Origin of the sequence: Gilvimarinus sp. DA14 (assembly GCF_024204685.1) — a bacterium.
Lineage (GTDB): Bacteria > Pseudomonadota > Gammaproteobacteria > Pseudomonadales > Cellvibrionaceae > Gilvimarinus.
In genome coordinates, this window is record NZ_CP100350.1 from 806,482 (window position 1) to 864,152 (window position 57,671).

55 protein-coding genes and 3 tRNA genes (2 of these 58 only partly in view) are annotated in these 57,671 nt (G+C 53.8%); 13 read left to right on the forward strand and 45 right to left on the reverse strand.

The features are described 5' to 3' along the window. From NHM04_RS03400 to trmJ, 17 genes are all read right to left on the reverse strand, one after another. Positions 1 to 319, reverse strand: the 5' portion of a protein-coding gene (locus NHM04_RS03400; protein ID WP_254265650.1) for a tetratricopeptide repeat protein. It extends 350 nt beyond the left edge of the window; 319 of the gene's 669 nt are visible here — the first part of the coding sequence; its start codon is at positions 317 to 319; its stop codon lies off the left edge, out of view. Between the two features lie 35 nt (positions 320 to 354). Further along, positions 355 to 1,623: a histidine--tRNA ligase gene (gene hisS, locus NHM04_RS03405; protein ID WP_254265651.1), complete on the reverse strand. Its 1,269-nt coding sequence runs from the start codon at positions 1,621 to 1,623 to the stop codon at positions 355 to 357. Between the two features lie 27 nt (positions 1,624 to 1,650). Further along, positions 1,651 to 2,763 carry a flavodoxin-dependent (E)-4-hydroxy-3-methylbut-2-enyl-diphosphate synthase gene (gene ispG / locus NHM04_RS03410; RefSeq protein ID WP_254265652.1) on the reverse strand — a complete coding sequence of 371 codons (1,113 nt, stop codon included), beginning with the start codon at positions 2,761 to 2,763 and terminating at the stop codon, positions 1,651 to 1,653. A gap of 7 nt (positions 2,764 to 2,770) precedes the next feature. After that, complete coding sequence (locus NHM04_RS03415) at positions 2,771 to 3,754, reverse strand: RodZ domain-containing protein (protein ID WP_254265653.1); 984 nt, start codon at positions 3,752 to 3,754, stop codon at positions 2,771 to 2,773. A 6-nt stretch (positions 3,755 to 3,760) separates the two neighbouring features. Then, a complete protein-coding gene (pilW, locus tag NHM04_RS03420) occupies positions 3,761 to 4,546 on the reverse strand; it encodes a type IV pilus biogenesis/stability protein PilW (protein ID WP_254265654.1) in 786 nt (261 codons plus the stop codon). Positions 4,547 to 4,563: 17 nt separating this feature from the next. Beyond that, positions 4,564 to 5,733: a 23S rRNA (adenine(2503)-C(2))-methyltransferase RlmN gene (rlmN, locus tag NHM04_RS03425; protein WP_254265655.1), complete on the reverse strand. Its 1,170-nt coding sequence runs from the start codon at positions 5,731 to 5,733 to the stop codon at positions 4,564 to 4,566. A gap of 16 nt (positions 5,734 to 5,749) precedes the next feature. Beyond that, on the reverse strand, positions 5,750 to 6,175 hold the full coding sequence (gene ndk, locus NHM04_RS03430) for a nucleoside-diphosphate kinase (RefSeq protein WP_254265656.1): 426 nt from the start codon (positions 6,173 to 6,175) through the stop codon (positions 5,750 to 5,752). A gap of 127 nt (positions 6,176 to 6,302) precedes the next feature. Next, complete coding sequence (locus NHM04_RS03435) at positions 6,303 to 6,719, reverse strand: SufE family protein (RefSeq protein ID WP_254265657.1); 417 nt, start codon at positions 6,717 to 6,719, stop codon at positions 6,303 to 6,305. Between the two features lie 28 nt (positions 6,720 to 6,747). Beyond that, a complete protein-coding gene (gene sufT, locus NHM04_RS03440; RefSeq protein WP_254265658.1) occupies positions 6,748 to 7,287 on the reverse strand; it encodes a putative Fe-S cluster assembly protein SufT in 540 nt (179 codons plus the stop codon). An 8-nt stretch (positions 7,288 to 7,295) separates the two neighbouring features. Further along, a complete protein-coding gene (locus NHM04_RS03445) occupies positions 7,296 to 7,658 on the reverse strand; it encodes an iron-sulfur cluster assembly accessory protein (RefSeq protein WP_254265659.1) in 363 nt (120 codons plus the stop codon). Between the two features lie 9 nt (positions 7,659 to 7,667). Continuing rightward, on the reverse strand, positions 7,668 to 8,891 hold the full coding sequence (locus tag NHM04_RS03450; protein WP_254265660.1) for an aminotransferase class V-fold PLP-dependent enzyme: 1,224 nt from the start codon (positions 8,889 to 8,891) through the stop codon (positions 7,668 to 7,670). Further along, positions 8,878 to 10,188 (reverse strand): Fe-S cluster assembly protein SufD, encoded by a 1,311-nt coding sequence (gene sufD / locus NHM04_RS03455; RefSeq protein WP_254265661.1) that lies wholly within the window; start codon positions 10,186 to 10,188, stop codon positions 8,878 to 8,880. Before sufD ends, NHM04_RS03450 begins: the two co-directional genes overlap by 14 nt. After that, positions 10,188 to 10,937, reverse strand: a complete 750-nt coding sequence (sufC, locus tag NHM04_RS03460) for a Fe-S cluster assembly ATPase SufC (protein ID WP_254266586.1) — start codon at positions 10,935 to 10,937, stop codon at positions 10,188 to 10,190. The genes sufD and sufC overlap by 1 nt, the downstream gene beginning before the upstream one ends. A 46-nt stretch (positions 10,938 to 10,983) precedes the next feature. Continuing rightward, the gene (gene sufB / locus NHM04_RS03465; RefSeq protein WP_254265662.1) at positions 10,984 to 12,420 is read right to left on the reverse strand and encodes a Fe-S cluster assembly protein SufB; all 1,437 of its coding nucleotides are present in this window, start codon (positions 12,418 to 12,420) and stop codon (positions 10,984 to 10,986) included. A gap of 95 nt (positions 12,421 to 12,515) precedes the next feature. Further along, positions 12,516 to 13,661, reverse strand: a complete 1,146-nt coding sequence (locus NHM04_RS03470; protein ID WP_254266587.1) for a cysteine desulfurase family protein — start codon at positions 13,659 to 13,661, stop codon at positions 12,516 to 12,518. Position 13,662: 1 nt separating this feature from the next. Next, a complete protein-coding gene (iscR, locus tag NHM04_RS03475) occupies positions 13,663 to 14,136 on the reverse strand; it encodes a Fe-S cluster assembly transcriptional regulator IscR (protein WP_254265663.1) in 474 nt (157 codons plus the stop codon). Positions 14,137 to 14,250: 114 nt separating this feature from the next. Further along, on the reverse strand, positions 14,251 to 15,036 hold the full coding sequence (gene trmJ, locus NHM04_RS03480; protein WP_254265664.1) for a tRNA (cytosine(32)/uridine(32)-2'-O)-methyltransferase TrmJ: 786 nt from the start codon (positions 15,034 to 15,036) through the stop codon (positions 14,251 to 14,253). Between the two features lie 189 nt (positions 15,037 to 15,225). Between trmJ and NHM04_RS03485 the strand changes: the two genes are divergently transcribed. Further along, complete coding sequence (locus NHM04_RS03485; RefSeq protein WP_254265665.1) at positions 15,226 to 16,029, forward strand: inositol monophosphatase family protein; 804 nt, start codon at positions 15,226 to 15,228, stop codon at positions 16,027 to 16,029. Positions 16,030 to 16,057: 28 nt separating this feature from the next. Here NHM04_RS03485 and NHM04_RS03490 read toward each other — a convergent pair whose 3' ends face one another. The 5 genes from NHM04_RS03490 to queA form a co-directional block, all read right to left on the reverse strand. Then, positions 16,058 to 18,106, reverse strand: a complete 2,049-nt coding sequence (locus tag NHM04_RS03490) for a PAS domain-containing protein (protein ID WP_254265666.1) — start codon at positions 18,104 to 18,106, stop codon at positions 16,058 to 16,060. Positions 18,107 to 18,198: 92 nt separating this feature from the next. Continuing rightward, entirely contained in the window at positions 18,199 to 19,356 is a 1,158-nt protein-coding gene (gene secF / locus NHM04_RS03495) for a protein translocase subunit SecF (RefSeq protein ID WP_371872574.1), read from the reverse strand. 10 nt (positions 19,357 to 19,366) lie between these two features. Further along, positions 19,367 to 21,223, reverse strand: coding sequence for a protein translocase subunit SecD (gene secD / locus NHM04_RS03500; RefSeq protein WP_254265667.1), 1,857 nt, complete (start codon positions 21,221 to 21,223; stop codon positions 19,367 to 19,369). 147 nt (positions 21,224 to 21,370) lie between these two features. Further along, on the reverse strand, positions 21,371 to 22,504 hold the full coding sequence (gene tgt / locus NHM04_RS03505; RefSeq protein WP_254265668.1) for a tRNA guanosine(34) transglycosylase Tgt: 1,134 nt from the start codon (positions 22,502 to 22,504) through the stop codon (positions 21,371 to 21,373). 41 nt (positions 22,505 to 22,545) lie between these two features. Continuing rightward, positions 22,546 to 23,601 (reverse strand): tRNA preQ1(34) S-adenosylmethionine ribosyltransferase-isomerase QueA, encoded by a 1,056-nt coding sequence (gene queA, locus NHM04_RS03510; RefSeq protein WP_254265669.1) that lies wholly within the window; start codon positions 23,599 to 23,601, stop codon positions 22,546 to 22,548. Positions 23,602 to 23,711: 110 nt separating this feature from the next. On the opposite strand from queA, the gene NHM04_RS03515 reads away from it, so the two are divergent. The 6 genes from NHM04_RS03515 (at position 23,712) to NHM04_RS03540 (ending at position 28,445) form a co-directional block, all read left to right on the forward strand. Beyond that, positions 23,712 to 23,798: transfer RNA gene (locus tag NHM04_RS03515), tRNA-Leu, on the forward strand. Between the two features lie 157 nt (positions 23,799 to 23,955). Beyond that, the gene (gene egtB / locus NHM04_RS03520; protein WP_254265670.1) at positions 23,956 to 25,221 is read left to right on the forward strand and encodes an ergothioneine biosynthesis protein EgtB; all 1,266 of its coding nucleotides are present in this window, start codon (positions 23,956 to 23,958) and stop codon (positions 25,219 to 25,221) included. A 43-nt stretch (positions 25,222 to 25,264) separates the two neighbouring features. Beyond that, positions 25,265 to 26,233, forward strand: a complete 969-nt coding sequence (gene egtD, locus NHM04_RS03525) for an L-histidine N(alpha)-methyltransferase (protein ID WP_254265671.1) — start codon at positions 25,265 to 25,267, stop codon at positions 26,231 to 26,233. Beyond that, a complete protein-coding gene (locus tag NHM04_RS03530) occupies positions 26,202 to 26,978 on the forward strand; it encodes a PhzF family phenazine biosynthesis protein (RefSeq protein WP_254265672.1) in 777 nt (258 codons plus the stop codon). The genes egtD and NHM04_RS03530 overlap by 32 nt, the downstream gene beginning before the upstream one ends. A gap of 67 nt (positions 26,979 to 27,045) precedes the next feature. Next, the gene (locus NHM04_RS03535; RefSeq protein ID WP_254265673.1) at positions 27,046 to 27,957 is read left to right on the forward strand and encodes an adenylate/guanylate cyclase domain-containing protein; all 912 of its coding nucleotides are present in this window, start codon (positions 27,046 to 27,048) and stop codon (positions 27,955 to 27,957) included. A 20-nt stretch (positions 27,958 to 27,977) separates the two neighbouring features. After that, the gene (locus NHM04_RS03540; protein ID WP_254265674.1) at positions 27,978 to 28,445 is read left to right on the forward strand and encodes an RDD family protein; all 468 of its coding nucleotides are present in this window, start codon (positions 27,978 to 27,980) and stop codon (positions 28,443 to 28,445) included. A 13-nt stretch (positions 28,446 to 28,458) separates the two neighbouring features. On the opposite strand, the gene lptG is transcribed toward NHM04_RS03540, so the two are convergent. Next, positions 28,459 to 29,517 (reverse strand): LPS export ABC transporter permease LptG, encoded by a 1,059-nt coding sequence (lptG, locus tag NHM04_RS03545; protein WP_254265675.1) that lies wholly within the window; start codon positions 29,515 to 29,517, stop codon positions 28,459 to 28,461. Beyond that, positions 29,514 to 30,605: an LPS export ABC transporter permease LptF gene (lptF, locus tag NHM04_RS03550; RefSeq protein WP_254265676.1), complete on the reverse strand. Its 1,092-nt coding sequence runs from the start codon at positions 30,603 to 30,605 to the stop codon at positions 29,514 to 29,516. The genes lptG and lptF overlap by 4 nt, the downstream gene beginning before the upstream one ends. 203 nt (positions 30,606 to 30,808) lie before the next feature. On the opposite strand from lptF, the gene NHM04_RS03555 reads away from it, so the two are divergent. From NHM04_RS03555 to NHM04_RS03565, 3 genes are read left to right on the forward strand one after another with little or no spacing between them, the layout of a single operon-like run. Then, on the forward strand, positions 30,809 to 32,290 hold the full coding sequence (locus NHM04_RS03555) for a leucyl aminopeptidase (protein WP_254265677.1): 1,482 nt from the start codon (positions 30,809 to 30,811) through the stop codon (positions 32,288 to 32,290). Beyond that, positions 32,287 to 32,712, forward strand: a complete 426-nt coding sequence (locus tag NHM04_RS03560; RefSeq protein ID WP_254265678.1) for a DNA polymerase III subunit chi — start codon at positions 32,287 to 32,289, stop codon at positions 32,710 to 32,712. Before NHM04_RS03555 ends, NHM04_RS03560 begins: the two co-directional genes overlap by 4 nt. A gap of 20 nt (positions 32,713 to 32,732) precedes the next feature. Continuing rightward, positions 32,733 to 33,338 carry a hypothetical protein gene (locus NHM04_RS03565; RefSeq protein WP_254265679.1) on the forward strand — a complete coding sequence of 202 codons (606 nt, stop codon included), beginning with the start codon at positions 32,733 to 32,735 and terminating at the stop codon, positions 33,336 to 33,338. On the opposite strand, the gene NHM04_RS03570 is transcribed toward NHM04_RS03565, so the two are convergent. The 6 genes from NHM04_RS03570 to NHM04_RS03595 all read right to left on the reverse strand — a co-directional run bounded on the left by NHM04_RS03570 (position 33,335) and on the right by NHM04_RS03595 (position 43,703). Then, positions 33,335 to 34,546, reverse strand: coding sequence for a sugar efflux transporter (locus NHM04_RS03570; protein ID WP_254265680.1), 1,212 nt, complete (start codon positions 34,544 to 34,546; stop codon positions 33,335 to 33,337). The genes NHM04_RS03565 and NHM04_RS03570 overlap by 4 nt on opposite strands. 105 nt (positions 34,547 to 34,651) lie before the next feature. Further along, positions 34,652 to 36,574 (reverse strand): dihydrolipoyllysine-residue acetyltransferase, encoded by a 1,923-nt coding sequence (gene aceF / locus NHM04_RS03575; RefSeq protein ID WP_254265681.1) that lies wholly within the window; start codon positions 36,572 to 36,574, stop codon positions 34,652 to 34,654. A 105-nt stretch (positions 36,575 to 36,679) separates the two neighbouring features. Next, positions 36,680 to 39,328: a pyruvate dehydrogenase (acetyl-transferring), homodimeric type gene (gene aceE / locus NHM04_RS03580; RefSeq protein WP_254265682.1), complete on the reverse strand. Its 2,649-nt coding sequence runs from the start codon at positions 39,326 to 39,328 to the stop codon at positions 36,680 to 36,682. A gap of 284 nt (positions 39,329 to 39,612) precedes the next feature. Continuing rightward, positions 39,613 to 42,330: an insulinase family protein gene (locus NHM04_RS03585; protein ID WP_254266589.1), complete on the reverse strand. Its 2,718-nt coding sequence runs from the start codon at positions 42,328 to 42,330 to the stop codon at positions 39,613 to 39,615. A 5-nt stretch (positions 42,331 to 42,335) separates the two neighbouring features. Then, entirely contained in the window at positions 42,336 to 43,421 is a 1,086-nt protein-coding gene (locus NHM04_RS03590; RefSeq protein WP_254265683.1) for an AI-2E family transporter, read from the reverse strand. A gap of 9 nt (positions 43,422 to 43,430) precedes the next feature. Then, positions 43,431 to 43,703, reverse strand: a complete 273-nt coding sequence (locus NHM04_RS03595; RefSeq protein ID WP_254265684.1) for a sulfurtransferase TusA family protein — start codon at positions 43,701 to 43,703, stop codon at positions 43,431 to 43,433. Between the two features lie 202 nt (positions 43,704 to 43,905). Between NHM04_RS03595 and NHM04_RS03600 the strand changes: the two genes are divergently transcribed. Continuing rightward, a complete protein-coding gene (locus tag NHM04_RS03600; protein ID WP_254265685.1) occupies positions 43,906 to 45,342 on the forward strand; it encodes a M48 family metalloprotease in 1,437 nt (478 codons plus the stop codon). Positions 45,343 to 45,372: 30 nt separating this feature from the next. Here the strand turns inward: NHM04_RS03600 and NHM04_RS03605 are convergent, their stop codons facing one another. The 3 genes from NHM04_RS03605 to NHM04_RS03615 are packed head-to-tail and all read right to left on the reverse strand — an operon-like array spanning position 45,373 to position 47,117. Further along, a complete protein-coding gene (locus NHM04_RS03605) occupies positions 45,373 to 45,582 on the reverse strand; it encodes a SlyX family protein (RefSeq protein ID WP_254265686.1) in 210 nt (69 codons plus the stop codon). Between the two features lie 6 nt (positions 45,583 to 45,588). Next, a complete protein-coding gene (locus NHM04_RS03610) occupies positions 45,589 to 46,785 on the reverse strand; it encodes a serine hydrolase domain-containing protein (protein ID WP_254265687.1) in 1,197 nt (398 codons plus the stop codon). Continuing rightward, positions 46,782 to 47,117 (reverse strand): cytochrome c, encoded by a 336-nt coding sequence (locus NHM04_RS03615; protein ID WP_254266590.1) that lies wholly within the window; start codon positions 47,115 to 47,117, stop codon positions 46,782 to 46,784. Before NHM04_RS03615 ends, NHM04_RS03610 begins: the two co-directional genes overlap by 4 nt. A gap of 92 nt (positions 47,118 to 47,209) precedes the next feature. Between NHM04_RS03615 and yciH the strand changes: the two genes are divergently transcribed. Further along, positions 47,210 to 47,533 (forward strand): stress response translation initiation inhibitor YciH, encoded by a 324-nt coding sequence (yciH, locus tag NHM04_RS03620; protein WP_254265688.1) that lies wholly within the window; start codon positions 47,210 to 47,212, stop codon positions 47,531 to 47,533. Between the two features lie 94 nt (positions 47,534 to 47,627). After that, positions 47,628 to 48,167, forward strand: coding sequence for an energy transducer TonB (locus tag NHM04_RS03625; protein ID WP_254265689.1), 540 nt, complete (start codon positions 47,628 to 47,630; stop codon positions 48,165 to 48,167). 312 nt (positions 48,168 to 48,479) lie between these two features. On the opposite strand, the gene NHM04_RS03630 is transcribed toward NHM04_RS03625, so the two are convergent. The 12 genes from NHM04_RS03630 to uvrC form a co-directional block, all read right to left on the reverse strand. Next, a complete protein-coding gene (locus tag NHM04_RS03630) occupies positions 48,480 to 49,058 on the reverse strand; it encodes a phosphoribosylglycinamide formyltransferase (RefSeq protein WP_254265690.1) in 579 nt (192 codons plus the stop codon). 628 nt (positions 49,059 to 49,686) lie between these two features. Continuing rightward, positions 49,687 to 49,905: a hypothetical protein gene (locus tag NHM04_RS03635; protein WP_254265691.1), complete on the reverse strand. Its 219-nt coding sequence runs from the start codon at positions 49,903 to 49,905 to the stop codon at positions 49,687 to 49,689. A gap of 311 nt (positions 49,906 to 50,216) precedes the next feature. Then, on the reverse strand, positions 50,217 to 50,912 hold the full coding sequence (locus NHM04_RS03640) for a suppressor of fused domain protein (RefSeq protein ID WP_254265692.1): 696 nt from the start codon (positions 50,910 to 50,912) through the stop codon (positions 50,217 to 50,219). A gap of 113 nt (positions 50,913 to 51,025) precedes the next feature. Next, complete coding sequence (locus tag NHM04_RS03645) at positions 51,026 to 51,472, reverse strand: DUF4262 domain-containing protein (RefSeq protein WP_254265693.1); 447 nt, start codon at positions 51,470 to 51,472, stop codon at positions 51,026 to 51,028. A 30-nt stretch (positions 51,473 to 51,502) separates the two neighbouring features. Continuing rightward, the gene (locus NHM04_RS03650) at positions 51,503 to 51,832 is read right to left on the reverse strand and encodes a DUF2489 domain-containing protein (RefSeq protein ID WP_254265694.1); all 330 of its coding nucleotides are present in this window, start codon (positions 51,830 to 51,832) and stop codon (positions 51,503 to 51,505) included. Between the two features lie 110 nt (positions 51,833 to 51,942). Continuing rightward, complete coding sequence (locus NHM04_RS03655; RefSeq protein ID WP_254265695.1) at positions 51,943 to 52,425, reverse strand: hypothetical protein; 483 nt, start codon at positions 52,423 to 52,425, stop codon at positions 51,943 to 51,945. A 113-nt stretch (positions 52,426 to 52,538) separates the two neighbouring features. Next, on the reverse strand, positions 52,539 to 53,156 hold the full coding sequence (locus tag NHM04_RS03660) for a DUF3885 domain-containing protein (protein WP_254265696.1): 618 nt from the start codon (positions 53,154 to 53,156) through the stop codon (positions 52,539 to 52,541). A 1,065-nt stretch (positions 53,157 to 54,221) separates the two neighbouring features. Next, complete coding sequence (accA, locus tag NHM04_RS03665; RefSeq protein ID WP_254265697.1) at positions 54,222 to 55,172, reverse strand: acetyl-CoA carboxylase carboxyl transferase subunit alpha; 951 nt, start codon at positions 55,170 to 55,172, stop codon at positions 54,222 to 54,224. A gap of 541 nt (positions 55,173 to 55,713) precedes the next feature. Beyond that, a tRNA-Leu gene (locus NHM04_RS03670) sits at positions 55,714 to 55,802 on the reverse strand. A 47-nt stretch (positions 55,803 to 55,849) separates the two neighbouring features. Then, a tRNA-Cys gene (locus tag NHM04_RS03675) sits at positions 55,850 to 55,923 on the reverse strand. A 106-nt stretch (positions 55,924 to 56,029) separates the two neighbouring features. Then, complete coding sequence (gene pgsA / locus NHM04_RS03680) at positions 56,030 to 56,593, reverse strand: CDP-diacylglycerol--glycerol-3-phosphate 3-phosphatidyltransferase (protein ID WP_254265698.1); 564 nt, start codon at positions 56,591 to 56,593, stop codon at positions 56,030 to 56,032. A 72-nt stretch (positions 56,594 to 56,665) separates the two neighbouring features. Continuing rightward, positions 56,666 to 57,671 carry the 3' portion of an excinuclease ABC subunit UvrC gene (gene uvrC, locus NHM04_RS03685; RefSeq protein WP_254265699.1) on the reverse strand. It continues 821 nt past the right edge of the window, so the window shows 1,006 of its 1,827 coding nt (coding positions 822-1,827); the start codon falls outside the window, past its right edge; the stop codon is at positions 56,666 to 56,668.

Genomic DNA, 57,671 nt, shown 5'->3' on the forward strand with positions numbered 1-57,671 from the left:
GCACCGCCGCCTTTGCTGCGAAAAAGGCAGCCTGAGCCGCGTAGGCGGTATCATCAGCACTGTCTTTTATCTGCGCCGCCAGATGTTCTGTGGTCGCGGCGGACTCTTCCCCTGCAGCGGGCCCAGAGGCGCTGGCGACTATCTCTTCGTAGGTGTCTGAGGCCTGCGCGATACGCTGTTGCTCAGCGCTTTGCCAATAGTTCCAGCCAAAGTAACCGGCGGTAGCAACCGCTACACTCGCTATGATTGTGGTGCCATACTCTTTCCAGAGCCGTTTGAGGTTTTCTAGTTGTTCTTCTTCGGTCAGATGATCGCTCACAATCTACTCCTAGCGGATTCTAATCAATAATATTGTTAAAGCTGGCCCAACAACTCGGTCAGGGCAGACTGTTTACAGGTTTGCTGGGGCTTATCTTCGCGCAGATACTTAACCCCCACTTCAGCGGCTGCCGCTTCGTTTTCACCCAGAATTAGCGCGATAGATGCACCGCTTTTGTCGGCTTTTTTCAGCTGGCTTTTAAAACTGCCGCCACCGCAGTGCATACTCAAACGCAGCCCCGGAAGCGCCCGGCGAATGCTCACGGCTAAATTTAATGCTTCGGCCTGTACATCGCCCACCGCGGCTAAATACACATCTACGGGACGGGACAATGACTCGGGCACATGGCCTTCGCTTTGTAGCAAGAGTACCAGTCTCTCCAGGCCAATCGCAAAACCTACCGCCGGCGTAGCGCGACCACCGAGCTGTGCTACCAGATTATCGTAACGCCCGCCGGCGCATACCGCGCTCTGCGCGCCCAGTTTGTCGGTCACCCACTCAAAGGCGGTGCGCGAGTAGTAATCCAGCCCGCGTACCAAACGACGATTGATCCGGTATGGGACACCAGCGGCGTCCAGCAGTTGCGTCAACTGCGCAAAATGCTGCTCGGACTCCTCGTCTAGGTAATCTTCCAAGCTGGGGCCGGTATCCAGTAATGCCTGAGTAGCTTCGTTTTTACTGTCGAGAATACGCAGCGGGTTGCTGTCCAGACGACGCTTGCTGTCTTCATCTAACTGGTCTTTACGCTCGCTCAAGTGATCTACCAATGCCGCGCGGTAGCGAGCGCGAGCTTCATCGCTGCCCAACGAGTTAACCTGCAACTCGACGCAGTGCTCAAGCCCGAGCGTCTGGAACAGGTTATAGCTGAGCAGTAAAAGCTCGGCGTCGATATCTGGCCCCTGCAATCCATAGGTTTCAATACCCACCTGATGAAACTGACGGTAGCGTCCTTTCTGTGGTCGCTCGTAACGAAACATGGGGCCCATGTACCACAGGCGCTGGGTCTGGTTGTACAACAGGCCATGCTCTTCGCAGGCACGCACACAACTGGCCGTACCCTCGGGACGCAGGGTCAAGCTCTCGCCGTTGCGGTCTTCAAAGGTATACATTTCTTTTTCAACGATATCGGTCACTTCGCCGATGGAGCGCTTAAATAGATCGGTTTGCTCCATAATCGGAAATCGAATTTCGCTGTAACCAAAACCCGCTAGAGTCTGTTTAATCACAGACTCTAAGTGCTGCCATACCGCCGTATCGGCGGGCAGCAAATCGTTCATACCGCGTATTGCCTGAATCTTCTTCAAACTAATTCCTTACTCGACCCGCGCACCTTAAGAGCGCGCAATAATATTCTTTTCGCTCTGTTCTTTCTCCGCCGCTTTACGGCGAATCAGTTTTTCCAAGTCATCCACCAAGGAATCATTGGTTAACTTGCTATCGGGCTGACCGTCCACGTACACCAGGTTACTCGGCGTGCCACCGGCGAGACCAAGATCCGCCTCTTTGGCTTCACCCGGGCCATTTACCACGCAACCGATAACCGCAACATCCAGAGGCACAGTAATGTCCTCTACCCGGGTCTCAAGTTCATTCATGGTTTTGATCACATCAAAATTCTGACGCGAACAACTGGGGCAGGCAATGAAATTCACTCCCTTGGTGCGCAGCTTTAAACTTTTCAGTAAGTCCCAGCCTACTTTTACCTCTTCGACCGGATCGGCAGCGAGCGAAATACGAATGGTATCGCCAATCCCATCCATAAGTAGTGCACCTAAACCTACGGCGGACTTAACCGTACCGGCGCGCAAACCGCCAGCCTCGGTAATACCCAGGTGCAGTGGCTGATCAATTTCTTTAGCCAACAACCGGTAGGCATCCACCGCCATAAACACATCGGACGCCTTAACACTGACTTTGAAGTTCTCAAAGTTCAAATCCTGCAGAATAGCCACATGGCGCAGGGCCGATTCCACCAGTGCCTGGGGGGTGGGCTCACCGTATTTTTTTTGCAGATCTTTTTCCAGCGACCCGGCATTTACACCAATGCGAATCGGGATATTCAGATCACGGGCTTTATCAACAACGGCACGAATACGCTTTTCTCGGCCGATATTACCTGGATTAATCCGCAGACAATCCACACCCAAGTCCGCCACCCGCAGCGCAATGCGATAATCAAAGTGAATATCGGCCACCAAGGGCACACTGACTTGTTTGCGAATGTCACCAAAGGCTTCGGCGGCCTCCATAGATGGCACAGACACCCGGACGATGTCAGCGCCGGCGTTTTGCAGACGCTGAATTTGCCCCACCGTCGCCGCTACGTCGCAGGTTTCTGTATTAGTCATGCTTTGCACCGCAATCGGTGCATCGCCACCGACGGGCACATTGCCCACCATAATTTGGCGCGACTTGCGGCGTTTGATAGGAGACTCGTGCTGCATATAAAACCTATTGATTGTCGCCGACGGTAAAATTAACCACATTGCCACTGGCCGAAACCGGCACGGTAACAGTTCTGCCATTCATACTCGCGGAGACACCCTGAGCATTACCCAAGCGAATCTGAAACGGAGCTGCGCCTGCCAAATCGGCACTGCTGCCGCCTCTTTGCAAAGACTCCAGCAATACCACACCATCAGCATCGGTCACTCTCACCCAGCAGTCTTGCGCAAAAGTCAGAACGAGATTATCACCGCCTGACTCTTGTGGCTGGGAATTTTGCGGACCACTACTTTGCAGCGACACTTCGTCGGCCGGCACGGCAAGCTCTGCGGCCGGAGCATCGGCTGCACTTTCCTCTGCTGCAGCTGCGGGGTCTGAGGGGGATTCTAAATCACCCGCACCGGAGCGAACGGATTCTGCACCACTGTCAGGTTCAAACGAAAGCGCATAAGGGTTTGCTTGCGTATCCTCATCGCTGGCAAGTTGCTGCTCTGGCTCTGGAGCCGAAACGGCGGGGTTACCAGCCGCCACAGCAGGTGATGCCTGGTTAGCAGTGGGCACACTCGCAGATGAGGCTGTGCTCTGCGTCTCGCTCTGCGCAGCAAAATACCAGTACGCCAAGATCCACAGCAGTAAAATAATAATGACCAAAAATATTCGGCCCAACCAGTTGGAGCGCTTGCCGCCCATTTTTACGTTCAGCGACTCGGTCGCGGGCAACGGCTGTTCCGGCGCGGGAGCCAATTGGTCAAAGCGTTCCACCAAAGGTTTACTGTCTAACCCGAGATACCTAGCGTAGCTGCGAATATAGCCACGGGTGAAAACGACCGAAAACATTTTTTCGTACTCGCCCGCTTCCAGCGCCTTAAGCTTATTGGGCTGGATATTGAGGTCGGTGCAAACCTGCTCGGCGCTTAATCCCTGGCGCTCGCGCTCGGCGCGCAAAAGCGGACCAGGTTCAAGTTCGGTCAATGATTCTGGCTGGCTCATACCGACTTAATTCTCCAGCATTTGCTTGTACTCAAGATACTCCGGCGAATAGGGATATCTGTTCTTCAACAACAAAGCGTAACTCGCCTCTTTATTCTGATTACCAAAAATACGTTCTATTTTTATCCCCAGCAGCAGGGTTTGCGGCACAGGGCGGGCGATCTGCTCGTAGGCATCTAAATATTTTTTCGCCTCAGCATAATCTTTCTGAGTGAAATTCAACGCAGCCAACTCGTACTTCACCGTCGGCAGTGCCGGATCGAGACGATTGGCGTGCTCGAACACGGACTCGGCCTTTTCCGGCTTGTCCAGCTGGATCGCGGTGCGCCCCAGATTCACCATAGCCTGGGCGCGATTATCGTAGTCTAAATCTTCTGCGGCGATTTCAAATTGCTCGTAGGCATCCTGATAGCGCTCGTGGTTATACAGGAACACACCGTAATTGTTACGCCCACGGGTGTAGTTCTTATCTAGCCGCAGAGTTTTCTTAAAGTACTCTTCGGCCATTTCCGGCTCACCCTCTAACTGGTAGAGCATCGCCATGGCAAAGGTGGCATCAACCGAGCGCGAATCGATTTCAAACGCTTTACGTAAGTGGTGGCGTGCGGACTCACGATTCTGCGCTTCGATATACTTGAGCGCCAAAGTAACATGACTGTCGAGCGCTTTTTCTTCGTCCACCTGATACTTCGATGGCGGCACAGTACTGACGCACCCAGCCAGCAAGGCTGCGCAAAATGTCGCTATTAACCATTGAATCAGTGCTGTTACTCGCAAGTGTTTTTTCAACACGACTTTGCCTCTAGTTTTTATTGACTGACAATAGTAACCGGCTCTGCCTGGGAAAACTGTGCCCTGTATCTCTCAGAGCGTTTGGTTCGGTCGTTTACCTCACCGGCCAGCTGACCACAGGCCGCGTCGATATCATCACCGCGGGTAGTTCGAACCGTGGTGATGTAGCCTTCCTGCATCAGAATGTCCTGAAAACGACGCATGGCATTATTGCTCACCCGTTTGTAGTTGGACAAATTAAACGGATTGAACGGAATTAAATTAATTTTCACCGGCACGTCGCGCAGCAACTCGGCGAGCTGTCGAGCGTGCTCAGGGCGGTCATTTACGTGATCGATGAGGGTGTACTCGATGGTGATTTTGCGGTGAGTATCCGGCAGCGACTCGATATAGCGTTTTGCCGACGCCAGCAACATTGCAATAGGATACTTTTTATTAATGGGCACCAGCTCGTTGCGCAGCTCATCGTTCGGCGCGTGCAAAGATATCGCCAAACAAGCATCGGTGTACTCACCTAAGCGGTCTAGCTCGGGCACCACACCTGAAGTGCTCAAGGTCACCCGGCGTTTGGAGATACCATAGGCATTGTCGTGCATCATTAAGTTCATGGCATCGACAACGTTATCGAAGTTCATTAACGGCTCGCCCATACCCATCATCACCACATTGGTGACTTTGCGCGGCCCATTGGGAGCCAGCTGACCAAAGGATTTTGCCGCGATCCACACCTGCGCGATAATTTCTGCCGCACTCAGATCGCGGTTAAAACCCTGCTTGCCGGTGGCGCAGAAGCTGCAATCCAAAGAGCAGCCTACCTGAGAGGAAACGCACAAGGTGCCGCGCTCACCGTCGGGAATAAATACGGTCTCGACAACACTGCCGCCTGTGACACGAATCAGAAACTTGCGCGTGCCATCGGCGGAATCCATCTGACGCAATACTTCAGGAGCGCGAATTTCGCACTTGGCTTTTAATTTCTCCCGCAGCGCCTTGCTGATGTTGGACATCTCATCAAAGTCATCCACGCCCAACTGATGAATCCACTTAAGCACCTGGGCCGCGCGAAAGCGCTTCTCGCCCATGGTTTCAAAAAACGCCACCAGCTTGGCCTCGGTCAACCCCAAAAGGTTCACCTTGGTCTGCTCTGCGCCAGATGCGGCGTTTGTATTCATGTCAGCGTTGGTCATGGTGTCACCTTCGCGCTTAGCGCGGGTAAAGCTCCTGAGCATTGAAAAAATAATCGATCTCGCGCGCCGCTGAGGCTGCAGAGTCCGAGCCGTGCACAGCGTTGGCGCTCACCGCCGTGGCAAAGTCAGCGCGAATGGTGCCTGGCGCAGCCTCTTCTGGATTGGTTGCCCCCATTAACTCGCGGTTGCGGCTGATGGCATTTTCACCACGCAGCACTTGCACACAAACCGGGCCGGACATCATAAACTCCACCAGCGACGCAAAAAATGGACGCTCTTTGTGTTCGGCGTAAAAACCCTCGGCCTGTTCGCGGGTCAGCTGCAGCATTTTCAGAGCGATAACCTGCAAGCCTGCTTCCTCGAAGCGAGCGATAATCGCACCTATGTGATTGTTACCCACAGCGTCTGGTTTAATAATCGATAAAGTCTGTTCTACGGCCATTTGGCACTCCGTTCTCGCGTCTTTAATCGGGCATTACGCCCTTTAGGCTCGCCCTATATACCCAAAACCCGCGGATTATACGCGGGTTTTGGGTATATTTATACGAAATCGCACCCGCGGGTACAGTTTAGGCGGAGGCGATTGCCTGGATGCGCTGCACCATGGCTTTTAGGCCATTGCCGCGGGTGGCGCTAAGGTGATTGAGCAGGTTTAAGCGGCCGAAATAAGCGTCAATATCAAAGCTGGTGACCTCGGCCGGTGTTTTGCCATTATAGGCTGCCAAAACCACCGCCAAGAGCCCCTTGACGATAAAAGCGTCGCTGTCGGCATGAAAATACAATTTGCCGTCTTTGGCGTCACTGACCAGCCACACCTGGCTCTGACAACCACGCACCAAGTTCTGCTCAGTTTTGTAGCCATCGTCGAGCGGCGGCAGCTCTTTGCCCAAGTCAATAATGTACTTGTAGCGCTCCTCCCAACCGTCAAAAAAACCTAGGGTTTCGACGATATCGTCGGCAGTTACTTCAACACCAAACTCAGTCACTCAGTCCTACCTTAAAAACCATAGCGGCTTAAAAAAACATTCCGGTTTCAAGCTGCGCTTCTTCGCTCATCATGTCGCGGTTCCAGGGCGGATCGAACACCAGCTCGACGTCCACCTCGCGCACATTGGGCACCCGCCCCACCCGGTATTCGACATCCCCCACCAAGACCGGGCCCATACCGCAGCCAGGCGCAGTCAAGGTCATGGAAATACCCACATGACCTCGGGCTTGATCAATGTCGAGCGCGTAAATCAGCCCCAAGTTAACCAAATCCACCGGGATCTCGGGGTCAAACACGGTTTTCAGTGCTTCCCAAACCTGGGACTCGTCGATCTGACCATCGCCAGGGTCATTAAACTCAAGCTGTTCCGGCTCTTTACCGATTGCAGCCGCATCCAGGCCGTCCACCCGGACCATCTGGCCCTGATAGCTAAGGGTGTAGTTCCCCCCCAGCGCCTGAGTAATGGTTACGAAAGTATCCTTGGGAATCGTCACCGGTGTACCATCTGGCACGCGACGCGCCGGGCAGTCAGCCTGGGTGACCACCATTTCTCTCTCTGCGGCCATAAGCTGTCCTAACCGATGTTAAAGCTTTCCCCACACCCGCAGTAATCGCGCGCATTGGGGTTCAAAAAGGCCAGCTGACGATTGACACCCTCAGTGACAAAATCAATGGTGGTGCCGCGAATCACCGGCAAACTGGCCGGATCCAAATAGACCTCGACCCCGTCCGCGAGATGAATAATCTCGTCGCCGTCGCGGGCTTCGGGCACCAAATCAAGCACATACATATAGCCAGTGCAGCCACTTTCTTTGATGGAAAGGCGCACACCACGGGCTCCATTGGAGTCCGCCTGTAACTGCTTTTTAAAATGCGCCGCCGCTTTGTCGGTTATCTCGACTGTAACGGCCTGCGGATCAAAACTCTCTACACTCATAAGCTCCCCTTAAGCGAGAAACATTTTGGCTTTTGCCAAGCCTGCCATCAGCGCGTCGATATCCGCCTGAGTGTTGTACAGACTAAAACTCGCGCGCACGGTTCCCGGCAAGCCGTACTGGTCCATAATGGGCTGGGCGCAGTGGTTACCGGTGCGCACCGCGATTCCCTGCTGATCGAGAATCATGCCGATATCCTGCGGGTGCGCGAAATCGGCGACAAAACTCATTACCGCCACTTTATCAGCTGCGCGACCGACTATCTCAAAGCCGCCGAGTTCGGCCAGCGCCTGTTCCGCGCTCTGCAGCAACTGCTTTTCGTGGGCATCGGCCGCCGTCCGCTCAAGGCTGTTGAGAAAATCCACCGCCGCGCCCATACCTACGGCACCGGCAATATTGGGGGTTCCCGCCTCAAACTTGTAGGGCAATTTGTTGTATACGGTGCCGGCAAAGCTGACCGACTCAATCATTTCCCCACCGCCCTGATAAGGCGGCATAGCCTCTAGCAACTCGCGCTTGCCATAGAGCACACCCATGCCAGTGGGGCCAAACATCTTATGGGCGGAAAAAGCCAGAAAATCGCAGTCGAGCTGTTGCACATCGATAGGCCAATGAGCGATTGACTGAGCCGCATCCAAAAGCACCTTAGCGCCAACTGCGTGGGCTTTGGCAATGACCTGCTCGACCGGATTGATAGAACCCAGCGCATTGGATACATGCCCCAGCGCCACCATTTTCACCCGTTCGTCCAGCAGACTGTCCAGCGCCTGCAGGTCAATCACACCCAGCTCATCCACTGGTATAGGCTCGACATTGGCGCCAACCTGCTGCGCCACCATTTGCCAGGGCACGATATTCGAGTGATGCTCCATAGCAGAGACCAGCACACGGTCTCCAGCGCCTAAATTGGCCCTGCCCCAACTACTGGCAACCAGGTTTACCCCCTCGGTGGTGCCGCGCGTCCACAACACCTGAGAGGAAGCCGGAGCATTGATAAACTGCGCCACCTTGTTGCGCGCACCTTCAAACTGTTCGGTCGCTCTGTCGCTTAGGGCGTGTGCTCCGCGGTGCACATTGGAATTGTCATAGCGATAGTAGTTGGCAATCGCCTCAATCACCGACTCTGGCTTTTGCGTGGTAGCGGCATTGTCCAGATACACCAGCGGATGGCCGTTTACTTCTTGCTGCAGAATCGGAAACTGGGCGCGAACGGTGGCGACATCAAAGCGCGTCAAAAGACTCAGCCTCCAGTTGCAGCAACTCGTTCTCGCGGCCGAACTGCTCCGCCAAAATCGGCAACAGATGATTCATTACCGCTTCATTGTCGATGGTTTGAATCAGCTCGTTGATAAAACCAAAGCTCATCATCACCTTAGCTTGCTCTTTACTGACACCGCGCGTTTGCAAATAGTAAAGAGCGTCATCGTCCAGCTGCGCCACAGTCGCGCCATGGGCACACTTCACATCGTCGGCGTAAATTTCCAGCTCTGGCTTGGTATCGATTTCGGCGCGGTTGGAAGTCAACAGGTTTTTGTTTGACAGCTCCGCCAGTGTTTTTTGCGCGTCTTCAAAAATATGAATTCGGCCGTTAAACACCGCTTTGGCGCGATCGCCGATAATGCCGCGAAACACTTCGTTGCTGGTGCAGTGAGGCACGCGGTGCTTGATGTTGGTGTGGTAATCCACCACCTGGCGCCCGCGCGGCATGTAAACGCCCTGCAACTCGACATGAGCGCCCTCGCCACAGTGCTCGAGCACATAGTCGTTGCGTATCAGTTCGCCGCCTTTGGCAATAGCAAAGCCGTCAAAATTAGCGTCGCGACCCAGCTCCACGAACACACCGCCCATGTGGGTTACGCCTTCGTGTTCGAGATTGAGGCGGTAATGTTTGACTCGCGCATTGTCGGCGAGAACAATTTCGGTCTGCGCGGCAACCAGGTTAGCCTGCTCGTTATCACTGGAGAGAAACTGCTCGACAACTTCTGCTTCAGCGCCAGTTTCCAGCACCACCAGCAACCGTGTAGCGGCCAGCTGTGCAGCCTCGCCACTAGAATAATTAACCAGATATAATGGCTTATCGAGCTTCTGCCCCGCCTTAATGTGCAACAGCACACCCTCGCCAGAGGCGGCTTCACCTAACGCGGCAAACAGGTGCTGAGAACTGTCGGCAATCCGGCCGAGATGCTTTTGCACCTGCTCCACTTGCGGCCCTTCGGCATTGGCAAAGGCGACCGCTCCTGCCGGCAACTCATCCGACTGAGCCGTATCTAAAATGCCGTTTACGAACACCAGTTTGTAGGCGTCAAAGGCGATTAAATCTTGCTCCGGCACGGTTGTGGTGGCCGCAGTAGGCGCACTCAACTCTTTGTTGGCCAGCGCCGCGAGGGAAGTATACTTCCAGTTTTCAGTACGGCGATTGGGCCAGGCGGTAGCGGCAAATCGCTCTGCGCCGCGACGACGCACATCCGCAAGCCAAGCGGGCGCGGATTGCGCCTCGGCAAGTTTTAATGCCGCGGTTTGCAAATCTCCCATTAAGCCACCTCTCCTTCGAGCCAGCTGTAGCCTTTTGCTTCCAGCTCTTTCGCCAGAGATTTATCACCGGATTTAACAATCTTGCCATCGGCCAGTACATGGACAAAGTCGGGTACGATGTAGTCCAGTAGGCGCTGATAGTGAGTCACCACGATAAAACTGCGCTCGGCACTGCGCATGGCATTTACGCCATCGGCCACGGTTTGCAAGGCATCAATGTCCAGCCCCGAGTCGGTTTCATCAAGAATGCACAGTTTGGGTTCGAGCAGCATCATTTGCAGAATTTCATTGCGCTTTTTTTCGCCGCCCGAAAAACCTTCGTTGACGCCGCGTTTTAAAAATGCCTGATCCAGCTTAACTTTTTTGCTGGTTTCGCGAGCTAGCTTCATAAACTCAACGCTGGATAACTCGGGCTTACCCTGATGCTTGCGCACGGCATCTACGGAGGCTTTCAAAAACTCCATGTTGCTAACACCCGGGATTTCTACTGGGTACTGAAAGGCGAGAAATAAACCTTCGCGCGCGCGCTCTTCCACGTCCATGTCTAACAGGTCTTTGCCGTCAAAGCTGGCTGATCCCTGCGTCACCTCAAAGGCTTCGCGACCCGCCAGCACACTGCCCAAGGTGCTTTTTCCTGCGCCATTGGGGCCCATAATGGCATGAACTTCACCCGGTTTAACGTCCAGATTCAAACCTTTAAGAATGTCTTTCTCTTCAACGCTGGCGCAGAGATTGTTAATACTCAACATGATTTCATTCATCTCTTTTCGTTCAGGCCGCAGCCTGCAATTCGATTTAACCCACCGAGCCTTCAAGGCTCACTTCGAGCAGTTTGCCGGCCTCAACCGCAAACTCCATGGGCAATTCTTTAAACACTTCGCGGCAGAAGCCGTTGACGATCATTGATACAGCCTTTTCCGCGTCTAAACCGCGCTGCTGACACAGGAACATCTGATCATCACTGACCTTGGAGGTGGTCGCTTCGTGTTCGATAACCGCGCTGGGGTTTTTACTTTCAATGTAAGGAAAGGTGTGCGCCCCACAGCGATCGCCAATCAGCAGCGAATCACATTGGGTATAGTTGCGCGCGCCCTCGGCGCCCGGATTCATACGCACCAAACCGCGGTAGCAGTTTTGACTTTTGCCCGCCGAAATACCTTTAGAGATAATGGTCGAGCGCGTATTTTTACCAATGTGAATCATCTTGGTGCCGGTATCGGCCTGCTGATAATTATTGGTCAAGGCAACCGAGTAAAATTCGCCGACACTGTTATCGCCACGCAGCACACAGCTGGGGTATTTCCAAGTCACGGCCGAGCCGGTTTCTACCTGGGTCCAGCTGATTTTGGCACTGGTGTGGCAAACACCGCGCTTGGTCACAAAGTTGTAAATACCGCCTTTACCGTCTTCATCACCCGGGTACCAGTTCTGTACCGTAGAGTATTTGATTTCGGCGTTGTCTTTGGCAACCAGCTCAACCACTGCGGCGTGCAACTGGTTTTCATCGCGCATGGGCGCAGTGCAGCCCTCAAGGTAACTTACGTAAGCGCCCTCTTCGGCAACAATCAAGGTGCGCTCAAACTGACCGGTATTTTGTTCGTTAATACGAAAATACGTGGACAACTCCATCGGGCAGCGCACACCTTTGGGTATGTACACAAAAGAGCCATCGGAAAATACCGCCGAGTTAAGCGCAGCAAAATAGTTATCTTTTTGTGGCACCACCGAGCCCAGGTGCTGCTTCACCAACTCCGGATATTTTTCCACCGCTTCGCTGATAGAACAGAACAGCACGCCAGCCTCTTCGAGCTTTTCGCGAAAGGTGGTTACCACGCTAACCGAATCAAACACGACGTCCATAGCCACCCCGGCGAGCATTTCTTGCTCGTGCAACGGAATGCCTAATTTTTCATAGGTTTCGAGAAGCTTGGGGTCCACCTCATCAAGGCTTTTTGGCTTATCGTCCATGCTTTTGGGCGATGAGTAATAGGAAATCGCCTGGTAATCCACCTTGGGATAATCCACATGGGCCCACTCGGGCTCTTCCATCTCCTGCCAGGCGCGAAACGCCTGCAGACGCCATTCGAGCAGCCACTCGGGCTCATTCTTTTTCGCGGAAATAAACCGCACCACCTCTTCGTTCAAGCCGGGCGGCAAGGTATCTGTGTCAATCGCCGTATGGAAACCGGCGGCATACTCTTTTCTGATTAGGTGTTCTACCTGTTCAGACATGTTTCACCTCTTCTTCACCTGTGTGAAGTGGCGAGCTTTGCCCGCCTGCTAATCACTTGCAGCTAACGCTGCCCAAAAGCGGTTTGATTGCCGTCTTAACTTGCTTTGCTTTGTAACTTGCCCACCACCTCGCAAATATGCGAGATGGCCTGTTCTATATCTGCACTACTGGTGTCGCGCCCAAGACTGATGCGCAGCGATGAGAGCGCCGCGACATCATCAAGACCAATGGCCTTAAGCACGTAGCTCGGCGCCATAGTCGCGGACGTGCACGCCGAGCCCGTCGAAAGCGCCAAACGGCGCAGACTGAGCAGCAGCATTTCACCATCAACGCCGCTAAAAGCGACATTTAAATGAGTGTAGAGCCGCTTCTCTGGGTGACCATTCAAGCGCACACCAGGCAGATGTTTAATTCCTTGCCAGAGCTTGTCGCGCAAGGGCTCCAGACGTTGCCGATCCGACTCCATTTGCGCTGCTGCCAGCTCACAGGCCACACCAAAACCCACACATTGATGGGTAGGTAAGGTGCCAGAACGCATACCGCGTTCGTGGCCACCACCGTGAATCTGGGCTTTTACTTCAATATCTGGGCTACGGCGCACATACAATGCTCCGATGCCCTTGGGGCCATACAATTTGTGTGCAGACGCCGACAGCAAGTCTACGTCCAGAGCTTTGACATCCACCGGCATCTTGCCCACCGCCTGGGCGGCGTCCACGTGCAGCAGACAACCATTGTCGCGACAGACTTTGGCAATTTCCGCAATCGGGTTAATGGTGCCCAATTCGTTATTCACCAACATGACACTGACTAATTTGGTATCGGCGGTAATGGCATCGGCTACCGCCTGTGCACTCACCAATCCGTTGGCATCTGGCCTAAGTAGATCGAGCTTTACCCCCTGGCCGACCAACCACTGGGCCGGGTCGAGCACCGCTTTGTGCTCAATCGCGCTCACCAGCAGGTGATCCCCCGATTCACACACACCTTTTAAGGCGAGGTTATTGGCCTCTGTCGCGCCGCTCGTCCAAACAATTTCACGAGCATCGGCGCCCAGTAGCGCCGCGACCTGGCCTCTGGCGGCCTCTACTGCCTCTTCGGCCTGCCAGCCATAAATGTGCGAACGAGAAGCCGGGTTGGCGAAATTGCCTTCACGGGTCAAACACTCGGCCATAGCGGCTGCGGCCTGCGGCGCCACGGGCGTTGTGGCGGCATAATCGAGATAAATCGGCTGCATCAGATCACCCTAAATCGCTACAGAGAATCTGCTGGCCGTCGCGGCGCAGATCCTGACGCTGACAGACCGTCTGAATATCGCGCCGGGCCACTAAATCTGCGAGAGTGATACCACTGAGAAACTCATGTATCTGACTGCTTAGATCCTGCCAAAGGTGGTGGGTGATACAAATCTCACCGTCCTGACAATCGCCTTTGCCCTGACACTTGGTGGCATCCAGTGACTCGCTTACCGCATCGACTACCTGCGCCACCGAAACCCGGCTGGCTTCAGCCGACAGACGATAACCACCACCCGGACCGCGAATACTGATCACCAGATCTTCGCGGCGCAATTTGGAAAACAACTGCTCAAGATAAGACAGAGAGATGCCCTGGCGCTCGGATATATCCGCCAGGCTCACAGGCCCCGCATCGCTGTGCAGCGCCAAATCCAACATTGCAGTGACCGCATAGCGGCCTTTGGTGGTCAGTCGCATGGTGTTTCAAGGCTTTCAGTGAAACGGCGTGCAGTGATTTTGATCCCGCACCATAATAACTGAGTATTTTACTCAACTATTCGCAAAATTCCAAGTCTCACGGGGCCTGCGGGCTTACTCTTGCTCCCCAACGTCGCTTTTTTCCAGCTTGCGCTCGGCGTGATAGATATAATTCTGGGTCGCCGTCAGCACACCTCGCAGAATCGACAACTCCATTTCATCCATACGAATTCGGTTATACAAACGACGTAAACGCGTCATGGTTTGACGCGGATTATCCGGCTCTAAAAAGCCCAGATGCTCAAGAGTTTGCTGCAAATGCTCGTAGTAGCGCTCCATCGCCTCGACCTTGGCAGGGGGCACGTCCCAGTCATCGAAGGTGGGCGCCTTGCCATCTTTAGCGGTCAGCCAGGCCATGCGCAACTCGTAGGAAATCACCTGCACCGCTGCGGCTAGGTTGAGCGAGCTGTATTCGTCGTTGGCCGGAATGTGCACGTGATTGTGGCATTTATGCAGCTCTTCGTTAGTCAGGCCGCGGTCTTCGCGCCCAAACAAAATTGCCACCTCGTGCTGCTCAGCCTCGTGCACCGCCTTTTCAGCGCATTCGCGTGGATTCACCAGCGGCCAGGGAATACGGCGCTCGCGGGCGCTGGTGCCGACCACCAGGCCACAACCTTCGATCGCCTCATCCAGGGTCTCCACCACCACGGCATTGTCCAGTACATCGAGGGCGCCAGCGGCGCGCCATACGGCTTTTTCCGCGGGAAATTCTTTGGGCGCCACCAGATACAAACGAGACAGCCCCATATTTTTAATCGCTCGGGCAGCGCCGCCGATATTACCTGGGTGGGATGTGTTGACCAGTACGATGCGTACCTTATCCAGTTGATTATCACTCATGGAACTGCCTCGGGTTGCGCGCCACAGGCGCCAAAAGCGCGGCATTTTAACAAACTTGTCGCCCTAGGCGTAGTAGCCTGCATAGGCTTGCCGAGTTTTCCTTGGTAAGCGGCGCAGGCGTTGCTATAATCGCCGCCTCGGCCGCCCCGGCCCCCGTTCTTTAAACCCTCTTTCGTAACTGGTGCCCCCATGGAACCCATGCTGACAATTGCCCTGCGCGCGGCGCGCAAGGCCGGTGAAATTATCGAGCGCGCTACCGAGCGTTTGGATGTTGTTGCTATTGAAGAAAAAGGCCGCAATGACTTTGTCACCGAGATAGACAAAGCCGCCGAAAAGGAAATTATTTACCACCTGAGAAAAGCCTATCCCGACCACAGCATTGTCGGCGAAGAAGGCGGCTCGCAGCCGGGCAGCAACACAGATGTTGAATGGGTTATCGACCCGCTGGACGGCACCACCAACTTTATTCACGGCATTCCCCACTTTTCCGTTTCCATCGCCTGCCGTATTAAAGGCCAGCTGGAACACGCCGTGGTTTACGACCCCATTAAACGCGAAGAATTTACCGCCAGCCGCGGCCGCGGCGCCGCCCTTAATGGCCGTCGCATCCGCGTCAGCAGCCGCAAAGGTCTGGCCGGTGGTGTTATCGGCACCGGCATTCCGTTTAGCGGCTACGCCCTGGAAAATATTTCTGCATACCTAGCAGCGGTGCAGGAAATTGCCGGCCAAACCTCTGGCATTCGCCGCCCGGGTTCGGCGGCACTGGACTTGGCTTATGTCGCAGCCGGGCGCTTTGATGCCTTTTGGGAGATGAACTTAAACCAGTGGGATATGGCCGCAGGCCTGCTACTGGTGACAGAAGCCGGCGGATTGGTCAGTGACTTTAACGGCGGTAATACACACTATGAAACCGGGCATGTAGTGTGCGGCAGCCCCAAGGTGTTTAAACCGGTGCTGCAAATTGTGAAAAAACACATGGGCCATATTCGCTAGAGTCCTGTTGCCGGCACCTAGGTGCCGGCTAACCCGCATCGATCAGATTGCCTTCAGTACGACCTTCATCGCCAAGCAAGCCATTCAATACCTCAACCAGCTGCTCAATCTGTAGCGGCTTGGTCAAATACTCATAAAATCCCGCCTCACGGCCCTTCTCGACATCGATTGACATCACATTGGCCGACAAGCCTATCACCGGAATATCCCGCGTCGCCGGGTCACTTTGCAACACGCTCAGCACTTCGTAGCCATCCAGGCCGGGCAGATTAATATCCAGAATAATCACCGCTGGACGGGTCTGCCGCGCGCGGTACAAACCAATAAACGGCTCTTCGGCTACCTCCAGCGAGAGATTTTTGTAACGGTAAAAGAAATGCTCCATCAGACGGATGTTGGTCGCATTATCCTCAATGTACAGTATGTCGTGACGCCCGGTTATTCGTAATTCAGTACGCTGGCTTATCTCTGCCAAGGCATCGCCGGGCTGACTCACAAACTGCGCCCGTCCGGCATCGCGCAAGTCCACCCAAAAGCAAGTACCCTCTCCGGTGACGCTGGAAAAATCGATACTGCCATCCATTTTTTCAATTAGTTGCTTGGTAATGACCAGCCCTACACCTGAGCCCTCTACCTTGCTCATTTCGGCATGCAGGCGATTGAACGGCTGAAAGACCTCTTCGCGACGCGACTCTTCAATACCCGTACCCGTATCCTGCACCAAAATTCGCAGCATACGCTCGGGGCGTAACTCCAACTCCACATTAACTTCGCCACCCACGCGGTTGTACTTGATGGCATTGCTCATTAAATTTAAAAGCGCCTGCTTTAAACGGATGGGATCGGCGTGTACGCACACTGAATCCAAACCGTGAAAATCGACTTTTAACAAAATACTACGGGCGTCGGCCTGCGGCTGCAGGAGGGTGACACAGTCATTCAGCAAACGGCTTACTAGAACATTTTGCAAACTGGTTTCCATGGCTCCGGACTCAATTTTAGCGAGGTCTAAAACATCGTTAATCAAACGCAACAAGTGCTCCCCGGCCGCATGAATCTCGCGGATATTCCCCTTTTGAACTTCTTTTAAATTACTGTCGTACTCAAACAGTTGAGCGTAACCGAGAATGGCATTGAGCGGCGTGCGCAACTCGTGGCTCATGCTGGAGAGAAATTCGCTTTTTGCCGAGTTGGCCTTTTCCGCCTGCTCTTTGGCCTTGACCACCCGAGCCTCAGCCCGCTTGATATCGGTGATATCCATATTGGTACCCGACATCCGCATGGGCCTGCCATCGAAATCAAAACTGGCCTTGCCACGGGCACGAATCCAGCGAATTTCGCCATCTTTAGCCCGCACCCGGTATTCCACATCGAACGGCTCCTGGGCGGTTAAGTGACGCTCCAGCGCGCTGTCGAAAAGGGGTAAATCTTCACTGAGAATATGGTTGCGCCACTGTCGCATGCGGTCCCGACCAGTGCTGATTAAATCATCTTCACCGCCGTAACCTAAATGCTCCCAGCAGCGGGCAGAAAAATGGAAGGCGTCGCGATCGGCGTACCACTCCCAGATACCATCGTTAGAGGCCTGAATAATCCTTGCCTGGCGCGCCTCACTTTCACGCAGCGCCGCCTCGACATCTTTGAGTTCAGAGATATCAAAATTTACGCCAGAGATATACATGGCTCTGCCGGACTCGTCGCGAATAGAGTCCGCCCGCACCTGAGTCCAGATATAGTCGCCGCATTTGGTGCGCACTCGGTAACAGGTGTACAGGGGTTCGGCAGTGCGCAAATGCTCGCGCACCGATTCAAACATCTGTTCGACATCGTCCGGGTGAATAAAGGCGGGCAGTTCGCGGGCGTCGGTCAGGCGCTTGCGGTCTTCATCATCGTAGCCGATGGACTCCCAGAAGCCACCCGACCAGTCGATATAATGGGTATTTAAATCCCACTCCCAAAAGCCATAGCCACTGCCGCAAAAAATGCGACGATAACGCTCAACCAATGCCTTGAGCTGATCCGCATTGAGATCATCCAGGGGTTGGGACATGCTGATAGTGGGCTGGTCGTTTATCATTGCGCTCTCCGTTCTGCGCCAAGCATACCCCTAACTTGCCGTTAAAAAAAAGCCCGCACGTTATCGTGCGGGCTTTTATTGGGTAGTCCAGATCAGGGCATTTCGTCGACTTCGCTGCCCTCTTTCTCCGGTGGTATCAGGTCTTCTTTCTGCAGATGCATCCACATCAAGGTGTTGGCCGACACATAAATAGATGAGTAGGTACCCACCACCACACCGACAATCAATGCCAGGGCGAAACCGCTGATCAGCTCGCCACCAAAAACAAATAACATAACCAACACTAACAGCGTGGTTAAAGACGTAATAAAGGTACGCTCCAGTGTCTGAGTCAGTGACGCGTTAATAACCTCGCCAGTGGTGCCTTTACGCATTTTGCGAAAATTCTCGCGAATGCGGTCAAACACCACAATGGTATCGTTGAGGGAGTAACCAATCACCGCCAGCACAGCGGCCAGTACCGTCAAGTCAAAATCAATTTGCAGCAAGGCAAAAAAACCGAGCACGATGATCACATCGTGAACCAGAGCTAACACCGCACCGACCGAGAACTTAAACTGAAAGCGCGCCGCCACATACAGCATTACCACAGCCAGGGCAATCAGCATCCCCAGACCGCCTTCGTCACGCAGCTCAGCACCAATTTGCGGGCCGACATACTCACTGCGGCGCAGCTCCACTTCACTGCCGGTTTCGCGCGACAGTACTTCAAGCAGCTCTTGGGTGTAGGCATTATCCAGTGAATTTTCCACCAACACACCTAACTGCTCGCCATTGTCGACAACACGAGTGTCGCCAAAATAACGCGGCGGAAACAACTCAGACGAATCAAGCTGGACGGCGGTAGCACCGCTAAACACCAGCTCTTGAGCATAATTGCCTTGATCGCGAGGCGCGCGGTTTACCGAATCTAAGCTAGCCCCCGGCACCGCCTGTTGCAGACGCTCCTGCAGCGCGGCCTGGCCGCCGTCGCCCATCGCACCCTGAGTGCGGATAAGCACTTCAGTATCCGAACCAAACAGCACGGCAACGGGATTCTTAAGACCCTGCTCATCCAAAATGGAGCGAATCTCGGGAATATCCGCAGGCTCGGAAAAACTAACCTCCACCTGGGCACCGCCGGTAAAATCCAAGCCGAGCTTGAGCCCATTCATTACCAGTGCGCCTATGGCCACTACCAGCAAAATCACAGACAGAGCGGTCGCGGGGATCCGGGCCCCCATAAAATTCAATATTTTTTGTTCAGACATGACCGGCTCCTTAAATCCAAAGCTTTTTCAGGTTTTTGCGACCGCCGTACACCAAGTTGGTCAGGGCACGGGTACCCATAATGGCGGTAAACATGGAGGTAAGAATCCCGATGGACAGTGTTACCGCAAAGCCTTTAACCGGCCCGGTGCCAATGGCATAGAGAATCACCGCGACAATTAAGGTGGTGATATTGGCATCCAGAATGGTGACATAGGCGCGATCGTAACCTGCGGAAATCGCCGACTGCGGACTGGCTCCGGCCTTAAGCTCCTCCCGTATTCGCGCAAAAATAAGCACATTGGCGTCCACCGCCATACCCACAGTGAGCACGATACCGGCAATACCCGGTAAGGTTAGCGTGGCACCCAGCAGCGACATAACTGCCACCAACAGCAACATGTTTACGGCCAGTGCGATATTGGCAAAAATACCAAACACCTTGTAGTAAACCAGCATAAACAGCAGCACCAAAGCCAAGCCCCACTGCACAGACTTAACCCCAAGCTCAATGTTCTCTGCCCCCAAAGAAGGGCCGATAGTACGCTCTTCGACAAAATACATAGGCGCGGCCAGTGCGCCCGAGCGCAGCATTAGCGCAAGCTCTGAAGCGGCGCGAGGTGAATCCAGGCCGGTGATACGAAACTGAACCCCCAGAGCCCCCTGAATCGTCGCCAGGCTGATCACGCTGCGCTCTACATATTGCTCGGGCACTTGCACTTCTTCACCGCTCTCGTTGACTTCGGTGTTCATGCGAGTCTTGTACTCGATAAACAACACCGCCATGCGGCGGCCTATATTCGAGCGGGTGGCGTGGTTCATCTTGGTACCACCCAGGCTGTCCAGGGTGATGTTGACCTGGGGCATGTTGGTTTCCGGGTCCACCGAGGCATTGGCATTGGCCACATGGTCACCGGTTAAAATCAACTTGCGCTCAAGGCTTGCGGGATAACCATTGTAGTCAAACTCTTCGGTCGCCGCTGACAGCGCATCCGGCTCGGCCTCAAGGCGGAACTCCAGGTTAGCCGTCTTACCGATCACCCGCTTGGCCTCGGCGGTGTCCTGAACCCCGGGCAGCTGCACAATGATTCGGTTGCGCCCCTGGCTCTGCACAATTGGCTCGGATACGCCCAATTCGTTAACCCGCTTGCGCAGGGTTGTGAGGTTTTGCGTCAGCGCATCCTGCTCCATTTGGCGCTGCGCGGCCTCGCTCAGAGTGGCGGTAAAGCGGTAGTGGCCGTTCTCCTCGGGAAAGTCGTTATCAAACAGCATCTGCCGGTATTCGCTACGCAGCGCGCTCACCGCCTGGTCGCGCAAGTCTTCAGAGCGGAAGTATGCGTTAATAACGGTGTTTTCAACGTCAAACTTCAAGTAACGAATACGCTCATCGCGCAATTGATCTTTCATTTCATCGGCGCTGGTTTGCTGGCGTTTGGTGATCGCCGAGTCTACGTCCACCTCCAGCAAAAAGTGCACCCCGCCGCGCAAGTCCAGGCCCAACTTCATCGGGCTGGCTCCCATCGACACCAGCCAATCGGGCGTGGTCGGCGCCTGATTCAGTGCCACTACATAGTCACTGCCGAGTGCCTGCTGCACCACTGTTTTACCCTGCAGCTGATCTTCACCATTATTGAAGCGAAGCTCGGCCGAGGTGTCGGAAAACTCGCTGCCAAAGTAGCTAATGCCCGCATCATTCAGCGCCTGTTCGGCACGCTTGAGGGTGGCCGCGTCTATGGTCAGATCGCTGGAGCTCCCAGAGATTTGAATGGCGTCATCCGGCGGGTAAAGGTTGGGGGCCGAGTAAACAAAGCCCAGAACTGCTACCAAAACGATCAGCAGATATTTCCAGAGTGGATAGCGGTTTAACATACGAAAATCCGTCAAGGCGCTGACTTAACCACGGGGGGACATCAGGCGTGTTATCAATTGTGCCCCTGTATATGGGACTGAACGCTGTAATCTCAAGTACGGAGGCGGATTATACCGAAACTCACCGCCACCACAATGACACCCGAATCAGGGGGCTGGCGGCACCTCTAAGCCCTGGCGACCGTAAAAATCTTCTAGAAACTCGTTCATGCTGTCTTCATCGATGGCGCGTCGCAGATCGGCCATCAGGTTCTGGTAGTAACGCAGGTTGTGAATCGTGTTGAGCTGGGCGCCAAGAATTTCGCCGCATTTATCCAGGTGATGCAGATAACTGCGACTGAAGTTAGTGCAGGTATGACAATCGCAGCGCTCGTCCAGCGGACCAGTATCATGGCGGTGGCGGGCGTTGCGAATTTTAATCACCCCCTCACTGGTAAATAAATGGCCATTGCGAGCATTGCGAGTGGGCATTACGCAGTCAAACATGTCGACACCCCGGCGCACGGCTTCGACAATATCAGCCGGCTTGCCTACACCCATTAAATAGCGGGGACGGTCGGCCGGCATTTGCGGGGCAAGATGCTCCAACACCCTCAGCATATCTTCTTTGGGTTCGCCCACAGACAAGCCGCCGATGGCATAGCCGTCAAAATCTATCTCGGCTAAACCTTGCAAGGATTCGCTGCGCAGGTTTACATACATTCCACCCTGCACTATGCCAAACAACGCCGATGGGTTATCGCCATGGGCCTCTTTGGAACGTTTGGCCCAGCGCAGGGATAGCTCCATAGAGCTGCGGGCCTCGGCTGGGGTGGCCGGGTATGGGGTACACTCGTCAAAAATCATAACGATGTCCGAGCCCAAATCGCGCTGCACCTGCATGGATAGCTCGGGATCCATAAACACCTTGCTGCCATCAATAGGCGAGCGAAAAGACACACCCTCTTCGGTAATTTTGCGCAACTTGCCCAAACTAAACACTTGGAACCCGCCCGAATCGGTAAGAATAGGCCTATCCCACCGCATAAAGTCGTGCAAATCGCCGTGGGCTTTGATGACCTCAGTACCCGGGCGCAGCATCAAGTGAAAGGTATTACCAAGAATAATTTCAGCACCTATTTCTTCGATTTCGCGTGGCGCCATGCCTTTGACCGTGCCGTAGGTGCCCACCGGCATAAATGCCGGTGTCTGAATATCGCCACGGGGAAAGCTCAGAGTGCCGCGCCGGGCGCCCTGCTCTTGTTTATGCAAGGTAAACGTCATTTTGCATTGTCGGGTCATATCTTGCTCACTGCTTAACGGTTGGGCACGACGAAGGTCGATTAACGATCGGAATTTGGTGCATCCGGCTCTGGGTTGCGGGTAATAAACATGGCATCGCCATAACTGAAAAAGCGATATTCATGCTCAACGGCCTGACGATAGGCCTCCATGGTGTGACGGTAGCCGGCAAATGCGCTTACCAGCATCATCAACGTTGACTCGGGTAAATGAAAGTTGGTTACCAAGGCATCCACCACGTGAAATTGATACCCGGGGAAGATAAAGATATCCGTCTCTCCCTGAAAAGGCGCCAGTTCACCACCATTAAAATATGCCGCACTTTCCAGGCTGCGCACACTGGTGGTGCCTACGGCAATAACACGACCACCAGCTGCCTTGGCCGCCGCCACCTTGCGACAGACCTCAGCACTCACCTCAGCTACCTCGGAGTGCATGGTGTGCTCGGCAATATTGTCCACTTTCACCGGCTGGAAGGTTCCCGCCCCCACATGTAAGGTGACGAACGCGCGCTCGATACCTCGATCTTCCAGCTCCTGCAGCATGGCCTCATCAAAATGCAGACCTGCGGTGGGCGCGGCGACCGCCCCCTCGCGCTTGCCGTACACGGTTTGATAGCGCTCGCGATCGTCCGCGGCGTCTGCGCGGTCGATATAGGGCGGCAGAGGCATATGCCCCAGGCGGTTTAGCACCTCGAGCACAGGCTCGGGAAACTCAATGGCAAACAGAGCGCCTTGACGGTCTGTCACGGTCAAGCGGGTATCATCTTCCAGAATTAACTCGGACTCTGGCTTGGGCGAGCGACTGGCCCGCGTGTGGGCCAATACTGTGTACTCGGAGGTCACCCGCTCAACCAATATCTCCACCTGGCCACCCGAGGCCTTTTTACCAAACAAACGCGCGGGTATCACACGGGTATCGTTAAACACCATCAAATCACCGGGCCGCAATTGCTCCAGCAAATCGGTGAATTGAGCATGGCGAGTATTGCCGCTGGGGCCATCTAGCATCAATAGCCGGCTACCGCGACGCTCGGCGGCAGGTTCTTTGGCGATTAATTGATCAGGCAGAGAGTAGAAAAAGTCCTGGCGCTGCATAAAAAACGTCCGGAGCCGATTACAAGGCGCGCAAGAGTAGCCCAATTAACCTCTTCTTGCCAGTATTTGGTTGACGAAGCAAAAGTCGCTGATATAATCACGCCCACTTCGCCAGAGTGATGAAATTGGTAGACATGAGGGATTCAAAATCCCTTGCCTTCACGGGCGTGCCGGTTCGAGTCCGGCCTCTGGTACCATATCTAAATAAGGCCCCGCCATGCGGGGCCTTATTTGTTTCCGCCTCCCAGTTTATCCGCGCCGCTGTTTTATTTATCTCTTCTTCTATTGCAGCGGACTTTAAATCGTCGCATTTGTTGCCTATGCTGAAACATCATTCCGCACAGGAGGCACGCTGTGTACCGCGACAATCTCGCCCACACAGAGCAACACTTATCGGATACTTTTTCCCGCATTCGCCAACGCAGCCTAGAGCTGGTGCGGGGCTTTAGCGCCGAAGACTTGCAAATTCAGTCGATGCCTGACGCCAGTCCGGGCAAATGGCACCTGGCTCACACTACCTGGTTTTTTGATCACTTCATTCTCCGTCAGCACCAGTCCGAATACCGCCCTTTTAACAGCAGCTTCGATTTTCTCTTCAATTCCTATTACGACGCGGTAGGCAGTCGTCACCCGCGACCCGAGCGGGGCTTGCTAAGCCGCCCCAGCCTGCAGGAGATCTTGGACTACCGTGCGCACGTCGATCAGGCGCTACTGTCTTTATTAACTCCTGCTGCTCCCAGCCAGCAGCTGCAGTCACTTGTGATTACCGGACTGCATCATGAAATGCAGCATCAAGAACTGTTGCTGACGGATTTGAAGCACGCTTTATCGCGCAACTGGTACGCGCTGCCCGAGCTAAGTGCAGAGCCTTCCACCGGCAACAGAGATACATCCATCGCGTTCAGCCGTTTCGATGAAACCATTACCCAGGTGGGCGCTAGCGCTGAAGGCTTTAGCTACGACTGTGAGCAACCGCGCCACCGGGTATTTCTCGAACCCTATGAGCTGCGGCACGGACTCGTCAGCAATCGTGAGTGGCTGGCCTTTATGGCCGATGGCGGTTACCAAAACCCCGCACTCTGGCTGAGCGATGGCTGGACCTGCTGCCAGCAAGCTAAGTGGCAAGCACCTTTATACTGGCAACAAACCGATGACGGCTGGCAGGAGCTGACTTTTTATGGCCATCAAGCCGTAGCGCTCGATGCCCCTGTATGTCATATCAGCTACTACGAGGCCGACGCCTTTTGCCGCTGGGCCGGCTGGCGCCTGCCAACGGAATTTGAATGGGAACACGCCGCGCGCCGCGAAGCCGGGATTACTGGTCATTTTGCCGAGAACGAACCCTGGCACCCGCAAGGCCAAGCGTGCGACGGGCTATCGCAGATGTACGGCACCGTCTGGGAATGGACCTGCAGCGCCTTTGCTCCCTACCCCGGCTTTACCCCTTTGCAGGGCGCGCTGGGTGAATACAACGGCAAATTTATGGCCAATCAATTCGTACTTAAAGGCGGCTCTTGTGCCACACCCGCAGAGCAAATGCGGCACAGCTATCGCAACTTCTTCCACCCCTATCAGCGCTGGCAGTTCAGCGGTGTCAGGCCGGCGCGAGCCGCAAAATAGCACCAGGTATTCATTACCAAGACACAATCGTCAAGGAGTAACTATGCAGCAGGCACAGGCAATCGAGAGCGCGACCCAACCCGGTAGTGAGTTTTTAATTGATGTTCTGCAGGGATTGCAGTCTAGCCCCAAGCATTTGCCACCCAAGTATTTTTACGACGCTCGCGGCTCAAAGTATTTTGACGAAATTTGCAATTTGCCAGAGTACTACCTGTACCACGCCGAGCTGGAATTACTGCCCATTGTCGCCCATGACTTAGCCAAATTTATCAAGCAGCGCGGCCAGCCGCCGTTAGAAATTGTCGAGTTTGGTGCAGGCTCATTGCGCAAAATAGGCATATTGCTGCGCGCCATTCCTCACCTACATCACTTTACCGCCATCGACATCAGCCGCGAGCACTTGATCGATGCCTGCCGCACCCTCGAGAGCCAATACCGCGAACTGACCATTACCCCCTGCGTACACGATTTCACCAAGCCTCTGGCACTTTGCGACAGTCAGCGCACCAGAGTGGGATTCTTTCCCGGATCCACTATCGGCAATCTAAGCCACAGCGAAGCGCAGATGTTTTTGCGCAATGCGGCGCAAACTTTGGGCGCGGGCAGCTATTTGCTAATTGGCGTCGATACGAAAAAATCCGAAGCGGTACTGCAGCGCGCTTACAATGACTCACGCGGCGTTACCGCGCGCTTTAATAAAAATATTTTACAGCGCATTAATCGCGAATTAGATGGCAATTTTGTGCTGGAAAACTTTGGTCATCACGCTTTTTATAATGAAGAGCAAGGCCGGGTAGAGATGCATTTGCGCAGCCTTAAATCCCACGCGGTAGATGTCGGCGGAGAATCCATTGAGTTTCATCGCGGCGAGAGTATTCATACCGAAAACTCCTATAAGTACCGCCCATCTGAATTTACTCAACTGGCCAAACGCGCCGGCTGGAGCACCGAAAAACTCTGGTTGGCCCCGGATGATCAGTTTGCCATTAGCCTGCTTAAGCATGACGGATGAGGCTTTTGTCTGCCAAAGCTTTTGCGGCCCCGGGGCCACGGGCAACATACACCAGATAGAAGCGGGCGTCTCTTTGCGCCGCAATTGCCCAACTGACATCCCTCTTGTACAACTAAGCATCACCAAGCAAGGCTACCGGGTAGACTTTTGGCAAAACGGTCGCCCGGTGCGCCGCTGCGGCTCGGGCACCATAGCGCTGGCGGCCTATCTCTATCATCGCCGCACTGATGGCGATTTTTTTCACACTCGTGTTCATACCCACACCGGCACCATTGAGCTGGGCTACGACCCACTGGGGCCTTATTATGTAGATCGTGCCCTGCCCCAACTGCCGCTGCGCCAACCGCGTCTGTGGAGCCATCTCGGGAACCTCAGGATTATCCACGGTGCCTATGCCGGTGGCCGCGGTGAGTACTGCATCGCCCTGTGTCAGAACCGGCAGGAGCTAATTGCCGCCAAGCCCAGACTGCACCAGTTTGCGCTCTATACCGGACGCGCACTTATTGCCGCCTGTAAGGCCGGAGATTCAACTCACATGCGCTATTTTGCGCCTCAGTACGGGCAGCAAGAGGACGCCGCAACAGGCTCAGCCAGCGTGCAACTGGCTGAATTCATCTATCGACTGGCGGGCCAGACGCACCTTGATATTCAGCAGCTCTCATCGCAAGGCGGGCGTATACAGTGCCGACGAATTAGCCCGGCAATGATAAAGGTGCGCGGCCAATATCGCATTTGCTCGCAATAACACAGGCAGCGGTCCCCCAATGCAGCCGTGATATACTTGGCCGCGCAAAAAACCACGAGACTTAGCCATGCAACCCACGCGAGTATCACAAGCTGTTATGTTTGCCGATGTATCCGGCAGCTCGCGCCTGTACAAAAGACATGGCAACACCCAAGCCAAGCTGCAGATAGACAACACTTTGCTGGGCACTCGGCAGATTATCGAACAGCATGATGGCGTCGTGGTGAAAACCCTGGGCGATGAAATTATGGCCCGCTTTCTCAGTCCTCAAATGGCCTGCCGCGCCGCCATTGCATTGCAGCGCCGCGCCCAGGAAGAGGACAACCTGGCGCTGCGAATCGGCATCTCATATGGCGACACCCTGATGGACAATCAGGGCGATGTTTTCGGCGATGTCGTGAATGATGCCGCCGATGTCTCGCACATCGCCCGCGGCCGGCAGATCGTCATTACCGACAATCTGAGAAGTGAATTACCCGAGGTATTTCAGCATCAGTGTGAGGCTTTTGACTGCATCGCCCTCAAAGGCGCCTCCCACAGCAGGGTTGTCTACCGGCTGTGCTGGGAAAGCCAAGCCCAGCCACATAAGGCTACAGCAGTGATGGAAGTGGCCGAAATCAATCAACTATTGCAAGCACACCGCCTGAGTTTGAGCGGCCCTGATCGCTCACAGAGCTATAGCCCAGATCAGCTGCCGCTAAGTATCGGTCGCGATGCCAGTGCCGTGAACTGGCTGGCGAGACACGAGCGGGTCTCGCGCGAACATTGCGACATTGTTTTTAGGCGAGGCAAATTTGTGCTGCGCGATCACAGCACCAACGGAACCTATGTGTGTATCGAGGGTAGCGAGCCTGTTTACATCCGCCGCGAAGAAATTCCACTGATGGGATCGGGTTTCGTCGCCTTGGGGCAAAAGCCCAGTGAGGCAAACAGCTACCAGCTGCAATATTGCGCCCAGGCCCCAGAAACAACTGAATAGAAAAACCGAGTTCTGCATCAATGAATGAAACCCAACCTCTTCCCTCTGTCGCCAATGCTGGTTTGGCCAAACGTCTTGCGGCCGCCGTGTACGACTGGTTACTTTTACTTGCCATTAGTATTGGCTACGGCGCTGCGGTGTTGGCCGTTAAAGTCAAACTATTAGGACTTGAGCTAGCAGAAGGCGAAAAGGCCAGTATGGGGCTTTTAGGCTTTGCTGGCTGGCTGCTGGTGCTAATGGCGTTTTACTGTCTGTTCTGGCGCCGTTTCGGGCAAACTCTGGGAATGAAAGCCTGGCGACTAAAGGTCACCGATATAAACGGCGAAAACATCACCCTGGCGCGGGGCATGCTGCGCTGCTGCTGCGCAATACTCAGCGCCCTACCCGCCGGTCTCGGCTACTGGTGGATGTTGGTTGACTCACAACGCCTGACATTACACGACAGGCTCTCAGGCACTCGGGTCTGGCAACTACCCAAGGGCTTATAGTTAGTTTTAAGTTTTAGCCCGCTCGCTTTAACAGCACCCAGCCAACCAGCAAACAAACTAGAATCGGTATGGCCACCGCGATCAGCGGTGGAAAACCAAACACGATACTCGATGGCCCCAGCAGACTTTGCAATAAACGAAAACCGATACCAAAAGCCACACCGGTAAAGATTTTCTGCCCCATGCTAACGCTGCGCAAGGGACCAAAGATAAAAGAGATAGCAATTAACACCAAGCTGATGGTGGCAAGAGGCTGTAACAACTTTTGCCAAAACGCCAGGGCGTACTCGCCGGCGTGCAAGTTTTGATCGGCCAAATAACGGCTGTAGCTGCGCAAACTGCTGATGGACAACACCTCGGGCTCCATCGCCACTACATTCAACAGTGCCGGGGTTAATTCAGTATCCCAGCGACGTTTCCGCATCCGCTCGGTAGCTATGCTAGCGCCTGAAAAGTTAGTAATAGACACGCCGGTTTCTTCCCAGTGATCACCGCGATACTCAACTTCGCGGGTAAAACTGGCGCTTGTCAAATCACCATTGTCAAACTGGTAACGAGTCACACCGAACAGCTTGCCGTCTGGCTGAACCACATTAAAACGAATGTATTCATTGGCCTCGCGATGCCATACGCCCCGCCTCGCCTGATCTTCATTTGTGTAACCCAAGGCCAGTGAGCGCCGGCTGTCGGCTGTCTGCTCCGCGTAGGGCACAACAAACTCGCCTAAACACAGCGCCAGGGCAATAAACACCATTACCGGCTTTAGCACGATCCAGGTTATCTGTAGCACCGAAACCCCGGCCGCACGAATAACCACCAGTTCACTGCTGCCGGCGAGGCTACCAAGGCCGATCAAACACCCCACCAAGACCGCGTAGGGAATAAACTCGTAAACACTGCTGGGAATACCCCAAACGATGTAAACCAGCATTTCATAAAAGGTGTAGTTCTCGCGCAGACTATCGAGCTGGTCGATAATTTTACCGATAAAATCTAATCCCAGCACCAGCGCCAACACCATCAAGGTGGCGACGAATACCTGTCTGGCAATATAGCGATTGAGTATTCTCAACGGGTCCCCCGCACAGCACTGAGCAATTTTCCCGGGCCGGTGAACAAAAGCACTGCCAAAGCGAAAAAGCAAAGGTGCACCAACCACAGACCTGGCAGAGGCGGAAACTTGCCTTCTTCAACGGCGCTGCGAACAGTGCTTAACGCAGCAACGTAAAGCAAATACAAAATAATCGCTGGCAGCATTTTCATAAACCGCCCCTGGCGCGGACTGGTGCGACTTAAAGGCACCGCCAGAACCGTCACCACCAACACCAATATAGGCATGGACAGGCGCCATTGAATGGCCGCTTGGCTCTGCACCGAGCCGTCGGCCAGAAGAGTAAGCGTATCGCGGGCGTCCGCCTCGACGGCAAAAGAATCGGCGACACTAGGCTCGGGAATGTGTTGTCCCAAACGCTCGAACTCAGTCACCTGGAAGTCAGCAGCACCTGGGCGCCCCTGATAGCGCACCCCATCATGGAGTTCCAGATAGCGCTCGCCAAATTCCGGGTGCACTATCTGATTGCCGCGCTGGGCGAGTGATACCGCCGGCAATTGATCAGCGCCGCCAACCTGAGCGACAAACAAATTGTTTAGCTGGCTGTTGTTGTGACTCACTGTTTCCACGTAAGTCACCTGACGGCCGCCGTTAAGCTTTTGAAAATGCCCTGATCGCAGCATGGTAAATTCACTGCGTGAGGCCTGCTCCGCAAACAGCAACTCCGTCTGCGCCGCTCCCCAAGGACTAACCCATAAACTCATGGCTCCGATCAGCACAGCCACTAAAACGCCGGGTACAGCAGTAATTACCAACAACTGCCGCTGACTCATACCGCAGGCAGACAACACGACCATTTCGCTATCCATATGCAAACGCCCGTAGGCGAGCAAGATAGCGATCAAAAAACCCAATGGAATGATAAGTTCGAGAAACCCAGGAAGACGATACGCCATAATGGCGAACAGCACATCTACCGCTATTTTGCCCGCAGCGGCATCGGCAAGGTATTTCACAAAACGCCCGCTCATAATAATGAGCAGCAGAGTTGTGCTTACCGCCAGCATGGTCAGCAAGATTTCTCGGGATAAATAACGGTAGATGATCAAAATCTAAACACCCATCCTTTAACCGGCGGTTTAAAGGACTTTAGCTGTGTAATAACTTGGCGCGCTCTAGCGCCGTGGTAAACTCTACACCAAGGTTGAGGCCATTACGACCAATCCGGCGGCGCTATTATCCCGCAGCCAGATGCATTTGTCTTGCAAATGCGGCCCTTCTCTCATTCACATAGCGAAGACAGAGGATAGACATGCAATTTTACGCCAAATCCCAAGATGCACTCGCGCTCAAATCCGACGTACTGGTTGTGGGCCTTTTTGAAGGCGGCTCACTGAGTGAAACTGCCGCGGCTGCAGACAAAGCCTGCCAGGGCGAGCTAAGCAAAATCATCGAGCGGGAAAAATTCAAGGCCAATGCCGGCGCCAGCCTACTGCTGCATCACAATCTGGGGCAAAGCGCCACTCGTCTTTTGCTACTCGGCTTGGGCAAACAAAGTTCGGGCAAAATTTCAGCAGAGAGTTTCAGCAGCGCTCTGCAGGCATTAGCCAACAGTATTAAAAGCTACCGCAGCGCTACCTTCGCGCTGAACGGTATTACCGTCGAAGAGCAAAGCCCGCAATGGCAAGCCCAGCAACTGGCGCAAACCCTGCAAACCAGCCTGTGGCGATTTGACCAGCTAAAGAGCCAAAAGCAACCTCGTCCGGCCCTGAGCAAGGTCACCCTGTGTACCGACAAAGCCTCTCTCAGCACAATTAAAAAGGGACTGAGCGAAGGACAGGCGCTCGCCGAGGGCATCAATTATGCGCGCGAGCTTGGCAATCTGCCGGGCAATATCTGCACCCCGACCTATCTCGCGCGCCAAGCAAAATCTCTGTCACGCAACCGTCCCGAGCTGTCGGTAAAAGTTCTCTCAGAAAAGCAGATGAAAGAGATGGGCATGGGCGCTTTTCTATCGGTGTCCGCCGGTAGCGATGAACCCGGGCAGATGATCGTCATGGAATATAAAGGCGCCGCAAAATCCACTGCGCCCTATGCATTGGTGGGCAAAGGCATCACCTTTGATACCGGCGGCATTAGCCTCAAGCCCGGCGCCGGCATGGATGAAATGAAGTTCGATATGTGCGGCGCGGCCAGCGTTTTCGGCACCATGAAAACCCTGCTGCAATTAAAGCCCAAAATCAATGTGGTGGCCGTGGTCGCGGCGGCGGAAAATATGCCGTCCGGCGGCGCCACCAAGCCCGGCGATATTGTCACCACTATGTCTGGGCAGACCGTCGAAATTCTTAACACCGACGCCGAAGGTCGTCTGGTGCTCTGCGACGCTTTGAGCTACGTGCAAAAATACAAACCCAAAACCATTGTCGATATCGCCACATTGACCGGCGCCTGCGTTATTGCCCTGGGCAGCCACGCGCACGGTTTGTATAGTAACGATCAGGCACTGGCCGACTCTCTGCTTGCCGCCGGCGTACGCAGTGGCGATCGCGCCTGGCAAATGCCCCTATGGGACGAGTATCAAAAACAACTGGACAGCAACTTTGCCGATATCGCCAACATTGGCGGTCGCGAAGCGGGCAGTGTTACCGCTGCCTGTTTTCTGTCGCGCTTCACCAAAGAGGCCAAGTGGGCCCACTTGGATATTGCCGGCACAGCCTGGAAATCCGGTAGCGCCAAAGGTGCCACCGGGCGCCCGGTGGCCATGCTTGTGAACTACCTGCTTAACCCGGCATGACCCGCATCGATTTTTACGTGCTAAAAACTGCCAGCAGCGAAGCAGAACGCTGGCAGTTTGCCGCGCGCGTTATTGAAAAGGCGATAAAGCAAAAGCATCAGCTTCTAATCACCCTAGACACAGAAGCCCAGTGCGATGCACTGGAAGAGACTTTATTAGCGCTCAAACCCGAGTCTTTCCTTCCTTTTCGCCGCACGGAGGAGCAGAACTTGCAACAACCCATAGTGATCAGTTGTGGCGAAGACTGCGCACAGCAACACGATTTACTGATCAATCTTAGCCGCACCCTGCCGGCATTTTTCAGTCGCTTCCAGCGGGTAATAGAGGTAGTCGTACAACAACAAGATGTTTTAGAGTATACCCGCGAACACTGGGCGTTTTTAAAAGAGCGCGGCTACCCTATTCACCATCATCCACTATAGGCGCCTCGGGAGCACTGGCAATGGACCGGGAAAAAGAACAAACCAAAACCGAACTGCTGAGCGAGCTCGAATCTATTCAGGGCCTGCTGTTGGACGATATTCCATTGCTGAATGAAGTTATCGATAAAGCCGAAACCGGCACCAGAGTTCAGGTTTCGTCAGCAACAGACGCGCAGCCATACAGCTCTGAGTCTGTGCAGGGCAGCGAAGAACAAAACTATGAGCTGGATCTGGGAACAGCACCAACACTAACCCCACAACAAGATTCACCGGACTACGGCGACCAACCTGCGACAAACCCACGCCCTGAATCGACCCTCGACAACCAACAGCCACTGTTTGCACTAGCACAGAGTTCGGTTGACTCCAGCCGCGAACCTCACACCGCTAGCACAAAAGCCATGGGCGAGAACCCGTTTTTGCCCCAGCATATCCGCGAGCGTTTGAAAGGTAACCGCGCCGCCGAATTCAGTCAGTTATCCGCCAGCCAGGCGATGAGTCAAAATGCCCTGGTAGAAGAGCTGATACAGTCTGTTATGCCACAACTGGAAGCCCAGCTGCGACTGAAACTCTCCAGCATGACCGAAGATCAACTGCAGCATTTGTTGCAAAATAAAACCGATTAATCGCTTGCGCGCTCGCCCCCTGCCCCGGTCTTTTCTACCCGCACGTAAAAGAACAGCAAGGTTGCCAACAACACCAATACCATATTCGCAGCAAAAACACTGTGATAACCAAAAGCCTCGGCCACACTGCTCACCAACGCACTGCTTATTAGCGTCCCCACATGGGTGGTATTAGTATAAAGTGCCGACGCACTGCCGGCTCTGCCGGGCAACATTTGCTGCACTACAGAGACACCCAAGCCTGCCAAAATCCCGATAAACACCGCATTAGCCAACTGCAAAGCAAACAACTGCCAGAGTGCGTCTGCCCAGTAAATGCCAGCGTACAAAATCAAACCTGCGAGTCCGCTGGCGCGCACAATAAACATTGCACTGACCCTGGCGGCCAGTACACCGGACAACAGCATTACCGGCACTTCAAGGCCAGCAGCGGTACCCATAATCCAGCCTACCCAGCCGGTATCCAGTTCCAGATTGCGGGTAAGATGCAAAGGCAAGCTGATCAGGTAAGCGTTGTTAACGCCCCACATTAAAGACAGCGCCAGTAAACACAGCCACAAATTGCGCCCCCCGGGGCCACGGATCAATTGCAGAAAAGATATCGACGCCGGTTTAGTTTTCTGATGATGTTCATCCAGTGCCGGTAACAGTAAAAGCGTTAGTAGAGCTACCACTACAAATAAGACAGCCGCACTCGCATATAAGGTGGTAAAACCAAAATGACTCACCAACAGAAAGCCCGCGGGCGGGCCCGCTACCCAGGCAAAAGCTATTTGCGCCCGCACCAATGCATTGAAAAGCGCAATACGCTCAGTGGCAATTACCGTTTCGGCATACTCCAGGCTATAGGCCAGCACCTGGGAGAACGACACCATCGCTAAACTGAGTAAACCGATGGCGCAAAGACAGGTCACCCAATAGTCCCGCGAGAGCGCGAACACGGCACAGGCGATTAAGCCGACCACGCAGAGCGCCAGCACCAACAACCGTCTGTCGTGTAAGCGATCAGACCAATCCCCTAACAGTTGATTGTAAAAAATACTGCCAAGCGCGATACCCGCGTAGGGAATCCCCACCCAGAACGGACTGACGTCGATTTCGTCGGCAAAGAAGATACTTAGCGTAGGCAACAAGAGCGCGCCTATGACCCCGGTTGCGAAAGATAAAAAATAAATCCCCAACGCTCTGGGGCGCCACAGTGAATTCACACTGCCTCCACTCTAATACTCATCATGTAACCGATTACCGGCCCTATAAGAAAAAAGCCCCGCCTATGTAGGCGGGGCTTTTGGCATTACATAACCTAAGACTAATTACAGCAGCAGACGACGTACGTCTGCAATTACTGCAGTCAGGTAAGTAAAGAAGCGCCCTGCATCAGCACCGTTAATAGCACGGTGATCATAAGACAGAGACAGAGGCAGCATATTGCGTGGCTCGAACTCTTTACCATTCCATACAGGCTTCATTTGCGCGCGTGAGACACCCAAAATAGCCACTTCAGGCGCATTCACGATGGGTGTAAAGCCGTTACCGCCCATGGCGCCCAGGCTTGAGATCGTAAAGCAACCGCCCTGCATATCGGCGGCGGTCAATTTACCATCGCGTGCCTTTTTAACCATAGCGCTGAAGTCGTCGGCCAACTCCCACAAACCTTTTTTGTCCACATCGCGAATCACCGGTACAACCAAGCCGTTAGGCGTATCTACCGCAACGCCGATGTGCACGTATTTCTTCTGCACAATGTGCTCGCCATCGTGGTGAATCGAGACATTAAAGCTTGGCTCTGCTACCAGAGCAGCCGCGCAGGCCTTCAGCAAAAACGGCAGCGGCGTTAATTTGCTGCCGCGCTTTTCGGCTTCGGCTTTAAGTCCTTTGCGGAAGGCTTCCAACTCGGTGATGTCGGCATCATCAAACTGGGTAACATGAGGAATGTTCAACCAGTTACGCACCATGTTATCCGCGGTGAGCTTTTTGATTTTGCTCATTTTCACGGTTTCAATCTCGCCGAACTTGGCAAAATCAACCGCCGGAATTGGTGGAATACCACTGCCGCCAGTAGCCGTACCTTTACCTTCCTGAGTAGCAGTGACGATGTTTTTCACATAGCCGCGCACGTCGTCTTTGGTAATGCGCCCGCGCGGGCCAGAGGCCTTCACCTTAGCCAAGTCGGCGCCCAACTGACGCGCCAGTTTGCGCACCGCAGGGCCTGCGTAAACGCCGGCATTGCTGCTGGCCACTTCGACGTTATCGGCCGTCACCGGAGAACCCGCAGAGGTGGTTGCCGCTGAAGGAGTTTCAGCTTTGGGGGCAGCCGACTCTGGCTCAACTTTTGCTGCTGGCGCAGGCGCAGCTGCGGCTTCGCCTTCAAGCTGACAAATCAGATCACCCTGAGAGACTTTATCGCCCTCTTTCAGTGCCAGCTTGACAATTTTACCGGCCGCCGGAGCGGGGATTTCCATGGAGGCCTTGTCGGTTTCCAGTACGATCAGGGTGTCGCCCTCATCCACTTCGTCGCCTTCAGCTACCGAAATTTCAATAACATCAACACCTTCGGCGCCGCCAATATCAGGCACAGGAACGTCCTGCACACCGCTAGCGGCAGCAGGCTCTGACGCCTTCGCTGCAGAGCTGGACGGTTGCGCTGCGGGCTCTTCTGCCGGGGCCTCGCCACCGGCTGCAGAACTCATAACACCCAAGGTATCGCCCTGGGAGACTTTATCGCCCTCTTTCAAGGCTATGCTGACAATCTTGCCATCGGCGGGAGCCGGAACTTCCAAAGAGGCTTTGTCGGTTTCCAGCACCACCAATGAATCGCCTTCGGAGACGTCGTCGCCTGCAGCAACACACACTTCGATGACATCGACATTCTCGGAGCCGCCCAAATCAGGGATGGTAATGGTTTGTTCCGCACCACCACTGGATTTTGCCGGCGCAGGCGCTTCGCTTTGTGCTTTCGGCTCTTCTTTAGCCGCTTCAGGCTCAGCAGCGGACTCGCCCGCTGTTTCCACTTCAACGATCACATCGCCTTCAGAAACCTTATCGCCTTCTTTGACTTTGATGGCGGTCACCTTACCGGCCACGGTGCTCGGCACTTCCATAGAAGCTTTATCGGTTTCCAGCACCACCAAAGAATCTTCAAGCTCAACGGTATCGCCTACGGCCACCGAAATTTCAATGACGTCTACGTTTTCCGAGCCACCAATATCGGGGACTTTTACTGATTCAATTGCCACTGTAACTCCTCGCTACTTTTTGCTATCCGCCCGGGCTTTTGGCTCGGGCGTAGTGTTATCCATTGATCTCGCAGCCGCCAGCGCGGCTACTGGTCGCGGTAGCGACTATACGGTCAACGGATCGGCTTTATCCTGGTCGATACCAAATTGCTTGATGGCTTTGGCGACCACGTCTGCTTTGATTTTGCCTTCATCGGCCAGCGACTTAAGCGCGGCGATAACCACAAACTCACGGCTCACTTCAAAGAAGTGACGCAGTTTCTGACGCGAATCGCTGCGGCCAAAACCGTCGGTACCCAGCACGGTGTATTTACCGGGGATGTACGGACGCAATTGCTCGCCGTAGTTTTTCATGTAGTCGGTGGCAATCACAAACGGACCGTCTTTGCCTTCCAACTGCTCAGTCACATACGCTTTGCGCGGTGTTTCGGTTGGGTGCAGCAGGTTCCAGCGATCTACCGCCTGACCTTCACGGGTCAGTTCGTTAACGCTGGTCACACTCCACACGTCAGCTTCCACGCTAAAGTCTTTGCGCAGAATTTCCGCCGCCGCGCGAACTTCATTAAGAATGGTGCCAGAGCCCATCAACTGTACGCGGTTTTTCTTCTTGCTGGTGCCTTTCTCCAGCTGATAAATACCTTTGATGATGCCCTCTTCGGCGCCTTCAGGCATATCAGGATGAACGTAGTTTTCGTTCATCAAGGTGATGTAGTAGTAGCAGTTTTCTTTGTCCTGATACATACGCTTCAGGCCATCTTGCACAATCACCGCCACTTCGTAAGAGAAGGTCGGATCATAGGTGTGGCAGTTAGGAATGGTGTTGGCCAAAATCAGGCTGTGGCCATCCTGGTGCTGCAAACCTTCACCGTTCAGAGTGGTGCGACCGGCGGTACCACCTAACAGGAAGCCGCGCGCCTGAGCATCACCCGCCAGCCAGGCCAAATCACCAATACGCTGGAAGCCGAACATTGAATAGTAGATATAAAACGGCAGCAAGGGCTTCTCGTGGTTGCTGTAAGAAGTTGCCGCAGCAACCCAGGCCGCCATAGAACCTGCTTCGTTAATACCTTCTTCGAGGATCTGACCTTTCTCGTCCTCTTTGTAGTACATGATTTGACCGGCATCCTGCGGCGTGTACTTCTGGCCAAAGCGCGAGTAAATACCCACCTGGCGGAACATGCCTTCCATACCAAAGGTGCGAGCTTCGTCCGGCACGATAGGCACTACCTGCTGACCAATTTTCTTGTCTTTGATCAAGGTAGTCAGCACGCGCACGAACGCCATGGTGGTGGAAATTTCACGCTCGCCCGTCGATTTAAGCTGCGCTTTGAACGCTTCCAGGGTTGGAATTTCCAATGCTTCAAAGTCTGCCTTACGCGCAGGTAAATAACCATTAAGCTGCTTGCGACGCTCCTGCAGGTAGCGCATTTCGGCGCTGTCTTCAGGCGGACGGTAGTACGGAATTTTCTCCAGGTCTTTGTCTTCAATCGGAATATCAAAACGATCGCGGAACGACTTCAAGGCCTCGATATCGAGCTTCTTAACCTGGTGAGCGTTGTTCACCGCTTCACCGGTGGGGCCCATACCATAGCCTTTTACGGTTTGGGCCAAGATAACAGTTGGCTGGCCTTTGGTGTTAACCGCATTGTGGTAAGCGTTGTACACCTTGTGCGCATCGTGACCGCCGCGCGCCAGACGCAGAATTTCATCGTCCGACATATCTTTAACCAGCTCCAGCAACTCCGGGTATTTACCGAAGAAGTGCTCGCGGGTATAGGCGCCGCCATTGGCCTTATAGTTCTGCATTTCGCCGTCGCAGACTTCGTCCATACGCTTTTGCAGCAGGCCGGTTTTGTCTTTTTCCAGCAGCGCATCCCAGCCGCCGCCCCACAGAACTTTAACCACGTTCCAGCCGGCGCCGCGGAATACACCTTCCAGCTCTTGCACGATTTTGGCGTTGCCACGTACAGGGCCGTCAAGGCGCTGCAGGTTACAGTTGATCACAAAGATCAGGTTTTCCAGTTTTTCGCGACCGGCCAGTGCAATCGCGCCCAGGCTTTCTGGCTCATCACACTCACCGTCACCCAAGAATGCCCAGACCTTGCGGTCAGCCATATCAGACAGACCGCGCTGGTGCATGTACTGCATCACATGGGCCTGGTAAATAGCGCCAATTGGGCCAAGCCCCATAGATACGGTGGGGAACTGCCAGTAATCGGGCATCAACCAGGGGTGCGGATAAGACGAAAGACCTTTGCCGTCGACTTCGCGGCGGAAGTTATCGAGCTGATCTTCGCTCAGGCGACCTTCAACAAATGAGCGAGCGTACATACCGGGCGAGCTGTGGCCCTGGAAGTAAACCAGATCGCCGGGGCCGTTTTCGTTGCCGCGGAAGAAATGGTTAAAGCCCACTTCGTACAATGTGGCGGCCGAGGAGAATGATGCAATGTGACCACCGAGCTCATCGGCACTCTTGTTGGCACGCACCACCATCGCAATCGCGTTCCAGCGAATAATCGAGCGGATTTTCTGCTCGATAAAATGATCGCCGGGGCTTTGAACTTCTTTGGAGGGGGGGATGGTGTTGCGGTAGGGAGTGGTGATGGCTGAAGGCTGATCAATACCATGATCGGCAGCGGATTCTGACAGGCTCTTCAGAAGAAATGCAGCACGCTCTTTACCGACGTGGCGAACAACAGAATCGAGGGCGTCACGCCACTCTCGGGTTTCCAGAGCATCTTGATCTTCTATCATTTAATTCTCCTCAGTCATGCGCCTTTTGAGCACATATAGACAATGCGTTAGCACCAACGCGGACCTAGCCTGGCAGGATAAATACCAGTGGCCTCGCCCCCATTTAGCACTGACTTTCGCAGGGTTTACCCCCAAGTCGGGGGCCGAAAAATGCGCGAATTTTTACACATTTACAGTGTTTTTACTAGCCCCGGCCCGGGTGCGCCCTGGGTTTGCACGAGCGGCAACAGGTATCGGTATGCATTTTGCTCACAGCGTTCAATTTTCACTCAAACGGCACCAATTCAGGGCAGATTAAATCCTACTCCCTTTAGCTGGTAGAGCCCTCGGTAAGCCTCCATACTGCCGAAAGAGTCTAAATTTATCGGCCTGGGGGCAAACAATTGCTTGATATAACGCTCCACGGATGAGGAGTTAAGCGCCGCCACCGCTGTGCGTTCATCGCCGCGATAGCCTTTGCGCAACTCCTGCCAGAGTGAGTTCGAGAGCTCAAATTCGCTATGGCCCTGCCCCTGGTGCCGCCAACGGCGTTTGATAACCGCCAGCTTTGAGCCAATGTCCGGCTCAGCCAGACGCAGGCTAACAGCCTGCAACAGCGCCTCCACCGGCACCTCGGCAGAGGCAGCCAGGCGCAGACCCGGGCGTCCCGCCAGAGGGGCCGTGTGAGCGCGCACAGCAATTGGCGGGCTCAGTTGCTCACCAGCTTCATTAACTTGAGAGACCAGCTCACCGTCAATCAATTGCGCCAAAGCGCTGGTAAATACCCGGTCGCGCTCTTGATTGCCAGGCGCCTGCAGATAAACCTGCAGCTCTGTATCCCTCACGGTGGCAATAAGAGCGCCCTGCTCGGCCGTCAGCAGCTGAGCCGCCTCGGCACCCGGAGCATCCTTGGGCAGAAAGTAATACTCGGCAAGTGCTGTAAGGCGCTGCGCCTCCTGGCGATAAATATCGCCAGTAAAGAGCGACTCCAGCCGCAAGGCCTGAGGAATACGGCGCACAGCATCTTCGCGCTGCCCGGCCAAGGCCTCAAGCAGATCGCTACGCGGCCAGGATGGCAAATAGTGCCATTGAGCTATCTGATCGAAATAGATCGGGTGCAGCATTTCGCTACCGCCTTTACTCAGGCTCGCAACCAATGCATCGCGGGCCTGCTGCCAGCGCTCCAGCAACGGCCAGGGATCAGTGTACACCTGCCCCATCCTATTCAACATTAAACCTAACTGGGTGTTGTAACCGGCCAGCTGGATATCCAGCCCCAGAGGGTGCGCGAGCAGTCGGTAATCGGCACCGGCGACCTGCGCGTCGTATAAAGCCTCATCCAGCGCATCGCGGTACAAGCGCGACCAGATTAACCCCCGCGCCGCCGCCTCGGCATCCGCGCTCGGCCTGTTGAAGATCAGACGCAAATGCACGCTGGCGGTAGGCGTATTGGTATTCGCCGGACGAAAGTACCACGCCTGCAATGTCGGCTTTTGCGCCAAGACATCAACTCCGTCAGTTCTGGCGCCACCCAGCAGGGAGGTTTCTTTCATGCTCAGGCGCTTGGGTACAAAATTGTTGCTTTCGGGAAAGGCGAGCTTGCGCTTAACCGACAGTTTAATATCGGGGTAGGTCTCACCAGCGTCGCTTGCGGTAAAACGGGTACGGGTGACTACGGTTTGACGGCCACCCGTCAATCTCTCTACAGGATGCAGCAGCAACGCATTATCACTGCGCAAAGCGTCGACAAAAGCGCGGTTGAGCTTTTCATCGTAAGCCCCATACTGGTAGGGGGCAAAAAGAACATTTTCCGCGTCTACGTGATGCAGGCGGCGGGCTAACAATAGGGGCGAGCGCGCTTGCTCCCAGTCGTGATAGCGAAACTCATACTCAGCCGACTGCGCCAGCTCGTCAAAACGCCAGGCTTTAAGCCCCTTCTGGCGAATCTGATCCAGCTGATAGAACACCAGTGCGGCAATTTGATCGCGAGCCTTGCTGCCCAGCTCGGTCAGACGCACGGTTACCGTGTAAACGCCCTGATTCTCGGTCAGCTCACTAAACCCGGTATCGATGCTATCAGCCCAGCCCAAGGAGCGCAGCAGCGCCACCAAGCTACCCTCACCGCGATGCTGCAACAGGTAAGAAACCAGTTTATAAGGTTTGGTCGTGCCGCGAAAAGACTCCAACTGCACCGGAAAGTGCAGCTGCAATTGAGGCTCGGCATCCAGCTCCGCCTGTACCGAAAGGGGCAAATCTTCGCTATCGACCCTGGCCTCAATATCAACCTCAGTGGCTTGCGGCGCAGGCGGTAACTGACCCACGCCTTGCCGTAGCGCACTCTCCAGGCTGTCGAGTGGTGCCGAGGTGCGCACCACGAGGCTCGCCCGCGCAGGCCGGTAATAGCGCTGGGTAAAGCTCTGTAGGTCCTCAGCGATATGTTCTAGCTGTACCAGGCTTGCTGAAGGCGTGACCAGCACGCCAGGACTCTGCGGTTTGCGCAACAACAGGGTGTTAAGGATATCGCTGCGCCTGTCATCGGCGCTGATCGCCTTAGCCGCGCGCATTTCATCGGCCAGATTTTGCTGCGCACGCGCAATGTCAGCCTGTGCCGGTGCGTAACCCGACAGAATGGCTGCGACATCAGCAACTGGCGCATTTCCTGAGCGATGGAACACAAAATGCGTGTAGAGATTATCGGTTTGCGCCTCCCAGTCGCGTCTCGCACTGGCGCTAGTCACGCTAAGAGCGGCAAGACGGGCAAGATCGGGAACCTGAACAGGATCGTGCAGACTACCGGCATTGATACTGAGCACCCAGGTGGGCGCCCCTGTGTCTCGAATCAGCAGTACCTGCAAGCCATTGGCAAATCGCAGCGCTCGGTACTCGCGCGGGTCATACTCACTGTGGCGCACAGCTACGGCAATATCGTCCTGTGAACTGGCGGTTTCAACTTGTGCCTGAACGGGCCCCACGCTTACCAACGCGCAAGTGAACAAGACCCACAACCACTGCCGGACCACCACTGGGGTCAAACCTCTTCTCCGGCGTGTGGGTGTTGCGCTTCTTGTACCCCGATGGGCCAGGCGTACAGAATCGCTTTAACCAGGGTGGCCAAAGGAATGGCAAAAAATACCCCCCAAAACCCCCACAGGCCACCGAATACCAGCACCGCCATAATAATCGCCACCGGGTGCAGATTCACCGCCTCGGAAAACAACAGCGGTACCAGTACGTTGCCATCCAGCGCCTGAATAATGCCGTAGGCGAGCATCAGGTAAAAGAACTCCGAACTCCAACCCCACTGAAAAAAACCAATCATCGCCACCGGCAAGGTGACCACCGCAGCGCCTATGTAGGGAATGACCACCGATAAGCCCACGGCGATTGCCAGCAGTGCGGCATAGTTAACCCCGAGCAGAGTGAACACCAAGTAAGAAACGGCGCCGACAATTAAAATTTCGATCGCCTTGCCGCGCACATAATTGGCAATTTGCTGGTTCATTTCCTGCCAGATCTTGCTCATAACCGGCCGCTTGTGGGGCAAAAAGCTCCCCACCCAGTTGACGATCAGCGAGCTGTCTTTAAGGAAAAAGAACACTAAAATGGGCACCAGAACAAAATACACCAGCATGGTCACCAGCACCGGCAAACTGCTTACCGAAAAGCTCAATACGCTTTGACCAAAACGCCCAAGCTCGGCGGCCGTCACTGAGATCAGCTCCTCGACCTGAGACTCGCTGATCAAGTTGGGATAGTTTTGCGGCAGCAATAACAATAACTCTTGCCACTCGCCCAGCATACGCGGCAGCTCGGCAACAAAACGCGCCGACTGATGCCAGATAACGGGCAGCAGCACCAGCACAATGGAGGCCAGTATAGCGATCAGTAAGATAGAGGTAAGGGTAACCGCAAGCCAGTGTGGCGCCCCCCAGCTGCGCAATCGTACCACCACGCCCTGCATTAAAAAGGCGATAATCACACTGGCAATCATGGGCGCCAGCACCGTACCCAGGGTAAGCAGAATAATTAAACTGGTGGCAATCAATACCACCAACAGCACCGCCTCTTCGTCGGAAAAGTAGCGGTCAATCCAGCCGCGAAAAACCTTTAGCATACTCTTCCCTTACGGCCTGGGGCCGGCTTCGCCTTTGCGTACAACATGATAGTAAACCCCCTGCTCCTGCCACTGCTGTAACAGCTCGTGAGCGGTTAAATCCACATAGGCGCGAAAATCTCTCACAGAGCCCTGGTCGGTCGCCAACACCTGCAACACGGCGCCGACAGGCATCTTATGTAACGCCTGTTTCGCGCGCAGCAGGGGCATGGGGCAGGATAGATCGCGGGCATCCAGAATTTCATCCACGCGAGCGGAACTGCTGCTGGTAATCTCGGTCATAGGCTCGACTTACAGTAACGATTAAAACGGCTAACCACATAGAGACGCCCGCAACACCTCTCGGCCCTGCGGGACGAGACATGCTATTGAACAATCCGCCCGTGCACAAGTACATAATCCCGCCTGACTAGTGGTAACATGCGCTCAGCCCGCCCGGCGGTATCGGCGATGCAGCGGGCGTACAACGGAGTTTAGAGCCCAAGTGAAACGCAAAATTACCTGTGCACTGCTGTCACTCACTCTCGCACTGCCCATAGCCCCGGCAAGTGGCAACGATTTGAATCTGCCGGATTTCGGCGACACCTCATCGGGTATTGTGTCCTTCCAAGAAGAGCAGCGCCTGGGCGAGCTGTTTATGCGCAGCTACCGCAGCCAGATACCCACGTCATCCGATCCATTGCTGATTCGCTACCTCGAAACCCTGATTGGCCAGCTCGCCCAGCACAGCGAACTGCGCAACCGCAACTTTCACTTAATCGTGGCCGAAAACCCCACCATGAACGCTTTTGCCGCACCGGGCAATATTATCGGCGTGCATACGGGTCTGTTTCTCTATTCACAGAACGAGGCGCAGCTGGCCTCGGTACTCACCCACGAACTGGCCCACTTAAGCCAGCGCCACTACGCGCGCCGTTTGGAGCAGCAGCGCAATATGACCCTGCCCTTTTACACCGCCTTGCTGGCCAGCTTGGTGTTGGCCGCCAGCGGCAGTGGCGATGGCGGTATGGCGGCGATGGCCGCCACCCAGGCAGCGGCGGCCGATGCCCAGCTGCGCTTTAGCCGCCAGAATGAGCAGGAAGCGGACCGCTTAGGTATTGAGACACTGATACAGGCGGGCTATGACCCCTATGCCGCGGCCGATATGTTTGAACAGATGCTGCGTGCATCACGCTACTCGCGCCGCCCGCCCGACTTTTTGCTAACCCACCCGGTTACCGAAAGCCGGGTGGCCGATGCCCGCGCCCGCGCCATGCGCTACCCACGCACCTTAAAAGAGGACAGCCTGGAGTTTCATTTAATGCGCGCCCGTGTTCGCGTGCTGCAAGCCGAAAGCCCGCAGCGCGCGGTGCAGCAATTTACCGGTGAGCTGGAAGGCGACAGTTTATCGGACGACGCCAGCCGCTACGGCCTGGCGCTCGCTTACTCACGCGCGGGCAACGCCAGCAAAGCGCGCGAAGCCTTTGCCCCACTGTGGCAGAAGGACTCGTCGCGCCTGACTTATCAAGTAATGGATATTGATATTGATATTGCCGCCAAGCAATACGATAAAGCCCTGGAAAAACTGCAGACGGGTTTGCGCAAACTACCCAACTACTACCCGTTTATCGTGCGCTACGCCGAGGCCTTGATGGACTCGGGCCGCTACCAGAGCTGCGCCGATTATCTATCGCAAGTGGTGCGCGATCGCGATGACGACCCCTACCTTTGGTATTTACTGGCGGAGGTGGAAGGCCTTGCCGGCGATGTATTGGGCGTGCACGAGGCGCGGGCCGAGTACTTTATTCAGATAGGCATTTACGATAAAGCGATTATTCAGCTGCGCAACGCCCTGAAACTGACCAACGATAACTACAAAACCGCACTGCTAACCGAAAGGCTGCGCTACGTCGAGAAACTAAGGTCCGAGCTGAATTATTAAGGCATTAGGAAAGTATCTGACAGCCAGGCTTTAGTAATGCGGCGGGACCTCACTCGCCGCAGTCGCTGTACTCTGCTGTGCATCGTAAGCCATGTCGTCCAGCTTTTTAGCCAGACGCGTCAGCGCATCGGTAAGCGCTTCTATCTGGCGATCCTGGCGTGCGACAATCGCGTTTAATTCGCTCAAGGTGTCCTCCTGAAACGCTAAACGGCTCTGTAAATCTTCAATTTCTGTGCTCATTTGGCTTTATACCTCTATGCGATCAATTGCGGCGATAAGTCGCTGCGCCCTGGCGTCAATCAGCAGGCTTTGGCCGAGCCTTGCGGTGACATAACCAAAACCAATACCCCTGTGCGGGTCGGCGTAGCCCAGGCTGCCGCCCGCCCCCGGGTGCCCAAAACCCTGCATACTGCCGTAACGGCAATCGTCCACATCCCGCGACAGCATCACACCCAAGCCAAAGCGCAAGGGAACGCCCAGCACCGCATCCTTGGCGCTGCTGGACTCGGCGCCAAGCTCGCCCAGGGTGTCTTGTCCCAGCCAGTCACTGCGGTGTAGCAGCGCATCGTAAAAACGCGCCAGAGATTTTGCATCCGTATGGCAGTTGGCCGCCGGAATACAGGCGCTGCGCCAAGCCTCAGTGTTGGTGCTGTTCATCAAGGTCATCGGGTTGGTAAACGCGCGATTGGTGACACCGCGTGGGTCCGCCTTCATCAGCTGCCCCAGGGCAGCGCTGTTAGCCCCCTCGCTGGCCGAGCCCAAACTGCCCAATGGCTTTTTCAGTGGCGCGACATCGGCAAGCGCACCTTGGCGCTCGGCGGGCACACCGCAAAAGGCGTTTAGGCCCAGCGGCTCGACAACTTCAGCCTGAAACACCTCGGCGTAGCTAGCCGCGCCTACTGCCCTGCCAGCGCCCACAGCTTTACAAGCAAGAGTCGCAAGAATCCAGCCATATAAAAACGGCGAGTAGCCCTGCTTTGTGCCCGGCTCCCACCAGGGCGTCTCATAGGCCAGCAACCCTTCGATGCCGGGGAAATCGTAAATCACCGGGTCTTTCACCCGCGGATGAAAAGCGCTCAACCCGCTGGTGTGATTCAGTATCTGACGCAGGGTAATGGCTTCTTTACCGCGGCTGGCAAATTCGGGCCAGTAATCCCCCACAGGCGCGTCAAGGCGTAACAAGCCCCGCTGCACCAGGCGCAGGATCACGGCGGCCACCAAAGGCTTACCCGCCGAAAACACATTGACGCAGGTATCCTCGCACCAGGGCTCGATAGCGCCTCGATCGCGGGTACCGGCACACACACTCAGCAAAGGCTCACCGCGCCGGTAAACCGACAGGGCCGCACCCTGCTCATCAAACTCGGTAAAGTTTTGCCGAAAAGCCTCTACCAGCGCCTCGGCACCCGGTTGCCACCGCCCTCTGATTTCAATATCCGTCACCGGTCACCCCCGGGGCTTGGCTGGGCGGCAAAATAAGCCGCTAGATGCTGCATATCAGTCTCACTTAAATTGACTGCCATGGCGTTCATCATCGGGTTTTGTCGCTGCTGGGATTTAAAAAGCTGGAGCTGCTCGACCATATAGTCTTCATCCAACCCCGCCAGAGACGGGTAAGACGCAACCCGTGACACGCCTTTGGGACCGTGACAACCGATACAAGCGCGGGCTTTCTTTGCCCCCATGGCGACAGGATCGACCGGCCCGGCATCCGCATCAGAAGTCGATGGTTCGCAGCCGGCCAAAGCAAACAAAGCCAGGGCAAGAAACAGCATTCGCACAGTGACAGCTCCTCCGGTTGAAAGTGACGGCATTATACAGATAATGCTCGGGTATACTTGAGAGCCAACTGAACACCGGAGACCCCATGAGTAAAAACTCCCGCCTGGTTTACTCCACCGACCAGGGCCGCATTAAAGAGCAACAACCCGAACCCGAAGCGCCCAGCGGTGACGGCATTGTGCGCATCTGGCGCGAGAGCAAAGGTCGCGGCGGCAAAGTGGTCAGCGCCGTAAAAGGACTGCCCCTGCAAGGCGCTGAATTAAAAGCCCTGGCGAAAAAACTCAAACAGGCCTGCGGCACTGGCGGCGCCGTAAAAGATGGTGTGATTGAAATTCAGGGCGACCACCGCGACACACTAAAAGCGGCGCTGGAAAAGGCGGGCTATCAGGTCAAGCTGGCTGGCGGCTAAACCCTAGCCACAACAAACCAATGGCGCGCTTTTTGCTCTACAGGCCTTAATGCATACTAACGCCATTATTCTGACAGCTTGATTCGAGGCCTTCATGGAAACCAGCTTGGTCTACTCATTTTTCGACACTGCCCTAAAAGTAGGCCTTGGCGCCGTTGTCGCCGTTGCCACCCAGTGGTGGTGGAGCCGGCGCAACCAAAATCCGGGGCCGCGCTCGCTGCGCGAACAAAAACGCCTGGATGTCCTGGAAGAAACCTCGAATTTCGTCGGCAAGGTCACCCACTGCTTCAGCAAATACGCCTCGCTCGCCACCGAATCGGTAGAGTTCGGCGAACGCTGGCCCGCCGAGCGCAAAATGGAGCTGGCGCAAGTAAGCGAAGAGCTGGTAGCCAGCTTTCAAAAAATGGCCGACGCCGAAGCCAAACTTTTAATGCTGGGTGAAAAAAACCTGGAGCGCAGTTTAAAGATTTACGCCGGACAAATCGTCGCCTTCCGCCGCCAGGTATACGCCGGGCGTAAAGACATCACCAGCGAACAGGCCACCGCCCTGCGTCAGGGAGTGCTGCAAGCGCGGGAGAGTTTTTACGATATGTTGAGCCGGAAGTACGACAAGGTTTTGTCGGGAACAGGTTAGTTTTTTTCGCCTTTGGCGTATTCGCTTTAAAAGGTTAAAACTTACGTTTTGTTTTTTGTTTGCCCGTGTCGCCGGGCGTGCGAGTTACTTTTTAGGGGCAAAAAGTAACCAAAAACCCTTCCCCGGAGATCCCGCCCTACGGGTTCCCTCACTCCAGCCTGTTTTTGCGGGCCGCATCGACAGGCCGTCCCTGGCCTGACGATGCTTGCGCAAACGTCCTGTTTGCTTACCCCCAAAAAGCAGGCTTCCGTTCGGCGGGCTCTACGGGGCTAAGAACGGCACTTCGCAACCACGGCCTTCAACGATTGACGATTATTGGGTCAAAGACGCAATTGCTTGTATATATAATTCACCCTCGATACCTTGGACTCTAGACTTCAGGCTTTCTATGGTGTCTCCACGCAGGACTGGTACACTTTTCTGAAAAACAATTGGACCTTCATCATATTCCTCATTGATGATCTGTACCGTAGCTCCTGACACCTCATCCCCGGACTCCAGTACCGACCTATGAACTCTGTCACCATACAGTCCTTTGCCTCCATGCTTAGGTAATAATGAAGGATGGATGTTAAGAATTTTTCCATTAAAGCGGTTCAATGTTGCTGAGCCAATTTTTTTCATGTAACCGGAAAGAACTACAATGTCAGTTTTGGCTTCTTCTAACGCGAACTTTATTGCTAAGTCTTTCAAAAGCTCGTCGGGATGAGTATTCCCGCTAATGTGAGCAACTGGAATGTTATTCTCTATGCACCACTCATATATTTCTGAATTTTTATTGTTGGTAATAATCACGCCAATTCGAGCATTCAACACTCCAGCTTCAGTAGCTTCGATAATTTTCTTCGCCGAACTTCCCCCGTGCGAAGCTAAAAAGCTAACAACCTTCATACTGAGCCCTCTTAAATTGATTTCCCCCGCCAAAAGTGGGCACTGTTTTAAATGAAAATAAGCGTATATTGATCTGCATAGGATCTTGATCTCGAAATAGATCTGACACCTTTTACTTATCAGGGTTTCGCCCTCACGGGCGAGTGACTTTTTAGCGGTAAAAAGTCACCAAAAACCGCCCCCCGAAGATCCAGCCCTACGGGTACCCTCGCTCCGGCTAATTTGGGCGGTCGGAAAAAACCGCGGTCCACGCGTTTTTCCTCAATCGCGCGTCCATGCACGATTGACCACCCAAATTAACCTACACTCGGCTGGATCTATGGGGATTTAAGCTCGGCACTTCGTAGCCTTAGCTTTCAGCGATTAACACTTAAATAAATCCACCACCAATAAATAAATCTGTCACCCTTTCTCAACATCTGGCCCTGCCGCCCCCCTCTCTCCGGCCTATTTTAGAGGGCCGCATAGACTCGCCATCCATGGCGAGACCATGCTTGCGTGAGCGTCCTGCTCACTTACCCTCTAAAATAGGCCTCCGTTCGGCTCAGATGTAATCGGGCAAAACCCAGCTCATACAACGTTCATTGCAAAAAAGTAAATTTGTCACCTATTTCTGAAATCATAGTTATTATTTTACTATGACAATCACAGCCACAATGATAATGACCCAAGCGAGCATGCCGACGAATAACGCAGTAAAACCGTCAGGGTCTACTTTCTTAAATGGGCGACAAAGAAGATAACCCAACCCTTTGATTAACACCTCTACAACAACATCAAGAAGAAGCCACCCGAAAAATCTGAAAATAGCGCCTATCAAACCTGATCCAATTTCATCTATTGGCATTTTACATTCTTCTTGTATTGGCTCCGGACTTGAAATCACGTAACACAGTGAGCTAAGCTGACCTTCTAGTAGTTAAAAATCAAAGAATTCAAAAAACAAGGTCACAGCTATTCGCAATGAGCAACCCTTTCACGCTTATAGCGAGCATAATCCAGATTGGACGCCTGCCCCCGAAGGTTTCCTCTGCTGGATCTAAGAAGATTTAAGCTCGGCACTTCGTAGCCTTAGCTTTCAGCGATTAACACTTAAATAAATCCACCACGCAATAAATAAATCTGTCACCCTTTCTCATTTTCCGGTGGGTCCGTTTGTTAGCTCTTTTCCCAGAGCTTCCATTTGGAACTACCATTCTCCAGTACAGATTTTCTGTTTAGTTCAATACGATGGTAAACACCTTTTTTCTGAAGTAATTCGTGTATATGTTTCCGACCTTCAGCTCTTTTCTCGGCCACGTAATCAAGCTCATCAGGTGTTAGAATTTGAACCGTAACTAATGTAATTTCTTCTGCTGGGAAATTAACGGTTTTTGGCATATCTGGACTTTCAACACCAAGAATTACCCCTACCATACCATTTTTATTCTGAAACTCTTCAAGGCCGCAATCTTCAGCATATAGCTCCATAGTAATGACACCATGAGTTGCAACAAAATCCGCTATTTGGCTACTGTGGGCTGCTTGTTGAGATATTGCGTAAACTAGCTTAAACAGCCAAGTGTTATATATGTCAGCTTCAAGCTTCTCTGCCGTTTCCGCAATAACCTCTAACCTGAAACCATTATTAGGCTCAGCCATATCTTCGAAGGGATCAGACAGCCCATTGCTAGCAACCTTTATACTTTTATTAGTTCGAATGATGCTAAATGCCTGACGAAGAGAAGGCCACTGAGGCCCACCCATAAACGCTGGATTGATCATGTGCCCAATAACATCAGGGTCAACATTGCCTAATGAGCTAAACAAAGTGTCACGGACTTCATTAGTTTGATCATAAACTTCAGTGCTCATAGGTATCCTTTTGATCTAACGCCAAGGTAAGGCGTGCATGTGCGAAACGACGTGTAGCGCGTCCCGCTCAGGCTGCGCTTTTTTTTGCAGCCGAATTGAGCTTACCCGCCTTGTTAGCTTGCATACAACCTCGGTATAAACCAAGTAAAATCGGCTGGGGCACCTCTTTCCCAAGGCCAAACTCCAGACTTGCTAGGATATATTAGTTGGAGAGCATTAAAGTTATTACCCTTATACAGCCACTGAGCCCAGCCGAAGTATTCTTGGTAGTGTTTTTCTTCTACTTCTTTGAACGTTACGTCGAAGCCACCAACAAACCCATCATAAAAGTTGCCAGGAGAGAATATTTCACCAGCTTTAATGCGGTTGCTATATTCGTTAATTATCCAATGCGCCAATTCTTGCTTTAAACCTGTAACAATCAATTCAGGTTGGCCGGTGGATCTTTGGATACCAATTGAATAAGAAAACCGGGGATATTCACCTTCCTGCATGACATGAAGAACGTGACAACCACATTCCTCTATATCTTTTAATGCCTTTTCTTCAACTTTATCCACGACCTATCCTTTGCAAACTGCCTGCGTTTGTTAAGCACTATACCGCGCCACCAGTGATTTACAGTGCTCAAGCGAGAACTCTTTCGCCCATTTCTTTGATTTTTTAATTTCTGTCTCGTTACGCTCGAGTGCATTTGGCGACCAATATTGTCTAACCTTACCGATCGGAAGATGATCTATTTCAGAAGCTATTGCGATAAATTTAATGAAATCAGCATCGTTATCAGGAGCCTCAACTTGAAAGCTTAATGAAGCTAGCTCAATAGAGCCCTCTAAATAATCAACAGATCCATCTAGCATACCTTGCGCCACCTCAATGACTCTTTTCTTCTTTTTATTTACGTAATCTTCGTGGTTCATTATTACTGATGCTTAACGCCCTTGTTCAGCGGCAGACTTGTAAGCGCGAAGCGATGGAAAGTCTGTCCGATGGAGGCACCGGAGGTGCCGGAATGCACTGCAACAGTTTGTTAAGCATTCTTCCTTGGCCGATGAGCTATTTGCATAAACGTCATCCCAATTGAAAACCCTACAATCATCATTAAAGCAAGGCCAATTATTTTTCGCGGTGGCCGCTGCTGATTTACGCTGTCTTGGTATGAAAGTACTTTACTACCTGATACCGTCAGCTCCCACGCACGAATCTTTCCTAGTGGCAAGCGTCTATGAAGCTTCGCCGTCGCAGTATCTCCGACGTGGACATCACGACCCAGTGATAGGTACAAATCCGCCGGAATGTGAAAAACTCGTCTGTCAGCGGGTGATGCCAGCGCGATCTTCCAGCTGCGTGCTTTCTCTAGGTAATTCACTTCTTCCACCTGCCCCGTGAACTCCATTAGAGCGCTTGGCTTTGGTGCAGGCAAAAAGCCATCAGAACCAAACGCCAGCATCAATAAAGTCAAGGCCAACCCAGACAGTATTCCACGTTTAATCTCACTTTTAGTTACGTACATTATTATGCGCTCAACTCCTGCAACAGCGGAATACCTGTAGTAGATTGTTCTGTGCCAGCGTAGCGACAGGCATAAAACAAGTAACGGAAAATATTTCCGACTGATTGGGCTTGTTAAGGCTTTTTCTGGAAGCTAGTATCCATTGCCTCCCGATCGCAATCAAGTAGATAGCTAGAAAACTTATTGTATAGCTCAGCTAGAAAATTGTGATTGGGGCCAACTACATCCATACCCCGGTCATCATACGGACATACCTCGATAGATTTCTTAAGATCGAACAAGTAATACTCCGCCGGCGGACAGGGCTTTATTCCTTGATCGCAGGCCAAACTACACCACAACAATTTGTTCAAGGCATCCTTTGGCAGAGTAAAAGCAACAGTGTGCCAATATTCATCTTCATCTGTGACCCACTCTGGGTCTTCCTCGTTTTTCTCTTTCCAGTGCTCCTTCTTCATAGAAGGATATAAGCCGATACACCTTAACTCTTTCAAAATAGACAAAACGGATAGCAATGACTCTCTGCCGAAGATACGAATGCACAAGACAATTTCATCTTCAAAGATATTTGAGCATATCTCTTGCGCTTTTTTATGAGCGAGCTGGAACTGTTCAAGCCAGTCTCCACCCTCAGCTAGTTCAAATCTTAGGCCGCCCAGATTGTTGTAGAAAATGGGCCTTTCAAAAGCCCGTTCACCAAATATTTTTCTGATCCTTTGCTCGATCTTCATTGGAGCCTTAACAGCTTATTAATGTGCGAATTGAAAAAAACGCCTGGCAATGTATCTTCCCTAGAAAACTTTTAAAAAGTGCTTTCAAGCCTTTCATAACTCTCATATTAGTGGCCACTTGGCGTATTTATTTCAGTGTGTAAAGAAGCCGTCTTACTTTCACACTGGCAATGTATCACTCTTACTTGAGAGTCTTAGCTTTACGCTCTAAACAGCTGAACAGTATCGCTTTTGTTCCAGCAATATCAGCCAAACTGGAAAAACAAAGTGAGCCGGCTCACTTTCTACAGCAACACTGGCTTTGGCAACCAAAAACCAATCGCTTAGAACACGCCATAGTGTGCCTGGAAAAAGTATGGAATTTCAAAACAGAAGGGAGAAGTGCTCGCACATCAGTCCCGATGCACTGTTTATCCTACCTTTCCGCTGGCCTAGCTGTGGGATTGATACGGTTAAGACAAGTCACCCAAACCCACAAGCACTTGATGAAAATAGTGCCATAGCTTTGTCTGTTCGGCAATGGGTTAGCGTCTTACGTCGAACGTCTGAAGTTCGATGGCAAATAATGATTACCGGCAACATAGCTTTGAGCCTACGCTGCGTTTTACCCGTTTACTACAATCTGAGCCGTCACTGCTTTTTAATAAACCAAGGCTTTAGTCATCAGCTACGAAGTGCCGCTTTTGGGCCCCGTAGAGCCCGCCGAGCGGAGGCCTGCTTTTTGGGGGTACGCGCACAGGACGTGCGCACAAGCATCGTCAGGCCAGGGACAAGGTGAATTGCGAAGCAAGAGAAGGCAGCCTGGGCTGTGGCCTGTCGATGCGGCCCGCAAAAACAGGCTGGAGGGAGGGGTGAGGTCTAGCGTTTGCAAAGCACTGCTTTGCGCGTAACCGAACGACAGCAGGCTGTGCTTGCTGGCCGGACGCTTCGCGCCGCAGGGGCCAGATGTTGGGCAAGGTTTTTGGTTACTTTTTACCCCTAAAAAGTAACTCGCAACGCCCGGCGACACAGGCATATAAACAAAAAAGCCCCTTAAGAAAGGGGCTTTCCAAAAAAACAAAAGACTTACGGATTCCCGTAACTCATCAACCTCTCGTAACGCTTCTCAAGCAACTCATCCAACGGCACGCCTGCAAGGGTATCCAACTGCTCGCTCAAGCGAACCTTAAGCGTTTGCGCCATGGCATCGATATCGCGATGGGCGCCACCCAGAGGCTCGGGGATGGTCTCGTCGACAATGCCAAGCTCTTCCAGAACGGTCGAGGTAACACCCATTGCCTCTGCGGCCAGGGGCGCTTTATCAACGGTTTTCCAGATGATGTTGGCACAGCCTTCCGGCGAGATAACAAAGTAAGTCGAGTACTGCAGCATGTTCAGGTGGTCGCCCACGCCAATGGCCAGTGCGCCACCGGAAGAACCCTCCCCGATCACGGTGCAGATAATAGGAGTTTTAAGGCGCGACATAACCGCCAGGTTTTGTGCGATGGCCTCACTAATGCCCCGCTCTTCCGAGTCGATGCCAGGATAGGCCCCGGGGGTGTCGATCAGGGTTAATACCGGCAGCTTGAAGCGCTCGGCCATTTCCATCAAGCGCAGAGCTTTGCGGTAACCTTCGGGCTTGGGCATGCCGAAATTACGCATTACCTTGTCGTTAACACTGCGGCCCTTTTCTTCGCCGATCACCATCACCGGCTTACCGTCCAATCGGGCAACGCCGCCGACAATGGCCTTGTCGTCACCGAAGTGACGGTCACCGTGCAGTTCGTCCCAGTCGGTAAAAATGCGCTTGATGTAATCGGTCGCGTAGGGGCGCTGTGGGTGACGTGCCACCTGGACCACCTGCCAAGAAGTCAGGTTGGTGTAGATACTCTCGGTCAGCTTGGTGCTTTTTTCCCGCAGCTTGGAGATTTCGTCGGTAATATTGAGATCATTGTCGTTACCGACCAGCTGCAGCTCTTCGATCTTGCCTTCCAGCACCGCAATTGGCTGTTCAAAATCCAGATAATTCAGGTTCATAATTCCACTTGAGTTTTCCGAGCCCGCCCGCGGGCAGTCTCACAATAATTTTAAGTATCGGGCTGCATAAGATACGCGAATGTAAAGATTTAGTCGACCTTTAGCGTACCCCCCTGCTCCGCCCAAGGCAGCAACTACCAACTGGCACTGACACCAATCAACAGAAATAGCTTTAACGCAAAAAGAGAATCGTGCCCGGAGCCGGACAAATCGGCCGGGAGCCGATTTAGATAGCGATAGCTAGCCCGCAGGGCCGAGCGCATGGACGCGCGAGTCACTTGACCGGGAACCGGTTCAAGGCCGGCAGGAACCGTCTGGCACGGCATCGGTGCCCAGAGAACTGCTTGATCAAAAAAAGAAGATAATGGTGCCCGGAGCCGGAAAAATCGGCCGGGAGCCGATTTAGATAGCGATAGCTAGCCCGCAGGGCCGAGCGCATGGACGCGCGAGTCACTTGACCGGGGACCGGTTCAAGGCCGGCAGCAACTGTTTGGCACGGCATCGGTGCCCAGAGAACTACTTGATCAAAAAAAGAAGATAATGGTGCCCGGAGCCGGACTTGAACCGGCACGATCAATTAAGATCGGCAGATTTTAAGTCTGCTGTGTCTACCAATTCCACCACCCGGGCGTTGGGCGGGCCCTAGGGCCAAGATCCACAGCAGACCTGTGGAAAAGTGGAGGCGCGAGCCGGAATCGAACCGGCGTAACCGGATTTGCAATCCGGGGCATAACCACTTTGCTATCGCGCCATAAAAGAGGGCGGCATTCTAGCCCAAAAAATCCGGGCTGCCTACCATTAATTCGCAAAAAATGTGTATTTGGCCCTGCTAACTGCTTGATTATTAAGCGGTTAGATCAGCCTTCGTCCGAATCGCTGTCCATCTCGGCCAGCAGAAAGGGTTTCGCTGCGTTGAGATACAGCAACATTGACCAGAGGGTGAGCGCCGCTGCCGCCACCATGGCGATAAATCCAACCCAGCGCAGTGCGGGGATATCCGCCAGTAAGACAATGATCGCCACCATCTGCAAGGTGGTTTTTACCTTGCCAATATAGGACACCGCCACGCTGGCGCGCTGACCTAATTCGGCCATCCACTCGCGCAGCGCCGAGATAACAATCTCGCGCCCCACAATCACAATGGCGCACACCGCAAACCAGGCCGCCGTATGCAAGGTAACCAAGAGTACCAAGGCAATTACCACCATCAGTTTATCGGCGACGGGGTCGAGAAAGGCGCCGAGCTTGGTGGACTGGTTGTACTTGCGAGCCACGTAGCCATCGGCCCAGTCGGTGATGGCGGCGGCGCTGAAAATCAGTGCCGAGGCGAAATGTGCCCATTGGAACGGCAGAAAAAATACCAACACGAACAATGGAATGAGCGCGATGCGGATAAGCGTCAGCTGATTGGCCAGAGTCATAAAACAACTGCTTAGTTACTTGAATTCAATCGCCGATGATACACCAGCGAACACTAAAATAGTGCGTTGGCATCACTGTTCATGAAAATGGTGATAAATATCCTCGGCTAACGCCCGACTGATGCCAGAAGCCTTGGCCAAGTCATCGACACTGGCGCGGGCAATTTCCTGCAAGCCGCCAAAGTGGCGCAACAGCTCGCGCCGTTTCACCGGCCCTACCCCGGCAATTCCCTCCAGGCTGGAGGTACGTCTTTTCTTATCACGCCGGTTTTTATGCCCGGTGATGGCAAAGCGGTGGGCCTCGTCGCGAATTTGTTGAATCACATGCAAGGCGGGCGAGTCCCCGCCCAGCACAATTTCTTGGCCAGTGTCGGCGTTGTACAGGGTTTCAAAGCCGGGCTTACGAGTGGTGCCTTTAGCCACCCCCACCAGCAACACACCTTTCACCCCCAGCTCGGCCATGACGCTGTTGGCCACCCCCAGCTGGCCCTTACCGCCGTCGATAAACAAAATATCCGGCAGCTTGCCCTCGCCTTTTTGCAGGCGGGTGTAGCGGCGCGTTAGAGCCTGTTCCATCGCCGCGTAGTCATCGCCGGGGGTGATGCCTTCAATATTAAAGCGACGATAATCGGATTTAGCCGGGCCTTCTTTATCAAACACCACACACGAGGCTACGGTCAGCTCGCCACTGGAATGACTGATATCAAAACACTCCATACGCGCGGGCACTTCATCCAGGCCGAGCACATCCTGGAGCGCCAGCAAGCGGTCGGTGACGGTTTTACGGCTGTTAATGCGGGCGATTATATTTTGCTCTGCGGCGCGCTGGGCCATCTGTACCCATTTGGCGCGATGGGTGCGCACTTTATGAGTAATACTGACTTTGGCACCACGCGCTTCGGCCAGAGCTTCACTGAGAATATCCGCCTCGGCAAGCTCAACACTGGTGACAATCGCCGCGGGCACTTCACGCCCGCTACCAAGGTAAAACTGCGGCAGAAATTCTCCCAGCACATCGGCCTCGGTTTCGCTCAGGCCCAATTTGGGGTAATAGCTGCGACTGCCAAGAATACGCCCC

What these genes read in the sequence shown, in the direction of transcription:
- trmJ (WP_254265664.1), bottom strand. Translation starts at nt 15,036, where the DNA reads ATGAGTGATAATCAACTGGATAAGGTACGCATCGTACTGGTCAACACA.
- NHM04_RS03540 (WP_254265674.1), top strand. Translation starts at nt 27,978, where the DNA reads ATGAATGAAACCCAACCTCTTCCCTCTGTCGCCAATGCTGGTTTGGCC.
- NHM04_RS03445 (WP_254265659.1), bottom strand. Translation starts at nt 7,658, where the DNA reads ATGAGTGTAGAGAGTTTTGATCCGCAGGCCGTTACAGTCGAGATAACC.
- NHM04_RS03650 (WP_254265694.1), bottom strand. Translation starts at nt 51,832, where the DNA reads ATGAACCACGAAGATTACGTAAATAAAAAGAAGAAAAGAGTCATTGAG.
- ndk (WP_254265656.1), bottom strand. Translation starts at nt 6,175, where the DNA reads ATGGCCGTAGAACAGACTTTATCGATTATTAAACCAGACGCTGTGGGT.
- NHM04_RS03565 (WP_254265679.1), top strand. Translation starts at nt 32,733, where the DNA reads ATGGACCGGGAAAAAGAACAAACCAAAACCGAACTGCTGAGCGAGCTC.
- NHM04_RS03655 (WP_254265695.1), bottom strand. Translation starts at nt 52,425, where the DNA reads ATGTACGTAACTAAAAGTGAGATTAAACGTGGAATACTGTCTGGGTTG.
- NHM04_RS03615 (WP_254266590.1), bottom strand. Translation starts at nt 47,117, where the DNA reads ATGCTGTTTCTTGCCCTGGCTTTGTTTGCTTTGGCCGGCTGCGAACCA.
- sufB (WP_254265662.1), bottom strand. Translation starts at nt 12,420, where the DNA reads ATGTCTGAACAGGTAGAACACCTAATCAGAAAAGAGTATGCCGCCGGT.
- accA (WP_254265697.1), bottom strand. Translation starts at nt 55,172, where the DNA reads ATGAACCTGAATTATCTGGATTTTGAACAGCCAATTGCGGTGCTGGAA.
- sufC (WP_254266586.1), bottom strand. Translation starts at nt 10,937, where the DNA reads ATGTTGAGTATTAACAATCTCTGCGCCAGCGTTGAAGAGAAAGACATT.
- NHM04_RS03560 (WP_254265678.1), top strand. Translation starts at nt 32,287, where the DNA reads ATGACCCGCATCGATTTTTACGTGCTAAAAACTGCCAGCAGCGAAGCA.
- NHM04_RS03490 (WP_254265666.1), bottom strand. Translation starts at nt 18,106, where the DNA reads ATGATAAACGACCAGCCCACTATCAGCATGTCCCAACCCCTGGATGAT.
- NHM04_RS03415 (WP_254265653.1), bottom strand. Translation starts at nt 3,754, where the DNA reads ATGAGCCAGCCAGAATCATTGACCGAACTTGAACCTGGTCCGCTTTTG.
- NHM04_RS03660 (WP_254265696.1), bottom strand. Translation starts at nt 53,156, where the DNA reads ATGAAGATCGAGCAAAGGATCAGAAAAATATTTGGTGAACGGGCTTTT.
- ispG (WP_254265652.1), bottom strand. Translation starts at nt 2,763, where the DNA reads ATGCAGCACGAGTCTCCTATCAAACGCCGCAAGTCGCGCCAAATTATG.
- sufT (WP_254265658.1), bottom strand. Translation starts at nt 7,287, where the DNA reads ATGGCCGCAGAGAGAGAAATGGTGGTCACCCAGGCTGACTGCCCGGCG.
- NHM04_RS03640 (WP_254265692.1), bottom strand. Translation starts at nt 50,912, where the DNA reads ATGAGCACTGAAGTTTATGATCAAACTAATGAAGTCCGTGACACTTTG.
- secF (WP_371872574.1), bottom strand. Translation starts at nt 19,356, where the DNA reads ATGTCTGAACAAAAAATATTGAATTTTATGGGGGCCCGGATCCCCGCG.
- NHM04_RS03555 (WP_254265677.1), top strand. Translation starts at nt 30,809, where the DNA reads ATGCAATTTTACGCCAAATCCCAAGATGCACTCGCGCTCAAATCCGAC.
- yciH (WP_254265688.1), top strand. Translation starts at nt 47,210, where the DNA reads ATGAGTAAAAACTCCCGCCTGGTTTACTCCACCGACCAGGGCCGCATT.
- NHM04_RS03605 (WP_254265686.1), bottom strand. Translation starts at nt 45,582, where the DNA reads ATGAGCACAGAAATTGAAGATTTACAGAGCCGTTTAGCGTTTCAGGAG.
- NHM04_RS03625 (WP_254265689.1), top strand. Translation starts at nt 47,628, where the DNA reads ATGGAAACCAGCTTGGTCTACTCATTTTTCGACACTGCCCTAAAAGTA.
- tgt (WP_254265668.1), bottom strand. Translation starts at nt 22,504, where the DNA reads ATGACCCGACAATGCAAAATGACGTTTACCTTGCATAAACAAGAGCAG.
- egtD (WP_254265671.1), top strand. Translation starts at nt 25,265, where the DNA reads ATGCAGCAGGCACAGGCAATCGAGAGCGCGACCCAACCCGGTAGTGAG.
- NHM04_RS03630 (WP_254265690.1), bottom strand. Translation starts at nt 49,058, where the DNA reads ATGAAGGTTGTTAGCTTTTTAGCTTCGCACGGGGGAAGTTCGGCGAAG.
- iscR (WP_254265663.1), bottom strand. Translation starts at nt 14,136, where the DNA reads ATGCGACTGACCACCAAAGGCCGCTATGCGGTCACTGCAATGTTGGAT.
- aceE (WP_254265682.1), bottom strand. Translation starts at nt 39,328, where the DNA reads ATGATAGAAGATCAAGATGCTCTGGAAACCCGAGAGTGGCGTGACGCC.
- NHM04_RS03590 (WP_254265683.1), bottom strand. Translation starts at nt 43,421, where the DNA reads ATGCTAAAGGTTTTTCGCGGCTGGATTGACCGCTACTTTTCCGACGAA.
- rlmN (WP_254265655.1), bottom strand. Translation starts at nt 5,733, where the DNA reads ATGACCAACGCTGACATGAATACAAACGCCGCATCTGGCGCAGAGCAG.
- NHM04_RS03595 (WP_254265684.1), bottom strand. Translation starts at nt 43,703, where the DNA reads ATGACCGAGATTACCAGCAGCAGTTCCGCTCGCGTGGATGAAATTCTG.
- secD (WP_254265667.1), bottom strand. Translation starts at nt 21,223, where the DNA reads ATGTTAAACCGCTATCCACTCTGGAAATATCTGCTGATCGTTTTGGTA.
- NHM04_RS03635 (WP_254265691.1), bottom strand. Translation starts at nt 49,905, where the DNA reads ATGCCAATAGATGAAATTGGATCAGGTTTGATAGGCGCTATTTTCAGA.
- sufD (WP_254265661.1), bottom strand. Translation starts at nt 10,188, where the DNA reads ATGGGAGATTTGCAAACCGCGGCATTAAAACTTGCCGAGGCGCAATCC.
- NHM04_RS03535 (WP_254265673.1), top strand. Translation starts at nt 27,046, where the DNA reads ATGCAACCCACGCGAGTATCACAAGCTGTTATGTTTGCCGATGTATCC.
- NHM04_RS03485 (WP_254265665.1), top strand. Translation starts at nt 15,226, where the DNA reads ATGGAACCCATGCTGACAATTGCCCTGCGCGCGGCGCGCAAGGCCGGT.
- pgsA (WP_254265698.1), bottom strand. Translation starts at nt 56,593, where the DNA reads ATGACTCTGGCCAATCAGCTGACGCTTATCCGCATCGCGCTCATTCCA.
- queA (WP_254265669.1), bottom strand. Translation starts at nt 23,601, where the DNA reads ATGCAGCGCCAGGACTTTTTCTACTCTCTGCCTGATCAATTAATCGCC.